Source organism: Micromonospora sp. NPDC049139 (assembly GCF_055586845.1).
Map to the genome: position 1 here is coordinate 1 of NZ_JBVJHK010000007.1, position 56159 is coordinate 56159.

The window sequence follows — 56159 nt, forward strand, 5'->3', positions numbered from 1 at the left end:
TGATCATCTTCCCTCGACAAGAAGAATGATCAACCAAGGGCTGTCCCCATGATCAGTCGGGGTCACCGACCAACCCTCGCAGGTTAAAGATCAAGTTAGCCGGAGCAACGTTCGGCCCGCCGCGCAGCCGGCGGTGCCTGATGACCTCGACGGCCAGCGCTACAGCAAGCGCCGCAAGCATCAAGATCCCTGTGAATACGTCAGCGGTGATGCTGGAAGGGCCGGGCAGCAGGCGGTCTACGCCTATTGCGCCGAAGACCACGGCTACACAGAGGTGCGTGGAAGCACGCAGCTTTGCGTCACCGACCTGCCGACCACGCCACTCGACCACTGATGACCTTCGCGCGAGAACCAGCAAAACTAGGAATACTCCGGCATTGAGCACCGCAACGACGCAATTGCCTACGCCGACAAGGATGTGCATGATTCTCATGAACGGAGCCTAACGGGAGTTGCAATAGGCCTGACCGGGTGAAACCTGCATGCCAATCTCGCCATCCCGCCTGCCGCCGACCCGCCCCCCTGGCACATCACCATGCGCGGCTAGTTGCTGGGTCACTCCCGCGATACGACGGACCAAGCCAGCGCAGCTACGGCAACCAGCATTGCTACCGCCGACAAGATGCCCGAGATCAGAAAGGGCATGGGTATGAGCGACGCGCCTTCCAGGATCAGCAGAATCGCGGCAACCAACATGACGCCGACACCAACGCGGACCTGTCGGGATTGCTGGCTCTCCGTCGGATGCGCGGGCCGAGCCCAGGTAACGGGGAACCGTCGCGACACGGCGAGACGGACGCCGAATACGAACAGGAGAAGGAAGAAGATCACGAGCACCAGGCGGAAGGCGACAAAAACGGAGTTCGCGTCTCTCATGCGGCCATCATTCCCTGGGGCGTCAAAGGTCTTTGCACGAGCCATCGCACGACGAGTTGCGGCGGCTGCCTGACCTGCGGAAATGCGGGTGCCTGGGGAGCCGGCCGCCTACCGGTCCGCCACGTCAAGCGGACCGTGACGCACGGACGCCGCCGGAACAGCCTGAGTCGGCTCTCGTGTCACGGACCGCGCCCCCGACGGACACCGCCACAGTGGCGCAGTTGACCCAACCTCGCCCCGGCACCGACCCGGCTCCCGGGGTCGGAGTTGGCCACCGGCGGTCACCCTCCCCGGCCTGCCCGGCTTCCACTTCCACGACCTGCGGCACACGGGTAACACCCTGGCGTCACGTACCGGAGCGAGCCTGGCCGACCTGATGGCCCGGATGGGCCACGCCTCGACCCGCGCCGCGATGATCTATCAGCACACCACCCGCGAGCGTGACGAGCACATCGCTGACGCGCTCAGCTCGCAGATCAAGCAGAGCAGGGATCGGGCACGTAGCGGGCACGGCCAGCGTAAGAAGTGGTAGCAATGATTGAGGCCCCAGTCAGGAAATCTGTCCTGACTGGGGCCTCATGCTGGAGTGGGTGACGGGAATCGAACCCGCACTGTCAGCTTGGGAATTGCCGATGTGGTGCTGGCTACCGGGTTGGCGGCCTGGTCCCGGGGGGTCTCTCGTGGCCCCGACTGGCCCCGCCTGGCCCCGGTCAATGGCACGCTAATGGCATGGTGGGCTGCTTCCCTCGACCGATGCGCGCAGTCGAGGTGGTCGGCCTAGAACCGGTCTCGTGAATACCGACCGTGGCGCTCTCAATGGGGTGGCCGAGGAGAGGGAGCAGGCATGTCGACCGAACCGGAGCCGGGCCCCGCGCCCGAGCACGCGGGACCCCGCTATACCAACGATGATCCGATCATGATGACGGTCGACGGGCAGGAGTTTCGCATTCGTGAGCGTGCTGAGAAGCCTGTTGCATACGACTTCGACTGGCTCAGTGGGCCGCACAACTACGGCTTCACAGCTTCCGGCCCCGCAATGACCCTGCCTGAGATGGAGGAAACCATCCGCAACTTCCTCGCTGGGATCGACCCCGCCACCGGATACCTGAAGGAGTAACTGAGCGGGCATGATCGCTGCGGAACACGATCTGCGGCACACCGGAAACACTCTCGCCGCACGAACCGGGGCGAGCACCCGCGACCTGATGGCGCGGATGGGGCACGACTCATCCCAGGCCGCGTTGATCTACCAGCACGCCACGACTGAGGCGGATCGGGCCATCGCCCAGGCGCTGCACGAGGCGATGCGAGTCGACCGGAAGAAGGCCAAGAAGTCGGCCGACGGCTCGGGCAAGGCCAAGGACACGACCGGCAAGAAGTCGGGCGGCAAGAGGGGCAAGAAGCGGTCGGCGAACCCGGACGGGGCCGGGGATGACCGGGGCTAATGGCACGTCAATGGCACGCGACATGATCGTTTACCTTGGAACATCGAAGGCCCTGGCTGGGACTCGCGTCCTGGCCGGGGCCTTCGATCGTGGAGCGGGTGACGGGAATCGAACCCGCACTGTCAGCTTGGGAAGCTGATGTTCTGCCATTGAACTACACCCGCAGGCGGCACCACTGTACCTGAGACGTCCCGCCGATGCACCCAGGTACCCCTCCGACGCCGCACCGTGTCGCCCGGCGGGCCCCAGGCGACTCGCGGCCACCGCCCGGGAGCTGACCCCGCCACGGCGGCCATGTGTTTCTGTGCCGTGGCCCGCACCGGCCGGCGGACCGGTACACCCGAAGATCGGCGCCACCGAGCATCGGGCAGCGCGAGTCGCTACCGAGAATCACCGTTTCATCGCCAATTGTCGATCACCGGTCAGCGTCGGTCAGGAAAAAGTTTCACCCCTGCAACATATGGCCGTTCTCAAATCCGTCGATCAGTTGTAACGTCTGCCCAACGTTCTCAGCCACGGCGTGACATACCCCCTGTCGCGCCGGCCAGAAAGAGGTGGGCCCATGGGACTCCGTCCCAACCTGCTGACCCGGCGTACGGCCGGCGTCGCGTCGACGACCCTCGCGCTGCTGCTCAGCACCGCCGCCGTGGGCGTCGTACCGGCCGCGTCGGCCTTCTCCGCCGCCCCGAGCGAGGTCTGCGTCGAGCCGGCCGACGTCCACTCGGACTCCCGCATCAAGGCGGGTGGCGCGGCCAAGCACGAGCCGAACGAGCTGACCCTGGCGGAGACCCGCGAGCGCGAGGCCGACCTGGCCGCCGCCCTGCGCGAGCGCGCCCGGTTCCGCACCGGCGCCGGCGCCTCCATCACGGCCACCGTCACGGTCCCGGTCGTGGTGCACGTGATCCAGCGGGACGGCACCCGGGCCGGCGGCAACATCCCGGACTCGATGATCACCTCGCAGATCGACGTGCTGAACCAGTCCTACAGTGGGGCGACCGGTGGCGCGGCCACCGCGTTCAGCTTCCAGCTGCAGAAGATCAACCGGGTGACGAACCCCTCGTGGTACCCGATCGTGCAGGGCTCCTCGGCCGAGCGGCAGATGAAGACCTCGCTGCGCGAGGGCGGCAAGAACACCCTCAACGTCTACCTGGGCGAGCTGAGCAACGACCTGCTCGGCTGGGCGACCTTCCCGACCCGGAAGCTGAGCAGCATGGACGGCGTCGTCGTGCTGAGCGAGTCGCTGCCGGGCGGCACGGCCACCAACTACAACCAGGGCGACACCGGCACCCACGAGGTCGGCCACTGGCTGAACCTCTACCACACCTTCCAGGGCGGCTGCTCCGGCTCGGGTGACAGCGTCAGCGACACCGCGCCCGAGGCATCCCCGGCGTTCCAGTGCCCGACCGGCCGGGACACCTGCACCGCCCCGGGCGTCGACCCGATCACCAACTTCATGGACTACACCTACGACTCCTGCATGCACCAGTTCACCGCCGGGCAGGCCAGCCGCATGCTGACCGCCTGGAACGCGTACCGCGCGGCGTAGTTCCCCCGCACGACCGGTGCCGGCTCCGCTCGACGGGGCCGGCGCCGTCGTCTTCGGGGCGGGGTGGGGGCGGTGCGGCGCCCCGGACGGGGACGGCCCGGGGCGCCGCACCGCGTCTCAGGCGGCCGGGCGGGCGGCGAGGCTGCCACCACTCCCGGACCGCGTCTCGGGCACCACGGCGGTGCCGGCGGCGGCCGCACCGGGGTCGAGCCAGACCTGGACGGCGGGCCGGCCGTGCCCCTCGCCGGCGCCGCCCGCGACGCCCGGCTCCCGACGGGCGAGCATCGCCACGTCGACGGTGAACTCGAACAGCCGCCAGTCGACCTGCGGCGCGGCCCGGTGGCTGCGGGCCAGCCGGGCGACCCGGGCCGGGTCGGTGACCGGCCGGGCGTGGCCGGCGACGTAGGCCTCGTCGTCACTCTCCTCCGGCGGGAAGGAGTGCAGGGCGTAGCGGCCGTCGCGTTCCAGGTCGCGCCGCTTCGGCGAGTCGACCACGAAGCAGAAGAGCCCCTCATCGGTGATCACCGGAGAGACGGGGTGGACCCGGGGCCCGCCGTCGGCGCGGACGGTGGCCAGGTAGCCGAAGCCCGGCCCGTACTGCTGCATGAGGGAGCGGATCCCGTCGGCGAGGCGGGGCTCGTCGGCGGCGAATTCGGACCAGGAAGCCATGCCGACATTCTATCGAACACGTGTACGAACAGGTAGTCCGACACGCAGGCCACGCACATCGCTCGCTAAGGTGGTGCGATGCTGCTCTCCGACCGCGACCTGGTCTCCGAGATCAAGGCGGGCACGCTCGCGCTGGAGCCGTTCGAGCCCACGCTGGTGCAACCGTCCAGCATCGACGTACGCCTGGACAAGCTCTTCCGGGTCTTCAACAACCACCTCTACACCCACATCGACCCGGCGATGCAGCAGGACGACCTGACGTCGATGGTCGAGGTGCCCGAGGGCGAGCCGTTCGTGCTGCACCCGGGCGAGTTCGTGCTCGCCTCGACGCTGGAGGTGATCTCCCTCGGCGACCAGCTCGCCGGGCGGCTGGAGGGCAAGTCGAGCCTGGGACGGCTCGGCCTGCTCACCCACTCCACCGCGGGCTTCATCGACCCGGGCTTCTCCGGCCACGTGACACTGGAGCTGTCCAACGTGGCCAACCTGCCCATCACCCTCTGGCCGGGCATGAAGATCGGTCAGCTCTGCATCTTCCGGCTCTCGTCGCCGGCCGAGCACCCGTACGGCTCGGCCGTCTACGGCTCGCGCTACCAGGGGCAGCGCGGCCCGACCCCGAGCCGCTCCTGGCAGCACTGGCGCACCTGGCCGACCCGCTGACCCGACGGCCGCCTGTTAGGAAGGGGCCCTTCCTCTACCGAATGCGTTAGGAAGGGCCCCTTCCTTACACCTCAGCCGGGGCGGCCGTAACTGTGGATCGGGCCGTCGTCGACCTTCTTCATCTTGACCGGCACCCCGGCTCGGGAGGCGTGCACCACCCAGCCCCCGCCGACGTACATGCCGACGTGGTGCAGGTCGCTGTAGTAGAAGACCAGGTCTCCCGGGCGCAGCTCGCCCCGGGTGACGGTCGCGGTGACCCGGCGCTGCTGCGCGGCGTTGTGCGGGAGCGATACCCCGGCCTTCGCCCAGGCGGCGAGCATCAGGCCCGAGCAGTCGTACGCGTTCGGGCCCTCGGCGCCCCAGACGTAGGGCTTGCCGATCTGGGCGCAGGCGAACTTGACCGCGGTGCCGGCACCGCCACCCGGGTAGCTGGCCGGGCAGGGGGCGGGGCGCAGCGAACCGCCGCCGCCGCTGCCGTAGATCCGCAGCCGCAGCTTCTGCAGCCGGTCGATCTCGGCGTTGATCTGTTTCTTCTTCGCGGCGAGCTGGGCCTCCGTCCGGCCGAGTTGGACGACCATCTCGTCGAGCGGGGCCTTCTTCTCGGCCAGCCGGTCGCGCAGCTCGGCGACCTGCCGCACGTCCTGCTGCTGGTGCTGGGCGAACCGGTCGAGCAGTTCGAGCTGGCCGACCATCTGGTCGGGCGAGCGGCTGCCCAGCAGGGCGTTGACGGCGGAGACGTTCTCGCCCTTGTAGGCGCGGACGGCCAGCGCGCTGACCTCCTCCATCGCCTGCTCGACCTGCCGTTCCAAGGGCTCGATCTGCTTGGCGAGGGCGTCGGCCTGCCTGCGCTTGGCGGCCAGGTCCTGGCGGGTGGCGTTGTGCCGTTCGATGATCGGTTCGAGCTTGTTCCAGTCCTCGTCGATCTGGCGCTCGATCTCGGCGACCGTCGGTTCGGCGTGGGCCGCCGTGGCGCCGCCGGTCAGGACGACGGCGAACGCGGCCAAGGCGGCGAGGGCGGTGGTGCAGCGGTACCAGCGTGGGCGCGGCGCAGCCGTCGTCGGGCCGGCGGGTGCCGACCGTGCCGACGGTGGCCGCGGGGCATGGTGTGCCACCGGGCTCCGTACTCCTTCTTCCCGTACCGCCTACCGGGTTAGCTGACGGGTTCGGGCGGGAAGGGGACGCCCTACCGCAGGTGCTGCGGATTCACCCCGGGGTACCTGGGTCCCCGGCTCGCTCGGGAGCGACTCGGCGGTGTCGGACCGTTACCGCCCCGGATGGACGGACTGTCGCCGGCCGACGAATGACCAGAGTAGAGATGGTCGTTATCGATCCGCAACCCATCGCGCCGTGACACACCGTACTCATGCGGGCCGGTGGAGCGTGTCACTCGGGGCGACGAAATTTTCCTTCTTCGGTAAGTGACGCATGGAAAGGTATTGACCGGAGGTGGCGCCCGGGGCGAAGGTGGCCCCACATTCGCCCGTCCGACCTGGGGGTCTGATGCACCTGTCAGCGACATCGAGGAGCAGACGCGTCCTGCTGGCCGCCGCCGTGGCGGCCGCCCTGGCGGCGACGCCGCTCACCGCCGCCGGAACCGCCGCCGCCGCGCCGACGACCGACCGGCAGCAGCAGTACGCCGCCGCGGCGGCGGAGTACGGCGTGCCGGAGAGCGTCCTGCTCGGAGTCTCCTACCTGCAGTCCCGCTGGGACACCAACGCCGGAACGCCGAGCACCAGCGGCGGCTTCGGACCGATGCACCTCACCGACGCGGAGTACGTCGCCGCCCTGCCCGGGGGTACCCACCACGACGACGGCACCGAGGACCCGCGGGGCGACGACTCCCGCCCGTCCCTGGCCGAGGCGCACGAGCCACCGGACACCCCGCCGCCCGCCGAGGCCTCGCTGCGGACGCTCGACGCCGCCGCCGAGCTGACCGGCGCCAGCGAGGAGGCGCTGCGGACGGACGTCACGGCGAACATCCGGGGCGGCGCGGCGCTGCTGGCCGCGTACCAGAAGCAGATCGGCGCCCCGGTCGGCGCCGACACCGACCCGGCGGCCTGGTACGGCGCGGTGGCCCGCTACTCCGGCGCGGACAGCGCCGACGCCGCGGCGGCCTTCGCCAACGAGGTGTACGCCACCATCGGCGCCGGCGACAGCCGGCTGACCGACGACGGACAGCGGGTCACCCTCGCCGCCCGCGCGGTGCAGCCGGAACGCTCCTGGCTCGACCAGCTGGGCCTGCGCAAGGTCGCCCGGCCCGACGGGCTGGAGTGCCCCGACACGATCTCCTGCGAGTGGATCCCGGCGCCCTACGTGCAGTACGGCCCGGCCGTGGGTGACTACGGCAACCACGACCTCGCCGACCGGCCGGCCCAGCAGAAGATCGAGTACATCGTCATCCACGACACCGAGGGCTACTTCGGGCCCAGCGTCAACCTCGTCAAGGACCCGAGGCGGGTGGGCTGGCACTACACCCTGCGCTCGGTGGACGGCCACATCGCCCAGCACATCAAGACCAAGAACGTCGGCTGGCACGCCGGCAACTGGTACGTGAACGCCAAGTCCATCGGCCTGGAGCACGAGGGCTTCGCGGGGCACGGCACCTGGTACACCGAGGCGATGTACCGCACCTCCGCCAAGCTGGTCCGCCACCTGGCGCTGCGGTACAACATCCCGCTGGACCGGCAGCACATCGTCGGTCACGACAACGTCCCCGGCACCGTCGCCTCGACCGTGCGCGGCATGCACTGGGACCCGGGCCCGTACTGGGACTGGTCGCACTACTTCGACCTGCTCAAGGCGCCGTTCACGTCGACCGCCACGCCGCAGACGGGGCTGGTCACCATCGACCCCGACTTCGCCACCAACCAGCCGCAGTTCACCGGCTGCAACCGGCAGCCGCCGGGCGTGCCGAACCCGCCCCCGCCGGTGGCTCCCTGCCCGCTGCGCGGCTCGTCCGCGGTGATCCTGCACAGCGCGCCGAGCCACGACGCGCCGCTGGTCAACGACATCGCGCTGCGGCCCGACGGCACCCCGAACACCATGTACATCTCCGACCACGGCGCCCGGGCCTCCGCCGGGCAGACGTACGCCCTGGCCGAGGTGCGGGGGGACTGGACCGCGATCTGGTACCTCGGCCAGAAGGCGTGGTTCCACAACCCCGCCTCGAAGCCGACCGCGAAGTGGTCCGTGGGCTTCGTGGTGACCCCGAAGGACGGCAGGGCCACCATCCCGGTCTACGGCCGGGCCTACCCGGAGCAGGCCGCCTACCCGGCCGGCGTGCCCTACCAGCCGATCTCCCCGCTCCAGTACACCCTCTCGGCCGGCCAGCGGTACGCCGTCGGCACGGTGCTCCCCGGCGAGTACTACCGGGCCGTCACGTTCGACGGGTCGTCGCCGGGTGACTGGACGGTGATCCGCGGCGAGAACAGGTACGTGCAGATCCAGTTCGGCCACCGGGTCATGTACGTCAACCTGGACGACGTGAACCTGCTGCCCTCCGCGCTGGACGCGCCCCGCTGACCCACCGCTCGCCCGGGCTGGCGCAGGCCGTCCCCGAGCACGGCGAGGGCCCTCGGTCTACTCGACCGGGGGCCCTCTCCGTTCAGGTGGCGCGGGATCAGCCGGGTCTGCGGAAACCGGCCACCGGCATCGTGTTGATGCTGGAGACGTTGACCGGCTTGCCGGCCCGGGGCGCGTGCACCATCTTGTCGTTGCCGAGGTAGAGGCCGACGTGGTGCAGATCGCTGAAGAAGAACACCAGGTCACCCGGGCGTGCCTCGGAGCGCGGGATGGCCTTGCCCTCGTTCCACTGCGCGCCGGTGAAGTGCGTCAGGTGGATGCCCGCCGCCTTGTAGGCGTACTGGGTCAGACCCGAGCAGTCGAACGAGTTGGGGCCGGTGGCGCCCCAGACGTACGGGTCGCCGACCTGGGCGCAGGCGGTCTTGATGGCGGTCCGGGCCGCCTCGCTGACCACGCCGTTGATGGTCGGGCACTTCTCCGTCTTGACGGTGGTCACCGGCAGCGACGCCTCGAGCTTCTTGATGTCGGCGTCGATCTGCTTCTTCTTCGCCGCCAGGTCGTTCTGCTGCTTGGTCTGCGCCACGATCAGCGCGTCGAGCTTCTGCTTCTCCGCGTCGAACCTGTCGCGGACCTTGGTGACGCCCTCGAGCTGCTTGCGCTCCTGGGCGGCCAGCCGGTCCAGGAGGGTCAGCTGCTCGGTGAGCGTGTCCGGCCTGGCGCTGACCAGCAGCGCGCCGATCTCCTGCGACGGGCCGGTGATGTAGTAACGGGCGGCGAGGTCACCGACCCGGTCCATCGCCAGCTCGGTCTCCAGCGCCAACGGCTGGATCTTCTTCTCCAGGTCCGCCGACTTCTTGCGGTTGACCTTCAGCTGCGCCCGCACCTTGTTGTACTGCTCGATGGTGGGCTCGAGCTGCTCCCACTTCTTGTCGATCGCGGCCTCGATCTCGTCGACCGAGGGCTCGGCGTACGCGGGCGCGGCGAGCACACCGACGCCGACGACCGCGGCGGCGAGGAGGGTGAGCAGACGGTGGGCGGCCCTGCGCAGGCCACCCGGACGAGCAGACCGTCCCGGTGCGTGACGATGAGGGGGCATGGTTGCCACCGGCACCGACTCCTTTTGCAACCCGACCGCCGGGCGCCTCGCACGAGGAAAGAGGGGCGAGACAGACGACCCACAGCGGCCGGTGCCCAACACTAGGGAAGGCGCCGAGCGGAATCAAGGCGACCATCGTTCACATCACGCCTGCGCAACCGTTTGCGTACCAAGGGTGTCGGCCCGGCGACCGACGATGGCGGTCAATACGTCGTCCAACGTCACCACGCCGAGCGGGCGGCGGCCGTCGCTGACCAGCACCATGTGCCGCCGCTCGCGGCGCATCGACAGCAGCAGGTCGGCGAGCGTACGGTCCGGCGGTACCACCGCCAACGGCCGGTAGACCTCCGCCGGCACCGGGGCGCGCCGACTCACCCCGGCGTACCCGAGGACGTCCTTGACGTGCACGAAGCCGAGCACCCGGCGGGTGGACCGCTGCACCACCGGGAAGCGGGACCGGCCTGTCCGGGTGGCCAGCACCTCCAGCGAGGCGGGCGAGACGTCCTCGGCGACGGTGGTCACCGTCGACCAGGGTTGCAGGGCGTCGGCGGCGGTCCGGCTGTGCAGGGCCAGCGCGCCGGTGATCCGGGCGTGCTCCTGGGCGTCGAGCAGACCCTCCGTACGCGCCTGCGCCACCAGCCCGGCCAGCTCCTCCGCCGTGAAGACCGTCTTCACCGCCTCGGTGGCCTCGATCCGCCACAGCCCCAGCACCCGGCGGGCCGCCCACTTCATCGCCAGCAACAGCGGCTTGGTGGCCAGGCAGAACGCCAGCATCGCCGGCCCCAGCCAGAGCGCCGACGGCTCCGGCCCGGCCAGCGTGATGTTCTTCGGCACCATCTCGCCGACCACCGTGTGCAGGAAGACCACCACGCCGAGGGCGAGCACGAAGGCCACCGGGTGGACCGCCCGGTCGGGCAGCCCGGCGGCGTGGAACGCCGGTTCCAGCAGGTGCGCCAGGGCCGGCTCGGCGATCGCGCCCAGCCCCAGCGAGCAGACGGTGATGCCGAGCTGCGCCCCGGCGATCATCAGCGGGATCTGGTTCATCGCCGACAGCGCCCAGCGGGCCCGCTTCGAGGTGGCCGCCAACGGCTCGACCACCGTGCGCCGGGACGCTATCAGCGCGAACTCACTGCCCACGAAGAACGCGTTGCCGAGCAGCAGCGTCACCGTGACCAGCAGCTCAGGCATCGTCGCCCGGCTCCTCGGGGCGAACAACCCGGACCTGCTCGATCCGGTGCCGTTCGACCTCGACGACGGTGAACTCGTAGCCGGAGTCCTCGACCGTCTCGCCGGCCACCGGGATGTGCCCCAGCCGGGCCATCAGGAACCCGGCGAGCGTCTCGTACGGCCCCTCGGAGAGCCGGAAACCGGTCTGCTCGGCCAGCTCGTCGGAGCGCAGCACCCCGTCGACGAGGACGGTCCGCTCCCCGCCCGGCACGGTCAGCTCGACCGGGCCGGCGTCGTCCACCGCGTCCGGGTCGAACTCGTCGGCGATCTCGCCGACCAGTTCCTCCACCAGGTCCTCGGTGGTGACCACCCCGTCGGTGCCGCCGTACTCGTCGACGACGATGGCGAGGTCGGCGCCGGCCACCCGGAGCGCGGCGAGCACCCCGTCGAGGTCCAGGCTCTCCGGGACGTACACCGGCTCGCGGGCCACCGACCCGACCGTGGTCGAGCCCCGCCTGGCCGGCGGCACACCCAGCGCGTCGGGCACCCCGGCGACGCCGGTCACGAGGTCGAGGGTCTCCTCGTACACCGGGAAGCGGGTGCGCCCGGTCTGCCGGGACAGCGCCAGCAGCTCGGCCACCGTGGCGGTGGCGCGTAGCGCGACGACGTCCACCCGCGGGGTCATCGCCTCGGCGGCCCGCTTGTCGCCGAAGCGGATGGTCCGGCGCAGCAGCATCGCGGTGTCCGGCGGCAGCGCGCCGGCCCGTGCCGAGATGGCTGCCAGCAGGCCCAGTTCCTCCGGCGAGCGGGCGCTGGCCAGCTCCTCCTGCGGCTCCACCCCCAGCACGCGGACCATGCGGTTCGCCGAGTCGTTGAGCGCCCTGATCAGCCAGCCGAAGGTGCGGGAGAACGTGCGCATCGGGCCGGCGGTGGCCAGCGCGGTGGGCATCGGCCGGGCCAGCGCGAGGTTCTTCGGGACCAGCTCGCCGAAGAGCATGGAGAGCAGGGTGGCCAGGGCCAGGGCGAGGAGCGGGGTGAACCGGTCGGCGGCGTCCCCGGCGACCGGCCGCAGCAGCGGGGTGAACAGCCGGGCCAGCGCCGGCTCGGCCAGGTAGCCGGTGAGCAGGGCGGTGAGGGTGATGCCGAGCTGTGCCCCGGAGAGCTGGAAGGAGAGCTCCCGCAGCGCCCGGCGTACGGTCGCGGCCCGACCCTCGCCCGAGGTCGCGCGGCGCTCGATCTCGGGCCGGTCCACGGTGACCAGGGCGAATTCGGCCGCGACGAAGAACGCGTTGCCGCCGGTCAGCAGCACGAACCCGACCAGGGGCAGCAGCGTGGTCAGCAGCATGGCATCGATGCTCGTCTCACCTCGGCGCGATTCTCGCACGTCGAGCGCCGGCTGGCCGAGATCGCCGCCGTCTCCTGAACGACGTCGGCGGCGGCACCGCGAGGTGCCACCGCCGACGGGCGTTCCAGGACGTACGCGTCAGCCGGCGACCGGCGCGGTCTCCCTGTCGCCCGGCGCCTGCTCGGGCTTCACCGAGCGGAGCAGCACGCTGGCCACGTCGACGACCTCGACCTGCTCGCCGGCGCCCTTGCCGTTCACCCCGTCGTTGAGCATCGTCGAGCAGAACGGGCAGCCGACCGCGACCGTCCGCGCCCCGGTGGACATGGCCTCCTCGACCCGGTCCACGTTGATCCGCTTGCCGATCTTCTCCTCCATCCACATCCGGGCGCCGCCGGCGCCGCAGCAGAAGGAGCGCTCGCTGTTGCGCGGCATCTCGGTGAGCTCCCCGGCGATGGCGGTGCCCAGCACCTCACGCGGCGGGGCGAACACCCGGTTGTGCCGGCCCAGGTAGCAGGGGTCGTGGTAGGTCACGCCGCCGTCGACCGGCTGCACCGGGGTGAGCTTGCCGGTGGCGACCAGGTGCGCCAGGAGCTGGGTGTGGTGGACCACCTCGAACTCGCCGCCGAGCTGGCCGTACTCGTTGCCCAGCGTGTTGAAGCAGTGCGGGCAGGTGGCGACGATCTTGCGCTTGCTCTTCTCCCGGCCCTCGAACGCCTCGTTGAGGGTCTCGACGTTCTGCTGGGCGAGCATCTGGAAGACGAACTCGTTGCCGATCCGGCGGGCCGGGTCGCCGGAGCACGTCTCGCCCTCGCCGAGGATCGCGAACGTGACGCCCGCCTCGTTGAGCAGCGTGGCGACCGCCCGGGTGGTCTTCTTGGCCCGGTCCTCGAACGCGCCGGCGCAGCCGACCCAGAAGAGGTACTCGAAGTCGTCGACCTCGCCGACCCGCGGCACCTCGAAGTCCAGGCCCTTGGTCCAGTCCTCGCGGGTGTTCTGCGGGGCGCCCCACGGGTTGCCCTTGTTCTCCAGGTTGCGCAGCATCACGCCGGCCTCCGACGGGAAGCTCGACTCGATGAGCACCTGGTAGCGGCGCATGTCAACGATGTGGTCGACGTGCTCGATGTCGACCGGGCACTGCTCGACGCAGGCGCCGCAGGTGGTGCAGGACCAGAGCACGTCCGGGTCGATGACGCCGCCTTCCTCGGCCGTGCCGATCAGCGGTTTGTCGCCCTCGGCCAGGGCGAGCACGTCGACGTGGGCGAGCTGCGCGGCGGTGGCCTTCTCCTCGCCGGTCAGGTCCTTGCCGCCGCCGGCCAGCAGGTACGGCGCCTTGGCGTACGCGTGGTCGCGCAGGCTCAGCACCAGCAGCTTCGGCGACAGCGGCTTGCCCGTGTTCCAGGCGGGGCACTGCGACTGGCAGCGGCCGCACTCGGTGCAGGTGCTGAAGTCCAGCAGGCCCTTCCAGCTGAACTGCTCGACCTGGGCGACGCCGAACTGGTCGGACTCCGGGTCGGCCTCCTCGAAGTCGAGCGGCTTCCCCTGGCTCGTCATCGGGCGCAGCGCGCCGAGGCCGGAACCGGCCGGCTTGGCCGGCTCGCGCTTGAAGAAGATGTTGGGGAACGCCAGGAAGCGGTGCCAGGCGACGCCCATGGTGACGTTCAGCGAGATGACGATCAGCCACGTCATCGAGATGACGATCTTGATGAGCGCCGCGACGCTGGCCCCGTCCTGCCAGTCGGGCAGCACGGCGCCGACAGCGTGGCTGACCGGGGTGGCCCAGAGCGAGTACTCGAAGTGGTCGGTGGCGACCTTGAAGCCGCGGATCACGAACCCGAAGATCAGGACCAGCAGCACGATCCACTCGACGAAGTAGCCCTGCCACATCGTCGAACCGGTGAACCGCGAGCGACCACCCGGACGGGTCGGACGGTTGCGCAGGCGGATCGCCATCAGCACCATGATGCCGACCACGCCCAGCACGCCGATGATCTCGGTGCCCAGGCCGAAGATCGTCCAGTGCCCGATGATCGGCAGACCACCGGTCGGGGTGACCACCTCGAAGTACGCCTCGAGCACCAGCAGCGACAGCACGATGAAGCCGACCATCACGAACCAGTGCGCGGCACCCACCACGCTCCACTTCAGCATGCGGGTGTGACCGAGGGTCTCCACCAGCATCTTCCGGGTGCGGGCGCCCTTGTCGCTGAACCGCTCCGGAGCGGGTTGCCCGAGCCGGATGACGGCCGTCATCTTCATGACCGCGCGTACCGCAAGCCACACCGCCACGGCGGTGATGGCGAACGCGAGGATCGTGGTGACGATCTGGACGCTGCCCATCGAGTTGGCCTCCCGGTCTGCTGCCTGTCGAGCGGCTCGGCGACCGGGGCCGGATCAGGGGGCGGTCGGCGAGCCGCCGCCACCGCACCCTCGACCGGACCGGTCGATGACCTCGCTCCGCTCGGTCATGCAGTGCAGCCTACGCGCAAGGTTACCCAGCGGTAACGTGAGTCATCTCGCACTCCGGCCGCGCCGCCCTGCGCACACCATAGGTGGCCCGACCCGAAACCGCCGGTCAGGGTCTCCGCCGAGTGACACACGTGCGGCGCCGCCCCGGGCGGCGCGGGTGGCCCGGCGCCAAGCGGTCGCCGGGCGGGGCCGCTCAGCGCCAGCGGGAGAGCAGAATCAGGGAGGCGACCATCGCGCCGAAGCCCACCGCGAGGTTCCAGTAACCCCACGACATGACCGGGTACTCCTGCTCGGAGAGGTAGTAGACCACCAGCCAGCCGATGCCGAAGACGATGAGGCTGACCGCCGAGATCGGCAGCCACACCGGGCTAGGCTTGCGCGTCGCCGCCGTCGCCGTCGGACGGACGTCCGTCGGCGGGGTGTACACCTTCTTCTTGCGGACCTGAGACTTGGGCACGACGCTCTCCAGAGGGGGTGACGACCTCGTCCGGCCTGACAACCGGGCGCGGGGGCGACGGTCCATGGCCAATAATGTTCGACAGCTAGCGTAGTCCCGAAGACCCGTCCAAGCCACGAATGGGGTCAGGCCGGTGCTCGGAGTGACCGAAAAAGGCGGGACTGTTCGGGTCGCCGCCCCGGCCCGCCGCCTCGCGGGCTGAACCAGACGACGGGGAAGGAACGCTCGGTGGAGTACACATCCGGCGCGGCATCCTGGCAGAAGGTGCTCCGGCGGGTGGTCGCCGGCCTCCTGCCACGGCGACCGCGGCAGCGCCGACCGGGCTGGTCGATCGGGGTGCCGCTGATCGCCGCCGCGGCCGGGCTGCTCTTCACCACCACGGCGACCACCGCCGGCGGCACCGCCCTACGCGAGGACCGGCGCCCCCAGCTCAACCAGCTCATCGAGGACCGCCGCGCGGAGGTGGCGGCCAGCGAGCAACGCGCCGCCACGCTGCGCGGGGAGGTCGAGGACCGCACCACGGCGTTGGCCAGCTCGGACGGCCCCATCAAGGAGCAGCAGGACCGGGCGGCCGCCAGCCGGGAGGCCGCCGGATTCACCGCGCTCAGCGGCCCCGGGGTGACGGTGGAACTCAACGACGCGCCCCGCCGCAACGACGGGACCCTGCCCGCCGGGGCCACCAACGACGACCTGGTCGTCCACCAGGGGGACGTGCAGGCCGTGGTGAACGCCCTCTGGGCGGGTGGTGCCGAGGCCATGTCCATCATGAACGTCCGCGTGCTGTCGACCAGCGCGGTACGCTGCGTCGGTAACACCCTGCTGCTGCACGGCCGGGTGTACTCCCCTCCATTCAAGATCGTAGCAATCGGCGATCCCGCTACCCTTCAGCGGGCCCTCGCCGAGTCCGAGGGAGTCCGGTTGTTCAGGGACCTGGTCGACGTCTACAAGCTCGGCTACAAGGAGTCCGTCTCCACCGTCGCCGTGCCGGCGTTCGAGGATTCGACAACGCTCCGGTCGGCGACGGTGCCACGGTGACCCGCGACGACTGGCCGGAGGAGCCCGACGGCCGGCACCGCGACCACGGTGACGGCCCGACGGAGTTCCTGCCCAAGGTCAATCGCCCCGCCCCGGCCGGAGCCTGGCCGGAGCCGGCGCTGCCGCCCCGCTCCCCGGCGTCGCGCCCGCACGGTCCCGGCCCGTCGGTCGGCGACGGCCGCCCGACCGGCGGCCAACCCGGCGAATGGGCGCGCGCCGTGTCCGACCCCGCCCGCCCCGCCGATTCCGCCCAGCCCGGCGACCAGGCGCGCCCGGGCGGCCCCGCGTGGGAGCCCGGTCGTCCCGCGAACCCCGGCCGGTTCGCCCCCGGCGCCGACCAGGCCCGCACCACCGTCAACCCGGCCCGGCCCGCCGATCCGGACCGCCTCGGGCCCGATCGCCCCGGCCCTGCCGGCTTCGGCCGCCCCGGCCCCACCGACCACGGCCGCCCCGGCCCTGCCGGCTTCGACCGCCCCGGCCCCACCGACTTCGGCCGCCCCGGCCCTGCCGACCCCGACCACGGCCGCCCCGGCCCTGCCGACCACGGCCGCCCCGGTCTCGGCGACTTCGGCCCACCCGCCGGCCGCCCAGACGTCGGCTCGCCGGCCCGTCCCGTGGACTTCGGCCCGCCCACCGGCACCGCCGGCCGGGGTGCCCCCGTCCCACCACCGTGGTCGGGCGCCGGCCAACTCCGGCCGGCCGCCCCGCCGCACCCGGCGCCGCCGGCCGGCCCCGTCGGGCAGCCGGACGCCACCCGGGCGGCCGGGCAGGGCGGCGAACGGTCGCTCCGTCCGCCCGTGGACCGCGCCGCCGCCCAGGGCGACCGGCCGGCCACCGACGGGCCGACCGCCTTCATCCCGAAGAGCGGCGCGGCCGTCGGGGGGCCGTCCACCCCGGCTTCGCCGACCGTCCCCGACCGCTCGGCCGACCCCGGGGCCACCGCCGTGATCCCGGCCGTCTCCGGGCGTACGCCGGCCGGCTCGGCGGCCTTGTTCGAGTCGACCGCCCTGATGGGAGCCGTGCCGCGCCCCCCGAAGACGGACGAACCCGACATCCCCGACGCCGGCACCGAGCAGCCCCGGCCACGCCGGGGTGAACGGGTCGTCCAGCTCCGGCCGGAGCAGACCGGCGAGGGCTACAAGAGCGTCTACTCGGAGCTGACCCGGCCGTCACTGGCCTCCCGGCTGCGCGCCGGCATCCGGATCACCGGCGAGGTGCTGATCACCTTCGGCATGGTGGTGCTGCTCTTCGCCGGCTACGAGGTGTGGGGCAAGTCGGCGATCGTCGACGCCCACCAGAACGACCTCAGCCAGCAGTTGGCGCAGGCGTGGGGGCCGGACGGCGACCCGACCGTGGCGCCGTCGGCCAGCGCGCCCACCAAGCCGAAGCCGCCGGTGCAGGGCAAGCCGATGGCGGGGCTCTACATCCCCAAGCTGGACAAGAACTGGGTCGTGGTCGAGGGCGTGACCCAGAAGGACATCCGGTACGCGCCCGGGCACTACCCGTCCAGCGCCCTGCCGGGCCAGGTGGGCAACTTCTCCGTCGCCGGGCACCGCAACCGCGCCACCTTCTGGCGACTTGACGAGCTGAACGACGGCGACGCCATCGTGGTGGAGAGCAAGACCGACTGGTACGTCTACAAGGTGAGCCAGAGCCGGATCGTCCGGCCCACCCAGGTCGAGGTGGTGGCGCCCGTGCCGGGCAAGCCCGGGGTGAAGCCGACCAAGTCGATGCTCACCCTGACCACGTGCAACCCGAAGTTCGACAACTACCAGCGCCTGATCATCCACGCCGAGTTGGCGCGTACCCAGCCGAAGTCGGCGGGTCGCCCGGCGGAACTGGGAGGCTAGGCGGTGTACGGCTGGATCTGGCGCAAGCTTCCCTTCGGGCTGCCCGGCAAGCTCGTCGGCAGCCTGCTGATCGCCAGCGCGATGGTGGCCCTGCTCTGGTACGTGGTCTTCCCCTGGGCCGAGCCCCTCCTGCCCTTCGACGACGTGCAGGTCACCCAGGAGTCCGGCGAACCCGGCGACGTCGGCGTGGTGCCCGGCGACGGGGAGGCGACGCCCGGCGACGGGCACGACCTGCCGTACGACACCGAACGGAACAACACCCCGCCCCCCTCCCCGGACGAGTGAGCCCCCTGATGCGTGTCCTGGTGATCGACAACTACGACTCGTTCGTGTTCAACATCGTGCAGTATCTTGGCCAACTCGGCGTGGACTGCGAGGTCCGGCGCAACGACGAGATCGAGGTCGCCGAGGTGGGCAGGGCCGGCGCGGCCGGCGTCCTGTTGTCGCCCGGTCCGGGCAGCCCCGACCGGGCCGGCATCTGCCTCGACGTCATCCGCCGGTACGCGGGCGAGCTGCCGATCTTCGGCGTCTGCCTGGGGCACCAGGCGATCGGCGAGGCATTCGGCGCCACGGTGACCCGCGCCCCCGAGCTGCTGCACGGCAAGACCTCCGAGGTCCGCCACCAGGGCGTCGGAGTGCTCGCCGGTCTGCCGGACCCGTTCACCGCCACCCGCTACCACTCGCTCGCGGTGCTGCCCGAGACGCTGCCCGAGGAGCTGGAGGTCACCGGCTGGACCGGCTCCGGGGTGGTGATGGCGATGCGCCACCGGACGCTGCCGATCGAGGGCGTCCAGTTCCACCCCGAGTCCGTACTCACCGAGGGCGGGCACCTCATGTTGGCGAACTGGCTCGCCGCCTGCGGTCACCCCGAGGCGCTGGAGCGGGCCCCGGAGCTGGCCGCCGAGGTGGACGCGCGCCGCCGCGCCGCCTTCGCCGCCGGCTGAGCGGCAGGACTGCCCACGCCGAGCCCCCGACCCTCGACGGAACCCGCGAAAGGCGTGGTCAGCCCTTCAGCGCGTCCTGCACCGCCGGGTCGGTCGGTGAGCGGACCGCGGGCGGCCTGCGTCGCACCGCGTCCCATGCCGCCTTGCCGCTGGCGAAGTAGTCCCGGACCGCTTTCCCCACGAGCAGGGCGGGCCCGCAGCCGGGACAGCGAGCGGTCACTCCGTCGGCGTCGAGGCCGAGGTGTCGGCACAGCGTGACCGCCCGGGACAGGTGGTAGGACTGGGTCACGACCAGGGCCCGCTCGATCCCGTACACGTCGCGCGCCCGGGCACAGCTGTCGTACGTGTCCAGGCCGAACGGGTCGGCCACGACGCGACGCGGATCGACACCCAGCCGCTCGGTCAGGTAGGAGGTCATCACCGCCGGCTCGTCACCGGAGGTGCCACCCCCGTCGCCCGACACGAGGATCACCCGCGCCCGCCCGCTGTGCACCAGCTCGGCGGCGGTTTCGAGGCGGCCGGTGAGCCGGTCGCCCGGTTGGCGTCGATCCGCCGCCACCGCGGTGCCCAGGACGATCACGACGTCGGCGGCCGGCGCCCCGGCCTCGTCGTACACGTGGCCGCGGGCGGCGACGGTGGTCCACAGCCAGGGAAGACTGGCGAGCAGCAGCGCGGCCAGAGCGAGAACCGCCGCGCGGGTCAGGCGTCGCCGCCACCGGTTCGCCCGACCCGCCGGGCCCGTCGCCCCTCTCACGAGTGACGCCCGGCGGCAACCCTCGCATCCACCCCGTTCGTCCTCTCTGTGCACAGCACCGCCCGAACCGGGCGAGCATCCGCCCGGCCGACGGACCTGGCCGGCAAACGCCCGGCCTACGGATCCCGGCGGGGCGTCGCCCGCCGGAGGTCACTGCTCGGAGAGCCGGGCCGGTGGGGTGGTCGGGAACAGCGGGAAGCCGCCGCCACCGCCGGAGGGTGTGCCGCTGGGCGTGGGGCTCGGCGTGTCGGACGGCGTCGGCTCGGCCTGCGGCACGCTGACCACGATCGTCACCGTCTTGCCCTTCGCGAGGTTGCGCCCGGGTTGTGGGTCCTGCGAGAGGACGCGCCCGGCCTCGGCCGCCGGCACCTCCCGGCCCTGCTCGACGTCGACGTCGTAGCCGGCGGCCTTCAGCTCGTCCTTGGCATCCTTCTCGGTGGAGCCGACCACGTTCGGCACTCGGCCGACGTTGCCCTTGGAGACGGTGACGGTGACCGTGGTTCCCTCCGCCACCCGCGTGCCCGAGGTCGGCGACACCTCCAGGACGATGCCCTCCGGCTGCGCGCTGTCCTTCTCTTCCTTCTTGACCTTGAAGCCCTCGTTCTTCAGCCGCTCCTCCACGTTCTCGAAGGTGGAGCCGACGAGGGCGGGCGGGATGGCCTTCGTGGCGGGGCCGCCGCAGACCTGTACGACGACTTCCTGGTTGGGTTCCAGGGCCGAGTTGGCGGCCGGCGTCTGGTTGACCACCTGGCCCTTCTTGCAGTTGGCGTCGAAGTGCTGCTCGCCCTCCCTGGGCACCAGGTTGGCCTGCTGGATCCGGGTGAACGCCTCCTGCTGCGTCAGGCCGGTCACGGTGGGAACGGTGACCTTGTCGTCGCCCTGGTTCAGCAGGGCGGCGACGAGGGCGATCACCGCGAGCACGCCGACCGCGGCGAAGGTCGCGATGAGCCAGGACGACGCCCTACGCCGGCGGGGGTCGCCGACCCGGGCCGGGATCTGCCGGGTCTGCGGTGCGCCGGGCGCGGCCGGGTAGCCGGCACCGGCCGGGACGACCCGCGTCGTCTCGTCCTGCGGCAGCACGGGGGTGGCCAGCACCGGGCGGCCGGCGGCGGCGCGGAGCAGGTCGGCCCGCATCTCGCCGGCGCTCTGGTAGCGGTTGAGCGGGTTCTTCGACAGCGCCTTGAGCACGATCGCGTCGACGGCCGGGTTGACGTCCGGGTTGATGTCGCTCGGCGTCGGCGGGGCCTCCCGCACGTGCTGGTAGGCCACGCTGACCGGGCTGTCGCCGACGAACGGCGGGTGCCCGCAGACCAGTTCGAAGAGCACGCAGCCGGCGGCGTAGACGTCGGACCGGGCGTCGACCGCCTCGCCCCGCGCCTGCTCGGGCGACAGGTACTGTGCGGTGCCGATCACCGCGCTGGTCTGGGTCATCGTGGTGGCGCCGCTGGCCAGCGCCCGCGCGATGCCAAAGTCCATCACCTTGACCTGGCCGGTCTGGGTGAGCATCACGTTGCCGGGCTTGATGTCCCGGTGGATGATGCCGTGCCGGTGGCTGAACTCCAGCGCCGCGCACATGTCGGCGCAGATCTCCAGCGCCCGGCGCGGCTGGAGCCGCCCCTCGACGCCGAGGACCTCCTTGAGGGTCCGCCCGTTGACGAACTCCATCACGATGAACGGCAGCGTCTCGCCGGTCGGCGCGGTCTCCTCGCCGGTGTCGTAGACGGCCACGATCGCCGGGTGGTTGAGGGACGCCGCGTTCTGCGCCTCGCGGCGGAACCGCATCTGGAAGGTGGCGTCCCGGGCGAGGTCGGTCCGGAGCATCTTGATCGCGACGTCCCGACCGAGCCGGAGATCGCGACCGCGGTGCACCTCGGCCATGCCGCCGTAGCCGAGCAGCTCGCCGACCTGGTACCTGCCACCGAGCAGGCGGGCCTGCGCTGTCATCGCGTCTGTCGTCCTTCGCTCGTCGTCTCGTCGCCGCCCGGCCGGGGCAGTTCCTGTCGACGGTACGACGTCCGGGCCGGATCGTCGCGTCCGTCGGGCCGCAGCACGCCGAACGTCACCGTCTGCGGGGTGACCGCGCCGGACTGCTGCGACTTCTCCCGCAACGTGTAGGAAATCACGCCGGAGCAGACGAGGACCAGTACGGCCAGGAGGATGGCGAGTAACACCATCCCGGGCCGGGACCGTCGCCCGCCGGGCTGGGGTGCCAGCGGGGCGGCCTGCCCCGCGTACGCCATCGGGCGGGCCGGCGGCACGGTCGCCGCGCCGCGCGGGTAGCCGGGCGGGGCCACGGGTGGGCGGGGCACCGACGCGGCGGGCGCGACGGTCGTGGGGCGGTGCGGCACGACGGCCGGGCGGGGTGCCGCCACGGGCGGGCGCTGCGGCTGCGGGGCGGCGGTCGGCGGCCGGTGCGGGGCGACCCGCGGGTGCGCCGCCGGTGCCGGCACCTGGGCGCGGCCGGGCGGGGCGGCGGGCGACGCCGGGGCCGCGGAGATCGGCCGGCCACCAGCGCGGGCCTGCTGGGAGAGCTGGGCCTTCAACTGCCGGGCCACCCCGGCCAGCGCGGCGGCGCTGGGCCAGCGGGCCGCCGGGTCCTTCGCCAGGGCCCGCTCCACCACGGCCCGGACCTGCGGCGGGATGTCGGCGGGCAGCGGGCGGGGGGCCTCCCGGACGTGCCGCATGGCGATCTCGAGGGGATTGTCGCCCTCGAACGGCCGCCGGCCGGCCAGGCACTGGTACGCGACCACGCCGAGCGCGTAGACGTCGGACGCGGACGTGGCGACGCCGCCGGTGGCCTGCTCGGGGGAGATGTACGAGGCGGTGCCGAGCACCGAGCCGGCCGCGGTGAGCTGGGCGACCAGGTCCGACCGGGCGATGCCGAAGTCGGTGAGCACCAGGGTGCCGTTGGGCCGGACCAGCAGATTGCCCGGCTTCACGTCCCGGTGCACGATGCCCTTCACGTGCGCCGCGTGCAGTGCGTCGGCCGCCTGGGCGACCAGCGCCATCGTGCGGGCCGGGGTGAGCCGGCCCACCCGGGCCAGGGTGGCCGACAGCGCGTCGCCCTCGACGTACTCCATGACCAGGAAGGCGATCTGCTGGTCGTTGCCGAAGTCGTAGACGTCGACCACGCCGGGGTGGTTGATCGTCGCCATGGTGCGGGCCTCGCCGCGGAACCGCTCGGCGAAGTCGGGGTCGTCGAGCAGCGCGGGGAGCAGGCTCTTGACCGCGACCGTCCGGCCGAGCACCTGGTCGGTGCCGCGCCAGACGTCGCCCATGCCACCGCTGGCGATCCGCTCGTCGAGGCGGTAGCGGTTGCCGAGCTGCACCCCGGGGCTGAGCATGTCAGCGGCCTCCGGGATCGGCGATGGCGGCGCGCATGATCTGCCCGGCGATCCGGGCCGCCTCGGCGCTGCCGCCCGGGCCGGCCTGCTCCAGCATGACGCAGACCGCCGAGACCGGGTTCCCGTTCTTGTCGAGCGCGAAGCCGATGAACCAGCCGTGGTCCGGCCGGTCGGGCGCGGACTGCGCGGTGCCGGTCTTGCCGCCGACGGTGTAGCCGCTGATCCGCGCGCTCTCGCCGGTGCCGTTCTCGACGACGCTGACCATCATCTCCCGCAGGTCGCCAGCGACCTGGCCGCTGACCGGCTGGCGCAGCTCCCGGGGATTGGCGGTGTAGTAGCTGGTGGTGCGGTCCGGGCCGAGGAGCTGGCGGACAAGGTACGGGCGCATCTGGCTGCCGCCGTTCGCGACCGAGGCGGCGATCAGGGCGCCCTGCAGCGGGGTCATCCGGACGTCGCGCTGGCCGATGGAGGACTGGGCGAGCGCGGCGGGGTCGTCGCCGCCGTCGGCGTTCTCCATGCTGCCGGTGCGGCTGGCCGCCACCGGGTGGCCGCCCTCCCCGAGCTGGCCGACGGTGAGGTCCTCCTGCTCGAAGCCGAACTGCCGGGCCTTCTCTTTGATCTTGTCCGCGCCGAGCCGGACGCCGAGCTGCGCGAAGCCCGTGTTGCACGACTCGGTGACCGCGTTCATCAGGGTGACCTCGTCCTCCGGGCAGATCGACGCCGCCGCGTTGCGGATCGGCGTGCCCGAGGTCGGCGGGGTGTAGCTGGACCCGGCCGGGATCCTGGTGTCCTGCCCGATGCCGTTCTCCAGCGCCGCGGCGGCCACCACGATCTTGAAGGTGGAGCCCGGTGGCAGCACCTCGCCGATGGCCCGGTTCTTCAACGGGCCGTTCGGGTTCTGCTCCAGCGCGTTGTACGCGGCCGTCGCCTCGTTGGTGTTGTGACCGGTCAGCGGGTTCGGGTCGAAGCTGGGCATGGAGACCAGCGCCTGCACCGCCCCGGTACGCGGGTCGATGGCGATCGCCGCGCCCCTCGGGACGTCGTTGCGGTTGTTGCGCAACTGCTCGTACGCGACGTCCTGGGCGCGCTTGGAGAGGGTGAGCAGCACGTTGCCGCCGCCGGTCTTGTCGCCGGTGAACATGTCCTTGAACCGGTCGATGAAGAGCTGGTCGCTGGTGCCGGCCAGGAAGTCGTTCTCGAACTTCTCGATGCCGGTGTCGGCGAGGTTGACCGGCTTGTAGCCGAGCACGTGCGCGTACTTGGCGCCGCCCGGGTAGGTGCGCTGGTACTTCAGCTCGCCGCTGGTCTCCTTGCTGGTGGCGAGGGCCGTGCCGCCCGCCTCGATGTTGCCGCGCTTGCGCTCGTACTCGGCGACCTGGACCCGGCCGTTGTAGTCGCTGGTGCGGTATTCGTCGGCCTTGTAGGCCTGGATCCAGTTCAGGTTGGCGAAGAGCAATCCGAAGAGGACCATCACGACGACGCCCACGCGGCGCAGGGGTGCGTTCACGGCCTGATCACCTCCGTGGGGGCACCGTGCAGCTGCTCCGGCGGGCCGCCGGACGGTCGGGCCGCCTTGCCGCCCCCGCCGCCGACCGGCCGGCGGGCCCCGTCGGAGATCCGGAGCAACACCGCGATGAGCAGCCAGTTGGCCATCAGCGACGAGCCGCCGGCGGAGAGGAACGGGGTGGTCTGGCCGGTCAGCGGGATGAGCTTGCTGATCCCGCCGACGATCACGAAGACCTGGAGCCCGAGGGTGAACGCCAGGCCGCCGGCCAGCAGCTTGCCGAACGAGTCGCGGACCGCCAGCGCCGCCCGCAGCCCCCGCTCGACGATCAGCAGATAGACGACGAGCAGCGCGGAGAGGCCGAACAGCCCGATCTCCTCGCCGATGCCGGCGAAGATGAAGTCGTTCTGCACCTCGGGCAGTTTGCCCGGCTGACCGCCGCCCGGCCCGGCGCCGAACATGCCGCCGGTGCCGAGCGCGAGCAGGCCCTGCACCAGTTGGTAGCCGTCCTCGTAGGGATCGGCGAACGGGTCCAGCCAGATCTGCGCCCGCAGGTAGAAGTTCGCGAACGGCCCGCCGACGAGGTCGCCGAGGACGTACGCCAGATAGGCGCCGCCGAAGAAGAGCACCAGGCCGATGAGCAGCCAGCTGACCCGCTCGGTGGCGATGTAGAGCGTCACCACGAACATGCCGAAGTAGAGCAGCGAGGTGCCCAGGTCCTTCTCGAAGACGAGGACCAGGACGCTGACCAGCCAGACCGCGACCACCGGGCCGAGGTCGCGCCCGCGCGGGAAGTCGATGCCGAGGAAGCGGCGGCTCGCCAGCGACAGCACCTCGCGCTTGCGCACGAGGTAGTAGGCGAAGAAGACCAGCAGCGCCAGCTTGGCGAACTCACCGGGCTGGATCGAGAAGCTGTCGCCGAACTTGATCCACAGCTTCGCGCCGTTGATCTCGGAGAACCGGCTCGGCAGCACCGCCGGGATCATCACCAGCACGATGCCGGCCAGCCCCAGGGTGTACGCGTAGCGGGAGATCGAGCGGTGGTCGCGCATCACGACGAGCAGCCCCGCCGCGAGGATCACCGAGAGGAGCGTCCAGGCCAGTTGCCGGCCACCGTTGCCAGCGAAGACGGCCAGGTCCGCCCGCTCGGCGGGGGCGGCGCTGCCCAGGTCGAGCCGGCGCAGGAAGCCCACCCCGATGCCGTTGAGCAGGGCGACGGCCGGCAGCAGGGCCGGGTCGGCGAAGGGCGCCAGGAACCGGATCACCAGGTGCAGGCCGAGGAAGACCGCGGTGAGCGCGGCGGCCGGCAGCCAGAAGTCGGCGGTGACCGTGTCGAGCACGTTCGCCTCGACCATCGCCCCGTACGCGGCCACCAGCACCATGGCCAGCAGCAGGAGCGAGAGCTCCGCGTTACGCCGGGACCGGGCCAGGCGCACGCCGGGCTGCTCGCCCGTGGTGGCGGGCGAGGGTGCCGGGATGGCCGCTGCGGTCACGGATCGTCCTCCGATTCGAGCCGACGCTCACTCCGGCGACCGGCAGGCGGCCGGGTCGAGCGTCGGCGAGACGGCGTCGGAGGGCGTGGCTTCGGGCGTGGTGGTCGGCGCGGCCGGCGTCGCCGAACGGCTGCCGGCCGCCGGGCTCGTGCTGGCCGTCGGCGTCGGCGTCGCCGCACCGGCGGTCGGCGTCGGAGTGGTGATGGCCACCGCGCTCGGGCTGGGCGGGCAGATCGGCTTCAGGTTCGGGTTGGTCGGGCTGTCGCTGGTCAGCTCGGCCAGCCGACGCTCGGCGTCCGGCTCGCTCTTGGCCGGAATGCCCTGCTTCACCTGCTCCTGGGCGGCCAGGGTCAGGTCGTCCAGGTCGGCGGGGCTGGTGGAGTGCACGGTGGAGAGGTCCATCCCGGCGATCTCGCCCTGGATGCCCCGGAACACCGCGACCTGGCCCTCCTCCGTCGCCCCGACGTAGTACTGCCGCTGGGTGTAGCTCCAGCCGCCGAAGACGGCCCCGCCGAGGAGCACCAGCAGCGCCAGCGTCGCCGCGGCGGCGCGCACCGGGCGGCGCTTCGGGCGGTCCGGCTCGTCGTCGTCGCCGGCGGGCTCCTCGGGAGCGGGGGGCCGCGGGGCGTTGAGCGCCGACGCGCGGGCGGCGGGGGTGGAGACGTCGGCGGAGGTCGCCATGCCCCGGTCGCGGGCGGCGGCGCCGCCGACGATCGGGCTCGCCTCGACGATGTCCTGGTCGGTGGCGTCCGCGATGATCACCGTGATGTTGTCCGGCCCGCCGCCGCGCAGGGCGAGCTGCACCAACCGCTCCACACACTGCTGGGGGTCGGCGTACTCGCGCATCGTGTCGGCGATCGTGTCGGCGCTGACCACGCCCGAGAGGCCGTCGCTGCAGATCAGGTAGCGGTCACCCGGCAGCACCTGGCGGACGCTGTATTCCGGGTCGATGTCGCGGCCGTCCAGCGCCCTGGTGAGCAGCGACCGCTGCGGGTGGCTGCTCGCCTCCTCGGCGCTGATCCGGCCCTCGTCGACGAGCATCTGGACGTACGTGTCGTCCTTGGTGATCTGCGCGAACTCGCCGTTGCGCAGGAGGTAGGCCCGCGAGTCGCCGATGTGGACCATGCCCAGCTTGCTGCCGGAGAAGAGGGTGGCGGTGAGCGTGGTGCCCATCCCCTCCAGCTGGGGGTTGGCGTCCACGGTGTCGCGGAGCTGCTGGTTGGCGGTGCCCACGGCCGAACGCAGCGCGTCGACGAGGGCGTCACCCGGGACGTCCTCGTCGAGCGGCGCCATGGCACCGATGACGATGTTGCTGGCGACGTCACCGGCGGCCATGCCGCCCATGCCGTCGGCGACGGCGAGTAGCCGCGGTCCGGCGTAGACGGAATCCTGGTTACCGTCTCGGATCAGACCGCGGTCGCTGTGGGCCGCATAGCGCAGGGTCAGAGTCATGGCCGTAATTCGAGAGAAGTGCGGCCGATCCGGATCGGCACGCCGAGGGGGACGGGGGTTGGTCCGGTGACCTTAGCGCGATCCAGGTAGGTGCCGTTAGTCGAGCCGAGGTCCTCGACGAACCACTGCCCGTCGCGCGGCACCAGCCGGGCGTGCCGTGCCGAGGCGTAGTCGTCGGTGATGACGAGGGTGGAGTCCTCGGCCCGACCGATGGTGATCTGCGCTTCGCCGAGGGTGATCCGCGTCCCCGCCAGTTGACCGGCGGTGACCACGAGCTGGTGCGCCGCCCTGCCCCGCTTCGCCTTCGCCGGTTTCGCCGCCTGCCCGAGCGAGGCCCCGACCGCCCGCGGGGCGGCCACCAGCCGGCCCGACCGGGCCCCCGCGAACAGGTCCCGGCGGATCACGCCGACCACGGTGAACACGAAGATCCACAGCAGGATGAGGAACCCGAACCGGGCGACGGTGATGACGAGTTCCGGCAAGGCGGATCAGCCGTCCACGCGGAAGGTCAGCGTCGTGGTGCCGAGCTGGATCATGTCGCCGGGGTTGAGCGCGACGGCGGAGACCCGCTGGCCGTTGACCATCGTGCCGTTGGTCGACCCCAGGTCGGTCAGCACGACCTGGCCGCCGTCGAAGTCCAGCCGGGCGTGTCGCCGCGAGATGCCGACGTCGGGCAGGCGCAGGTTGGCCTGGTCGCCGCGGCCGATCACGGTCGAGCCCATCTGGAGGGGATAGGTGCGCCCGTCGCCGGAGACCAGCCGCACGTTGCGGCTGCCGCCGTGGCCGGGCGGGGGGCCGTAGCCGCCGCCCTGGTCGTACGCCGGGTAGGCGGGCGGGCCGGCGTCGTAGCCGGGCGCGGAGACCGGGGCGACCTCACCGCCGGTGTAGACCTCGGCGGTGACCCGGAACATGCCCGTGTCCAGCCCCTCGCCGCGTTCGATCTCGACGATCACGTCGCCGTAGACCGTCCAGGCCTGCTCGCCGATGAACTCCGCCTGCGACTGGGCCAGCTCCTGGGCCAGCGCGGCAGCGTACGGCGCCAGCCGACTGTGGTCGTAGGGCGAGAGATCGATCACGTAGCGGTTGGGCACCAACGTGCGCCCACCGGCCAGGATCGCCTTGTGCGCCTCGGCCTCCCGCTGCATGGCGTTGAGGATCTCCACGGGGTGGACCACCCCTTTGAAGACCTTGGCGAAGGCTCCCTCGACCAGGCCTTCCAGACGCTTCTCGAAGCGTTGCAGCACGCTCACCGGCTCCTCCTCGGGTCCCGAGGACATGATGGTATCCGGCCGGAGCGCCCGCAGCTCACACGCCGCTCGGCCGGCTGGCGGCGGCCCGTTCGATGGGGCCGTTGTCGTCGTGCTAGTCTTTCGTCCGCCGAGAACGGTACCGCCTCGACGGACGGTAACCGATCGACGCAATGATCACGGACAACGTAGGATGTCCAGGGCCCGCTGGAGACAGCAGGACCGGCACAGACTACAGTGTTCGAGGTCAGGCCACGGGGAAGTGGCGGAATGGCAGACGCGCACGGTTCAGGTCCGTGTGCCCGAAAGGGCGTGGGGGTTCAACTCCCCCCTTCCCCACCAATACGCGAGGGCTCCGCAGCGATGCGGGGCCCTCGCGGCGTATCGGGGCGTGCCGTACGTCACGCTATGCTCCGATGGATTCTGCCTCCGAGGACCAGGAGTGGCGTGTGAGTGTCGCATTCGTGACCGGGTCGGGCGGGCTGATCGGCTCCGAGGCGGTCCGGCACTTCGCCGGCCTCGGTCTCGACGTCGTCGGCATCGACAACGACATGCGGCAGGAGTTCTTCGGCGAGGAGGCTTCGACCGCCTGGAACGTGCGGCGCCTGACCGACGAACTGGGGAGCGCGTACTCGCACCACAGCATCGACATCCGGGACCGGGCCGCGCTGGGCAAGCTCTTCAAGCGGTACGCGGGCGCCGTCGCCGTGGTGATCCACACCGCCGCCCAGCCGTCGCACGACTGGGCCGTGCGCGACCCGTTCACCGACTTCGACGTCAACGCCGCCGGCACGCTCAACGTCCTGCAGAACGTGCGCGAGCACTGCATCGAGGCGCCGGTGATCCACTGCTCCACCAACAAGGTCTACGGCGACCGGCCGAACAGCCTGCCCCTGGTCGAGCTGGAGACCCGGTGGGAGATCGAGCCGGGCCACCCGTACGAGCAGGGCATCCGCGAGGACATGTCCATCGACGGCTGCCTGCACTCGATCTTCGGCGCCTCGAAGGTCGCGGCCGACGTCATGGTGCAGGAGTACGGCCGCTACTTCGACATGCGGACGGCCTGCTTCCGGGGCGGCACGCTGACCGGGCCGGCGCACTCGGCCACCGAGCTGCACGGCTTCCTCGGGTACGTGATGCGCGCCAACATGGAGCGCCGGACGTACAAGATCTTCGGCTACCAGGGCAAGCAGGTGCGGGACGCGATCCACAGCTCGGACGTGGTCTCCGCGTTCGAGGCGTTCTTCCGCAACCCGCGTTCCGCAGCGGTCTACAACCTCGGCGGCGGCCGGCACTCCAACACCTCCAACCGTGAGGCGTTCGCGCTGGCCGAGCAGATCACCGGCCAGGAGATGGTCACCGAGTACGTCGAGGCCAACCGGATCGGCGACCACAAGTGGTGGATCGGCTCGAACGAGGCATTCCAGGCCGACTACCCGGAATGGAAGCAGGTCTACGACGTTCCCATGATCATGCGCGAGATCTACGAGGCCAACGTGGACAAGTGGGTGCCGGCAGCATGACCGCCAGGGGCAAACGGAACGTCCTCGGCGTCCTGGTCGACGCCACCGACTACGCCGCGGCGACCGAGCAGGTGGTGGCGGCCGCGCAGGAGCGCCGCCCGCTGGCACTGACGGCGCTGGCCGTGCACGGGGTGATGACCGGGGTGCTGGATCCGGCGCACAACGCCCGGCTGAACTCCTTCGACGTGGTCACCCCCGACGGCCAGCCGGTGCGCTGGGCGCTCAACCTCCTGCACGGCGCCGGGCTCACCGACCGGGTCTACGGGCCCACGCTGACCCTGCACGTGCTGTCCCGGTTCGCCGACGAGGGCCTGCCGGTCTACCTCTACGGCTCGACGGAGGAGACCCTGGCGAAGCTGATCCCGGCGCTCGAGCGGATGTTCCCGGCACTCAAGATCGCCGGCGTGGAGCCGTCCAAGTTCCGGGCGGTGCAGCCGGGTGAGGACGTCGAGATCGCCGACCGGATCAAGGCCAGCGGGGCCCGGCTCGTCCTGGTCGGGCTGGGCTGCCCGCGCCAGGAGGTCTTCGCGTACGCCATGCGGCCGCTGCTGGACATGCCGCTGATGGCGGTCGGGGCGGCCTTCGACTACCACGCCGGGCTGCTGCGCCAGCCACCGCCGTGGATGCAGCGGGCCGGCCTGGAGTGGTTCTGGCGCCTCGGCCTGGAGCCGAAGCGGCTGTGGCGCCGGTACGTGATCCTCAACCCGGCCTACCTGGCCCGGCTCGCCGGGCAGAAGACCGGCCTGTGGAAGGCGGTCCCGCCGCCCCCGGCCGCCGACCGGCCGTCCACCTTCGCCGTCTGACCGGAGAACCGGCAGACGTTAGGAAGGGCCCCTTCCTATGCACCAGGCGATAGGAAGGGGCCCTTCCTTGCACTGCGCCTAGAGGGTCAGGGTCCAGGTGTTGATGTAGCCGCTGTCGCCGGCGTAGACGTCCCGCACCCGCAGCTGCCAGGTGCCGTTCGCCGCCTCGCTCGACAGGTTCACCGTGTAGGTGGTGTTGATGTTGTCCGCGCCGTCCCAGATGTTGCTGTTCTTCAGCCGGTAGGACGAGCCGTCCGGGGCAACCAGGTCGACGACGAGGTCACCGCGGTAGGTGTGCACGATGTTCACCGCGACGGTCGAGGTCGACGAGGCGTTGCGGGCGCACCCGGAGATCGGGATCGAGCTGCTCACCGTGACACCGGTGTCCGGGATCGCGACGTCGGTGCCGTTGGTGCCGGAGCAGCCGCCGCCGGTGCCGGTCACGGTCAGCGAGTAGGTGGCGCTCCTGCTGCCGGAGGCCGCCGTGCCCGTCACCGTGACGGTGTAGGTGCCGGGCGCCGTGCTCGCCGAGGTGCTGATGGTGAGCGTCGAGGAACCGCCCGAGGTGACGGTGGCCGGGCTGAACGAGGCGGTCGCCCCGGACGGCAGCCCGCTCGCGGAGAGGCTCACCGACTGGGCCGAGCCGTTGGTGGTGGCGGTGGCCACCGTGGCGGTCACCGAGCCGCCCGGCGCGGTCGAGCCGGAGGTCGGCGAGACCGAGACGGAGAAGTCGTTGGTCGGCGGGGTGTCGTCGTTGACGACGTAGAGCAGCTTGTTCGGCGAGCCGGTGCCCGGGTTGCCCACCACGTTGTTGGTGGCGTTGTTCACCAGGTAGTCGCGGACCTGCTGCGGCGTCCAGGACGGGTTGGCGCTGGCCACCAGGGCCGCCGCGCCGACCACGTGCGGCGTCGCCATCGAGGTGCCGCTGATCGTGTTGGTGGCGGAGTCGCTGGTGTACCACGCCGAGGTGATCGACGAGCCGGGCGCGAAGATGTCCAGGCAGGTGCCGATGTTGGAGAACGAGGACCGGGCGTCCGTGTTGGTCGTCGAGCCGACGGTGATGCCCTCGGCGGTCCGGGCGGGCGAGGTGTTGCAGGCGTTCCCGCCCGAGTCGTTGCCGGCCGCCAGGCCGTAGCTCACGCCCGAGTTGATGGAGTTCCGCACGGCGGTGTCGAGCGTGCTGTTCGCGCCGCCGCCGAGGCTCATGTTGGCCACGGCCGGCTTGACCGCGTTCTGGGTCACCCAGTCGACACCGGCGATGACGCCGGCGTTCGTGCCGCTGCCCTGGCAGTTGAGCACCCGGACGCCGACCAGTTGGACGCCCTTCGCCACACCGTACGCCGAGCCGCCGACGGTGCCGGCGACGTGCGTGCCGTGGCCGTTGCAGTCGTCGGCCGAGCCCCCGTCGACGGCGTCGTAGCCGGAGGTGGCCCGGCCGCCGAAGTCGCTGTGGCTGAACCGGATGCCGGTGTCGATGATGTAGGCGTGCACGTTGCTCGCCGTGTTCGGGTACGTGTAGGAGCTGTCCAGCGGCAGTGCCCGCTGGTCGATCCGGTCCAGGCCCCAGGACGGCGGGTTGGTCTGGGTGCCGGCGATCGACACGGTGTGGTTCTGCTCGACGTACGCCACGGCGGGGTCTGCGGCGATCCGGGCGGCGGCCCCGGCGCCGACCCGGACCTCGAAGCCGCGCAGCGCGGCGCCGTAGGTGCGGGCCACCGTGCCGCCGTGCCGGCCGACCAGCCGTTGCGCGGTGTCACCGACGGTGGCGGGGGCGACCGCGGTGTCCTTGAAGACGACGATGTAGCTGTCGGCCACGGCGGTGGCGCCGCCCGCGGCCCGGATCGTGCCGACGGGCTCGGCGGCCATGGCGGGCGTGGCGGTGGCCACCATGGCCATGGTGGCCACCCCGACGAGTAGGGACCTGCGTGGAAGACCCATCTTCTACCTCCCTCCGACCGGCACCCGATCATCGACGTCCGTGGCGATAATCGATGAGTGCCGATCGAGCTGAGGGTAGAGCGGTGTCATCGGGATACAAACATGTCGACTTCCCTATAACACCGGGAGGATGCCCCCTACGGGACGCCGTTACGGGAGGAACGGGGGCCGGCCCCGGATTCGCGCGCGTCGGGAACGGGCAATGCTCTCCGTCATGGAGAGTCACCTCACCGTACTGGCGCCGCTGGCCGCCGTCTGGCTCGCCGCCGGCTGGCTGGCGGACGGGATGCCCCGGCTGGACAGCGCCCGCGCCCTGCGCCGGCGTACCGGATGGGTGCTCGCCCTGACCCTGACCGGCCTGGGCCTGACGGCCGCCGTGCTGGTTGCCGGGCTCTCCGGCGCCGGCGCGACCCCGGCGGACCGGGCCGCCGCCGGCCTCACCCTCGCCGCCGCGCCCGCGCTCGTCGTCGCGGCCTGCACCGTGCGCCGGGTACGCCGGCTGCGGGCGGGCGCGGGGGCGTTCGCCGCGGCACCCGGGACCCCGGCCCCGCACGGCCTCCGGGCCGCTGCGGCGCACCCGCTGGTCGGGCTTCCGTTGCAGGTCACGGGCCTGGCGATCCTGCCCGCGGTGGCGGCGGCGAGCGCCCCGGAACCGCTGTTCGGGCCCGGGGCGACCGGGCCGGCGATCACCGTCGGGGTGCTGGCGGTCGCCGCCATCGGCGTACGCCACGCGCTGCGGCACAGCCGCCTCGCCGAGCGGGCCGCGCCGCCCCGGCCGGCGTCACCGCGAGCGGCCGGGGCCCTGCACGTATAGCAGCTCCAGGATCGCCCGGGTCGCCTCGAACCAGCGGTCGAGCCACCCGGGCGGCGGGACGCTGCCCTTCGGCGGCAACTCCATCAGCAACCCGCGGAGCAGCGGGTGGTCGGCCAGCGACTCGGCCGGCTCCATCGACCAGCCGCCCGGCGGGAACGACGGCTCGGTCAACGGGTTCGGATCCAGCGACGGCAGGGAAAGCGGCCCCGCCTGCTCCGATGCGGCCGTCGTGGCCTCCCGGCCACCGACCTCCGTGTCGGTCGACACCACCTCGGTCAGGACGGTGTCCCGGCGCGCCCCGCGGTACTTGCCCCCGAAGCGCTCCGGCTTGCCCGGCCCGTTGGTGAGGTTGTCTGACCCGATCGTCGTCATCCGTCTCGCCTGCCTCGTTCGGTTGCGATTCGTGCGGCGGGTTGTCGACCAGCGCCGTATCGAGGGGTACAACGACACGGGCCCGATGTGGCGACGGGACGGCCGGGCTTCTTCGCGGCCGGACCGGACGCGGGCACGGCGATGCCCCCGCCCGGCTGCCCGCCGGACGGGGACACCGCCTCACCTCCCGGTCGCGTCAGTCCCGGCCGAAGCCGCCGCCCTTGGCGCCGGCGACGAAGGCGTGCCAGTCGCCCGGGGCGAAGACCAGGGCCGGACCCGTCTTGTCCTTCGAGTCCCGCACGCCGACCGCCCCCGTCACGTAAGCCACCTCCACGCAGTTGTCACAGTTCGGCCCGCTCTTCGAGCTCTTGAACCACGCTGCCTGCGTCAGGTCCACGGGGAACCCCTTGGTCGCCATTTCCACAACGGCTCCTCTGCCAGTTTCGCGATGTGTGCGATGGACTCCTCCGGACGAATGGCCGCCGCTCGGACGTGATCGAAGATGAAGCTGTACTTCTGCAGTTCGTCGCTCTTCTCCAGGAAGAGCCCACCCGTGGCGTTCTCCGCGTACACGACATCCGGATCACCGGGCTCGGGGAAGCTGAGGATCGTGAAGGTCCCGTCCATGCCGGCGTGCGCCCCCACCTCGAACGGCAGGATCTGCAGCGTCACGTTCGGCAGTTCCGCCACCTCGACCAGCCGGTTGAGCTGGTCACGCATGACCGCGTCCCCACCCACCGGACGGCTCACCACCGCCTCATCGAGCACCACCCACAGATCGACCGGATCATCCTGTGTCAGCAACGACTGACGGCCGAGCCGGACACGGACACGTTGTGCGACCTGGTCAGGGGTGAAGTCCGGCCGCGCGGCGCGGATCATCGCGCTCGCGTACGCCTCGGTCTCCAGCAGGCCGGGCACCACCTGCTGCTCGTACGCGCGGATCGAGCTGGCCGCGGCCTCCAGGCCGACGTACGCGCCGACCAGCACCGTGCTGTACGGGTGCCACCAGCCCTTCTGCCGCGCCTCCCGGGCGATCTGCACCAACTCGTCGCTCTCGGCGCCCACCACCCCGTAGATCCGGAGCATGTCCCGCACGTCGCGCGGCGTCGCCGTGGTGTGACCGGTCTCGATCCGCGAGATCTTCGACGCCGAGCACTCCAGCTGCTCGGCGACGACCTCGATGGTGATCCCGGCCGCCTCCCGCTGCCGCCGCAGTTCCGCGCCGAGGCGGCGGCGCCGGATGGTCGGGCTGCGCCGCTCGCTCACGCCCTCACCACCCCGTCCGCTGGTCGGGACCACCGGCTGTCGGCCCTCACCGGCCCACCTCCGCGTCGCGCGCGCCGCTGCCGTCGCCCGCCGGGGGCGCGACCGTCGAACGGCGGGCGTCGTTCGCGGCGAGGGGGTGGTGCCGGTCATCGGCCGGCCGCGACGGGCGAAACCGGACCCCAGTGTGCCGCCGATACGTGAACGGCTACAAGCGCCGCTTGCGCGCGCCGCTCGCGTATCGGCAAAAGTCGACGTGCAACTTGCATGAAGCACGTCGCTGATGCACTCTGTGCGTATGGCACGGGTTACTCACCGTCTCCGTCCGCTCCCCCGCCGTGGTGAACCCACGGGCTCCGGGACGCGCGCCGGTGGGGCCGCCCGGCCTTCGACAACCAGACCTGCCCCGGGTTGATGACCCCGCCGCTGCACGCCAGTTGGCTGTGGCGGCGGGAGCGGTACCCGGTGCAGCCGGGTGATGGTCGGGTGGCGGTTCGCCACCAGCGGGTACGGCCCGACCACCACCGCCCGCACCACCGGTCCACGAGGGCACGACCCCCGTGGCCGGCCACCGAGACGTCCCCCGACCCGCTCCCGCCGGCCCGTCCGCCGGCCGACCCTTCCCAGGAGCCCATGTGCTTCCCCGCTCCGGTGACGTACTGCACGTGACTCGCGCGGCGAGTGTCCAGTTCCTCAGGCCCATCACGTTCCGGGTCATCCGGGTGCTCGACTGGCCGACCTACGACGGCTGGATCTGGCTCGACGGCTACGAGTTGAACGCCTCGGGGGACGCGGTCAACCGGCGGTCGATCTTCGTCCAGCGGGAGGGTCTGCGCCAACTGCAGGCGGCTCCTGAGCCCCGTACGCACGCCGTGCGGGCACCGCGCCGGCCCGTCGCCCGCACCCCGCTCCGGGTGGGCTGACCTCCGCGATCGGCAGCCGGGGGGCGTGCCCCGCCATAGAATGAGGTACGCCCACCCCGGCAGGTTCCACCCCGCGCGTCCAGGACCCCGAACCTGGGATGGCCATGGTCAATCAGTCCGCCGCGCGGCGGCACCACCGCTCCCGCATCGCCTACGCCTTCGGAATCCTGGCGCTGATCGGCGCCGCCACGACACTCGTGGTCGTGGTCCGCGACCCCGCCCTGTCGTCCACCACCCGGCTGACCGCCCCGGTCCCCGCACCGGAGATCACCGTGGCCGACGACGACCCGCCGGCCGGCGACGACGGGCAGGACGCCTTCGACGCCCCGTACTCCCCGGACGGAGCGGGCGCACTCGGCGCCGCCGACGAGACCGGAACCGACGTGCCGGCCGGTTCGTCGGACGGCACCGCCGAGGCCGCCCGACAGTCGCCGGACGACGTCCGCCGTTCCCTCTTCTGGTCCGGGGTCTTCGGTCTGGCCATCTCGCTGGCCGGGCTCGGCCTGGTCGGAACCAGACGCCGAATGTGGTGACCCGGTCGGCCGCCGCTCGTTCGTGCACCACCCGGAGCGGTGACGGTCCCGGGCCGCCCGGTCAGCGGCGGCTCACCTGGTGGCGGTCGGCCCGGCCGTCGTCGGCGTGGGTTCGCCGCCGGTCGGCGACGCCGCGCCACGGGACACCACCAGGGTGACCTCCTCCCCGTCGGGGACGAGTTCGCCGGCCTCCGGTTCGGTGCGGATCACGGTGCCCTCAGGGCGGTCGGACTCCTGGTACTCCACCCGATGACCCAGCCCGAGGTCGTCCAGGATCGCCTGCGCCGTCGCCAGCGGCAGGTTCACCACGGGCGGCATCGGCACCTGCGCCGGCGCCGAGGTGGTCGGCGGCGCGGAGGGCGAGGTGGTCGGGACAGCCGAGGTCGGCGCGGGGGTCGTCGGCGACGCGCGGGTGACCGACGGGGAGGGCGACAGGCCCGGAACGGCCGGATCGTCGTCGTCCGCGGACTGGAGGGCCAGCCACAGCCCGACCCCGAGCAGGCCGAGCAGCAGCAGCACGACCACCCCCCACAGGATCGGCAGCCACCAGCGCCGCCCGCCGGGCTCCTCGGCGTACCACTCGGCGGCCTCCCGGGGATCCGCCGGCCGGGGCGGCGGCACCTCCGCGCGCCCGGACCAGGCCGCCGGGCCGGACCGCTCGGGCGGCATGGCGGCCGTACGGTCCAGCGGGGCGGCGCGGTCGGCGGGCATCGACCGGGTGGCGTCGCCCCCGGCGGGCGGAGGGCCCTTCGGGCCGGGCAGCCGCTGGGTGCGGTCGGCCGGCTCCGGCCCGGCGGACGGGGGCAGCGGGCGGGTTTGGTCGTCGTGTTCCCCGGCGGGCGGTTCCTGGCGGTCGTCGCTCATGCCGGCACTCCGCTTCGCTGCGTGCCGACACGAGGCACCACCGCACCGCGCCGATGACTCGCTCGCTGACGCTCGCTCATGCCGGCACTCCGCTTCGCTCCGTGCCGACACGAGGCACCACCGCACCGCGCCGATGACTCGCTCGCTGACGCTCGCTCATCGCACGTCCCTTTCCCGACCCGGGCAGGCTTCGTGGCCCCTGACCGCCAACCTAGCGGTCCGGACGGCCATCGGCCGGGATCAGCGTGCCGGACGCTCCGTCACGGCGTCGGGGTGGCGGAGCCCGAGCCCGCCGGTGCCGCATCGCACCAGACCGACACCTGGTCGTTCCACCTGCCCGTGCTGTCGCCGGGCGGGTCCTGACGGGTGACGGTACCGGTCCGACCCGAACCGTACTGCGGGTAGAAGCCCTCGTCGACGAGGTCGTCCCCCGCCTCGTCGCAGTCGTCGCCCACCACGTCCGGCACCGTCGCGGCCGGGGCCGGACCGCTCACGTAGAGCGTCACGGTGCGCCCCGGCTGCACCTGCGTCCCGACCGCCGGGGAGGCGCGCTCCACCGTCCGCCCCGCGCCGCCCAGGAAGACCAGTCGCCAGCCCAACCGCCGCTCACGCAACTCGTCGCGGGCCTCGGCGAAGTCCTCCCCGACCACCTCGGGGACCGTCAGGCCGGCGGGGCGGGCCGGCGCGCTCGTCCGCGCCGGCGACGACGTCAACCGCCCCGGCGTCGGGTGGGCGGCGCTCCGGGTGCCGGTGGGCGGAGCCGTCGCCGCCGCGTCCGGTGGGGTGGGTCGGTCGTTCTCGCCGGCCAGGAGCCAGCCACCCGTCGCGCCGACGGCGGCGAGCAGCACGACGGCCAGCCCGCCGCCGAGCCGCGTGGTCGTCCGGCCCGCTCCGGCGTCGTCCCGCGCGCCGGCGCCCCCGCCCGTGTACCCGTCCGTCATGCCTTCCACCGCCTCGATCACCGGCGACCGTACCCGCCCCCGCCAAGCCCGACGCGGTCGCGGTCACCCCGGCGGAACCGTGACGACTCGCCGCGCCGAGCACGGGACGTTACGCTCCCCGGCATGGCCAGACGGGGCTGGGGAGGATCGATCGCGATCGCGGTCGGCGTCGCTGCCGGCGCGAGCGCGGCCCAACTGGGCTTCGGCTACGGGCTGGGCATCGTCAACTGGGCACCGGCGGACGCCAACGCCGGCGCGACCGCCTGGGTGGCCGGCCTGGTCTGGGCCACCTGGATCGCGGCCACCTCGACGGTCTTCGGCGCGGTGTGCGCCCAGCGGCTGCGCGACCGCGCCCCGGTGCCCGGCGGCGCCCCCGACGACGCGACGGCGGTCGAGCCCGAAGCCGGGCCGGGCGACGGCCTCCTCCGGCACGTCGCGCTCGCCGTGGCCGGCGGGGTGGGGGCGCTGGTCACCGTGCTGCTGGTGGCCGTGCCGGCGCGGGCGGCCGTGGCGGCGGACACCGCCTCCCCCCGGAACGTCGCCGCCGCGTACGCGGCGGTCGGCGTCCTGGTCGGGGTGTCGACGGCCGTCTGGGCGCTGCGCTCGCGGGCCGCCGCCAACAACGTGATCGCCACCGTGGGCTGGCTCTGGCTGCTCGCCGTGGTCGCCGTGCTCGACGGGGTGCTGGCCGGGCGCGGGCTGACCAGCGCCCAACTCGGCATCTGGCAGCTCAGCTCCGACGACGGACGGTTCTGGATCCGGGACTACTTCTACTGGCCCGGGGCGCTGCTGTCGCTCGGCTCAGCACTGGTGATCGGGGCCCTGGCCGCTCGGGGCAGCGCCCGGCACGCCGACCGGCGGGTCGGGGCGGCCGCCTCGGGCGCGGCCGGTCCCCTGTTGGTCGCGATCGCGTACTTCCTGGCGGTGCCGAGGGTGACCGCGATCAGCCCGGAGCAGGTGTCGGCACACCTGACCGCCCCGTACGCGGTGATCATCGGGGTCGGCGGTTCCGTCCTGGTCGCCGCCCTCGCCCAGCGGGCCGCCCGGCGGGCCGCTGGGCGCGGTCCGGTGACGGTGCCCCGGCAGCGCACCGGCGAGCCGTCCGTCGTGCCCGGTCACCCGGTGTCGGAGGAGCACGGCGCCCCGGCCCGTGCCGACACCGGCGCCCTTCGCCCGACGTCCGACGTCCCGGAGCGGGCCGGGGAACCGGCCACGCCGACTGGGGAAGCAGCCGCGCCGGCTTCCGGGGCGGACCCGGCGGCGCCGACGTCCGACGGGCAGCCCGCCGCGTCCCTGGACCCCGACCCGGAGGATCGCGGGCCCGACGGCCGCCGTCCCCGGTCCGGCCGCCGCACCCGCTGAGGGGACGCAGGCGGACCTCACGGGTGCCGGGCAGCGGCGCCACCACCGGGCCCCGCCCCGGCGGGTCGGTCAGTCGACCGGCCAGGTGTGCACGGGCTCGTTGCCGCGTTGCAGCTCGGCGTAGCGCTGCACCATGTGGTGCAGGGCGGCGTCCCGGTCCATGCCCCGGTGCCGCTCGGCCGCCCAGACCGCCTCGGTCTGCCAGACGGCGCCGTTGCGGCCCGTCCGGCAGCGCTGCTCGATGATGCCGAGCAGCCGGTCGCGTTCGGCCGACGCCACCCCGAACCGGTCCAGCCCGGCGGCGGCCTTGGGCAGCAGGACGTCCAGGACCAGCTTGGTCACCGGCACCTCGCCGAGGCGGGGCCAGTGCAGGACGGCGTCCATGCCGCGCCGGGCGGCGGCGTGGAAGTTCTCCTCCGCCGAGCTGAAGGTGAGCTGGCTCCAGATCGGCCGGTCCGCCTCGGCCAGCCCCCTGGCCAAGCCGAAGTAGAAGGCGGCGTTGGCCAGCATGTCGACCACGGTCGGGCCGGCCGGCAGCACCCGGTTCTCCACCCGCAGGTGCGGGCGGCCGTTCATGATGTCGTAGACCGGCCGGTTCCACCGGTAGACGGTGCCGTTGTGCAGGCGCAGCTCGCCCAGCTCCGGTACGCCGCCGCCGTGCAGCACCTCGACCGGGTCCTCGTCCTCGCAGATCGGCAGCAGCGGCGGGAAATAGCGGACGTTCTCCTCGAACAGGTCGAAGATCGAGGTGATCCAGCGTTCCCCGAACCAGACCCGAGGGCGTACGCCCTGGGCCTTCAGCTCGTCCGGCCGGGTGTCGGTGGCCTGCTGGAACAGGGCGATCCGGGTCTCCGCCCAGAGCTGCCGGCCGTAGAGGAACGGCGAGTTCGCCCCGACGGCCACCTGCACCCCGGCGATGGCCTGCGAGGCGTTCCAGTAGTCGGCGAAGCTGTCCGGAGCGACCTGGAGGTGGAACTGGAGGCTGGTGCAGGCGGCCTCGGGGGCGATCGAGTCGGTGTGGGTCTGCAACCGCTCGACACCCCGGATGTCGAGTTCGATGTCCTCGCCGCGCGCGCCGACGATCTGGTCGTTGAGCACCCGGTAGCGCTCGTTGGTGGAGAGGTTGTCCACCACCAGGTGCCGCTCGGTGAGGGTGGGCAGGATGCCGACCAGGACGATCTTCGCGTCCGACCGGGTCGCCCGCTCGTCGGCCCGGGTGAGGCTGCCGCGCAGGTCCCGCTCGTAGTCGGCGAAGCCCGACCCCTCGATCAGCCGGGGTGGCGCGTTCAGCTCCAGGTTGAACTGCCCCAGCTCGGTCTGGAAGAGCGGGTCGGCGATGTCGGCGAGGATCTGGTCGTTGCGCATCGCCGGCTCGGCGGACGAGTCGACCAGGTTCAGCTCGATCTCCAGCCCGGTCATGGGGCGGTCGGCGTCGAAGCCGAAGTCGTCCAGCATCAGGGCGAAGACGTCCAGGCACCGCCGGACCTTCTGCCGGTAACGGACCCGGTCCTCCCGGGAGAAGGCGCCCTGCTCGACGTCCCTGCCCATGTTTCCTCCCGGCGCGAGGCGCAGTCGGGACCGCGCCCGGCCCGGAATGCGCGTGGTGAACCATCCACGGTAAGAGCGCCGACCTCGCCGGGACCAGAGGCGGAACCCGGCTGTCCAGCGGCCGGGACGGCCGCAGCCGGCCGGCCAGCACGCTCCCGGCGGCATCTCTACCCAGCCCGTACGGCCCGCTACGCGGACCGGGCCGCGAATGAGTCGTGACAAATCGCACCGGCCGTGCTCTTGCCCGTGGACACGCATCGGGCCCGCGCCGTGGTGCGGCGCGGGCCCGGATGCGGTACGGCGGATCAGGCCTGGCGGACGGCCTCGCCCTCGATCTCGATCTTGATCTTCTTGCCGACCAGCACGCCGCCGGTCTCCAGGGCGACGTTCCAGGTCAGGCCGAACTCCTCGCGGTCGATCTCGGCCGAGGCGGAGAAGCCGAAGATGTCCTGACCGAACGGGCTGCGGCCGACGCCCTCGAACTCGACCTCCAGGTCGACCGGGCGGGTGACGCCCTTGACCGTCAGCTCGCCCGAGAGGACGAACTCGTTGCCGTCGCGGGACTTGACGCCGGTGCTGCGGTACTCCAGGGTCGGGAATGCCTCGGCGTCCAGGAACTCCGGGCTGCGCAGGTGCGCGTCCCGGTCGGCCTGGTTGGTGTTGATGCTGGCGGCCTGGATGGTCGCGGACACCGAGGACTGCAGCGGGTCGTCGGCGACGGTGATGGTGGCGGAGGCGTCCGCGAATTCACCGCGTACCTTGCTGACCATCATGTGCCGGGCGACGAAGCCGACGCGCTTGTGCGCCGCGTCGAGCGCGTAGGTGCCGGCGCTGGGGATGGTGAGGCCGTCCCAGTCGCGGGTAACCGGTGCGGTGCTGCTGGTCATGAAGCTGCCCTCCGTGGAAGCTTGATTGAGTTGCTCAACGACTGTTGCAGCAACTATAGAGCCAACAACATTCCCTGTGTCAAGTACTGCTAGGATGAACAGGTGAACCAGAACGCGTTCGACGATCCCCGGATCACCGCCGTCGGCCTGCTCTACGAGGCGCACGCCGGCCTGTCGGCCCGGTTCGCCGCCCAGTTCGAGGAGCACGACCTCTCGCCCGTCGAGTTCGAGGTGCTGACCCGGCTCGCCCGCTCGCCGGGCAACCAACTGCGGATGACCGACCTGGCCGCGCAGACCTCCCTCTCCACGAGCGGGGTCACCCGGGTGGTCGACCGGATGGAGCGTGACGGCCTGCTCACCCGGCGCGCCTGCCCCTCCGACCGGCGCAGCTCGTACGCGGTGGTCACGGCCGCCGGCATGCAGCGGCTCGACGAGACCATGCCCGGGCACCTGCGGATCATCGAGCAGTGGTTCACCGGCCAGCTCGAGCCGGCGGCGCTGGACGCCCTGCTCGACGGCCTGCGCCGGGTGCGGGACGCCGTCCACCCGGGCGCCACCGCCGGGAGCAGCGAGTCGGCCCCGACCGCGGACGGCGCGACCGCCCCGGCCTGACCGGTCGATCAGGGCGCGACCGGGCACCGGCAGAAAGAGCGGCAGAAGTGCCGCGCCCGCGGGAGATAGTCGATCAAACCGGACGGAGTCGCGAGCGCGCGGTGGCTAGTCTTCGGGCAGTGGGGACGCACCGGGGGGTGACGGCGCGGGCGACGAGCGAGGGGTAGCAAGAGGGGCTTCGTCGCCCGCGCCACCCCGGCCCGCTCCGCGGGGCGCACCCGCTCCCGGCCACGGCGCGGCCAGCCGCGGCCGGTCTACGTGGTCGCGGGGCCGCCGCCGCGCCGGCCCGCCGTCAGCGCGTAGAGCAGTTCCTCCTCCTGCGGCAGCAGTCGGATGCCGCTGCGTCGGCAGGCCCGGTCCAGGCGGTCCAGCACGGTGGGGTCCGCCGTGCTCGCGGCCAGTCCCACCAACGCCTCCACCACGTCGCGCCGGTTCTGGCCCTCGGCGCCGGCCTCCGCGGCGGCGGCGAACCACTCCGCCGCCAGATCGCGGTCGCCCCGGCGCAGGGCCAGGTTCCCCTCGATCAACGCGCAGATCCCGTCCTCGGGGCGGGTCCCGCGCACCGGTGCCCAGCGGGCACCCCCGGGCCACCCGTCCTCCCCGAGACGCGGCGACGGCGGCACCGGGGTCGCGGTCGGGCGTAGCTCGGCCAGCACCTCGGCCGCCTCGGTGGGGCGCCCGTCCCGGGCCAGCGCCAGGCCCACGGTGCCGAGCACCCGGCGACGGTGGCCGGGGTCGCCGGGGTCGCCGAGGTCGGCCAGCGCCTCCAGCACCCGCCGGCCCTGGTCGACGGCGTCGGCGTACCGGCCCTCCAGGCGGGACACCTCGGCGAGGTTGGCCCGCGCGAGCACCCGCAGCCGCTGCTCCCCGCACTCCGCGGCCAGCCGGTCGACCGCAGCCAGCCGGCGGCGGGCTGCCGCGAGGTCGCCGACCCGGATGTCGTGCCAGGCGAGGTTGTTCTGCGCCACCGCCATGTCCCGGACCCGGCCGCCCCGGCCGGCCAGCGCGAGCACCGCCTCGGCCTGCTCCCGCGCCTCGTCGTGCCGGCCGAGGGCGACCAGCAGCGCGCAGAGCACGGCCCCCGCCTCCACCTCCCCGGTGACGTCGCCGGCGTCCCGGAACGCGGCCAGCGCCGCCAGCGCCGCCGGCACCTCCTCGGCCCCGGCGCCGTGCTCGGCGGCGAGCCGGGCCACCCCCAGCGACGCCCAGGCCCGCAGCACCGGGTCGGCGTCGGCGGTGCGCGGGTCCGCCAGCAGCCGGCGCAGCCACTGCCGGCCGGGGACGTCCCGCCCCCGGAAGCGCCACCACCGGGACAGCGCCGCCGCCAACCGCAGTGCCGTCAACGGGTCGTCGACGGCGGCGTGGGCCAGGGCGGAGCTGATGTCGCCGCTCACCTCGTCCAGCGGGTGCACCGCGGCCGGCAGGTCGGCACCCGCCAGCTCCGGCGCGGTCCGGGCCACCAGGCGGGCGACGACCCGGGCGTGCCGGCGCCGGATCGCGGTCAGCTCGCCGGCGCCGGTGGCCTGCTCGGCGGCGAAGTCCCGTACGGCGTCGAGCAGGCGGAACCGGAACGGCCCGGTGCCCCGGACGCTCAGCAGGCCGAGTTCCAGGAACCGGTCCAGCAGCGGGACCGGGTCCACCGCGACCGTGCCGTCCCGGTCGACGTCGTCGGCGAGCATCTCCTCGGCCAGCTCGACCGACCAGCGGTTGCCGAAGGCGGCGAGCCGGCGCAACGCGGCCCGCTCGGCGGGGGCGAGGAGGCGGTAGCTGGTGGCCACCGCGTCCCGCAGCGTCTCGGCCACCGCCGCCCGGGGCCCCTCCGGGTGGCTCGGCTCCGCCGTGTCCCAGCCCGGACGCTCGGCCGCCCCCGACGAGGTGGCCAGGTCGAGGACGCGGTCCCCGTACCGGTCGAGCAGTTCGTTGAGGTCGAGGATCCGGCCCCGGGCCGCCATCAGCTCGATGGCCAGCGGCAGGCCACCGAGGCGGCGTACCAGCGCTGCCAGGGCGGGCAGCTCGGTCGGGCCGGGCGGCTCCCGGCGCACCTGGGCGAGCCGGGCGGTGAACAGCGCCACCGCCGGGTAGTCGGCCAGCGCCGACGGGCCGGCCCGCTCGCTCCCCGGCGGGGGTACGTCGAGCGGGGAGACCGGCCACACCCGCTCCCCGGGCAGGCCCACCGGGTGTCGGCCGGTGACCAGCACCCGCAGCGACGGCACCGCGCCGGCGAGCCGGTGCACCGTCTCGGCGACGGCATCGGGCGCCCGCTCGGCCGCGTCCACGAGCAGCAGCGCCGGCCGGCCGTCGAGTCGGGCGGCCAGCTCGGGCATCCGGCCGACCCCGAAGACGGCCACGGAGGCGGCGAGCACGTCGGCGGCGTCGGAGCCCTCGCCGATGAGCACGCCGGCCGCCCCGCCGGGGTATTGGTCGACGACCGCGTGGGCCACCGACAGGGCGAGCGCGGTCTTGCCGACGCCGGCCAGCCCGACCAGGCTCACCAGCCGGGGACCGCGCCCGTCGGTGAGCAGCCCGACCAGCTCGGCGAGGTCGGTGTCCCGGCCGATCAGCGCGACCGGGAGCGGGAGCGCGACCGGCGTACCGACGTGGTGGTCGGCGTCGAGGCGAGCCGGCGGCGCGCCGACCAGGGCGACCGGCGGCGCGGCCGGCGCCTGCCCCCGGGCGGCGGCGAGGAACGCCGACCGGGCGGCACCGGTCAGCTCCAGCGCGCCGGCGAGCAGCTCGACGGTGGTGCGCTGCGGCCGGGACGACCGGCCCCGCTCCAGGTCACGGACGGTGCGGACACCGACGCCGGCCCGGGCCGCCAGCTCGGCCTGGGTGAGGCCGGCGGCGAGCCGGTGCCCGCGCAACAGCTCCGGGAAGCCGGTACGACCGCCCGGATGCCGCGAACGATCATGAACCGGAGTCATGGGCAGGAAGAGTACGGACGGGGTGCGACCGGCGGCAGCCGAGCGTCGCCCTGCCGACGCCGCGGTGCGGATATCCGACAGCGGGCCCGGCCGTGGGCCGGTCGACGGGGGCGCGGGGCCGGGGCCCGCCGTGGGCCGGTCGCCGGAAGCGCGGGGGCCGGGTCCGGCGGCGGGGGTCGACTGCCCGACGCCGCCGGACCCGGCGACGTCACATGCCCAGGTCGCGCGCAATGATCATGCGCTGCACCTCGGACGTACCCTCGCCGATCTCCAGGATCTTGGAGTCACGCCAGAAGCGCGCCACCGGGTACTCGTTCATGAAGCCGTAGCCGCCGTGGATCTGGGTCGCCTCCCGGGCGTTGTCGACGGCGACGGTGCTGGCGTGCAACTTGGCGATGGCGGCCTGCCGCTTGAACGGCTCGCCGGCGAGCATCCGGGCGGCGGCGTCGTAGTAGGCCAGCCGGGCCGTGTGCGCCTTCATCTCCATGTCGGCGATCTTGAACTGGATCGCCTGGTAGTTGCCGATCGGCTGGCCGAACGCCTCGCGCTCCTTCGCGTACCTGATCGACTCGTCGACGCAGCCCTGGGCGAGGCCCACGGCCAGGGCGGCGATGGCGATCCGGCCCTCGTCGAGGATGCGCAGGAACTGGGCGAAGCCCCGGCCACGCTCGCCGAGCAGGTTGGCCGCCGGCACCCGGCAGTCGTCGAAGGTCAGCTCGTGGGTGTCCGAGGCGGTCCAGCCGACCTTGGAGTAGCCCGGCGCGACGCTGAAGCCCGGGGTGCTGGCCGGCACGATGATGGTGGACAGTTCCTTGGCGCCGTCCGGGCGGATGCCGGTGACCGCGGTGACGGTGACCAGGGCGGTGATGTCGGTGCCCGAGTTGGTGATGAACGCCTTCGAGCCGTTGATCACCCACTCGCCCGTGGACTCGTCGAGCACCGCGCGGGTCTGCGTGCCGCCCGCGTCCGAGCCGAAGCCGGGCTCCGTGAGGCCGAAGCCGGCCAGTGCCTCGCCGCTGAGCAGCTTCGGCAGCCACTGCGCCTTCTGCTCCTCCGTGCCGAAGCGGTAGATCGGCATCGCGCCCAGCGACACCGCCGCCTCCAGGGTGATCGCCACGCTGGAGTCGACCCGGGCCAGCTCCTCCAGGGCGAGGCAGAGCGCGAAGTAGTCGCCGCCCATGCCGCCGTGCTCCTCGGCGAAGGGCAGCCCGAACAGGCCCATCTTGCCCATCTGCCGGATCACCTCGTACGGGAAGGTGTGCTTCTCGTAGTGCTCCGCGATGACCGGGGCCACCACCTCGCGCGCGAATTCCCGCACGCTCTCCCGCAGCGCCTCTTGCTCCTCGGTGAGCCGGAAGTCCATGGATTCCTCCTGTGTGACGGGCCGCCGGGCGCTCGTGACGCCGGGACGGGTCGCTGGTGCGGGTCGGGCCCGCGCCGGCCGGGTGGGGCCGGCGGCGGGATCAGACCGGGGTGACGCCGTGCCGGCGCCGGGAGAAGTGCCGCTCCTTCGTGCGGGCGGCGGCGAACCGGCGGGTCAGCTCGGCGCGCAGCTCGTGCGGCTCGACGATCGCGTCCACCACCAGCTCGCTGGCGAGCCGGACGACGTCGATGTCGCGCTCGTACTCCTCGCGCTTCGCGGCGACGAAGGCGGCCCGCTCGGCCTCGTCGGCGATCGCGGCGATCTTGTTGGCGTAGACCGCGTTGACCGCCGCCTCGGCGCCCATCACGGCGATCTTGGCGGTGGGCAGCGCGATCGTGGCGTCCGGCTCGAAGCCGGGCCCGGCCATCGCGTAGAGGCCGGCGCCGTACGCCTTGCGGACCACCACGCAGATCTTCGGCACGGTCGCCTCCGAGATCGCGGTGATCATCTTGGCGCCGTGCCGGATGATGCCCTGCTTCTCCACCGCACTGCCGACCATGAACCCGGGCACGTCGGAGAGGAAGAGCAGCGGCACGTTGAACGCGTCGCAGAGCTGCACGAACCGGGTCGCCTTGTCGGCCGAGTCGACGAAGAGCACCCCGCCCTTGAACATGGAGTTGTTGCCCACCACGCCGACGACCTCGCCGTTCAGCCGGCCGAAGCCGATGGTCAGCTCCTTGGCCCAGAGCGCCTGGATCTCGAAGAAGGAACCGTCGTCGAGCAGGCCCTTGACGTACCGCCGCATGTCGAACGCCTGCCGCTCGCTCGCCGGCACCAGCGCGGCGAGGTCGGCCTTCTCCGGCGCGGGCACGGCCTCGGCGACCGGCGGCGCCTGCGTCCAGTTGGCCGGGAGGTAGGACAGGTAGCGCTTCACCACGTCGAGCGCGTCGGCCTCGGTCTTGCAGAGGAAGTGCCCGACGCCCGACTCGGCGCAGTGCACCTTGGCCCCGCCCATCGCCTCCAGGGTGGTCTTCTCCCCGGTGACCATCTCGACCATCCGGTCGGAGCCGAGGTACATGCTGGCGTTGCCGTCGACCATCGCGACCACGTCGCAGAACGCCGGAATGTACGCACCGCCGGCCGCGCTCGGCCCGAACAGCGCGCAGACCTGCGGGATCGAGCCGGAGGCGCGGACCTGGTTCCAGAAGATCTTCCCGGCGCCGCGCCGGCCGGGGAACAGCTCGACCTGGTCGGTGATCCGGGCACCGGCCGAGTCGACCAGGTAGACCATCGGCACGCCGGTGGAGTAGGCCCGCTCGATGATCCGGATGATCTTCTCGACGGTCCGGGCGCCCCAGCTGCCGGCCTTGACCGTGGAGTCGTTCGCCATGAGGCAGACCTGGCGGCCGTCGATGGTGGCGGTGCCGGTGACCACGCCGTCGGCCGGCAGGCCCTCGGCCATCGCGTTGGCGTAGAGGCCGTCCTCGACGAACGAGCCCTCGTCCACCAGGAGGGCGACCCGCTCCCGGGCGAAGAGCTTGCCCTTGGCGGCGTTCGCCGCGTGGTACTTGTCCGCACCGCCGGCCCGGGCCCGCTTGCGCAGCTGCTCCAGAGCCTCACCGTCGAGCGTCACGCCGACCCCCTACCGCCGCCACCGTGGCCCGCCGCCTCGTGGGCAACCGAACCGACCTGAACGATCGTTAGGCTACCGCACCGCCCCACCCCCGACACCCCTCAACCCCCACCCCGGCCCCTCGCGCCGCGATCTTGCACTTTCGGCCCCGCGCTTGCGGCATTTACGGCTTACGCCCGGGCACAAAGTGCAAGATCGCGTGGCGGTGGGGGTGGGGGGAGGAGGGGTGGGGGTCAGGCGGGGTGGGGGGTCAGGCGGGTGCGGGGGCCGGCGCGGAGGACGCCGGAGGGGAGCTGACGGCCGACCAGGCGCTCGGCCAACTCCGCCACCTCGATCAGGGCGGCCAGGTCGATGCCGGTGTCGATGCCCATGTCGTGCAGCATGTGCACCGCCTCCTCGGTGGCCAGGTTGCCGCTGGCGCCCGGCGCGTACGGGCAGCCGCCGAGGCCGCCGACGCTCGCGTCGAACTCGGTCACGCCCAGCTCCAGCGCGGTGAGCACGTTCGCCAGCGCGGTGCCCCGGGTGTTGTGGAAGTGCAGCAGCACGGGGATGTGGGCGTTGCGGTCGCGTACGGCGGTCAGCAACTCCCGGACGCGGCGGGGCGTACCCATGCCGGTGGTGTCGCCGAACGCCACGCGGTCGGCGCCGTCGCGGACCACCCGGTCCACGATGGCGGCCACCCGGGCCGGGTCGGTGTCCCCCTCGTACGGGCAGCCGAAGCTGGTCGCGATGATCACCTCCGCCTGGGCGCCGGCGCCGTGCAGCAGGTCGATCAGCTCGGCGATGTCGTCCAGCGACTCCTCCGTGGAGCGGTTGACGTTGCGCCGGTTGTGCGTGTCGCTGGCCGAGACCACCACCTCGATCTCGGTGAACCCGGCGGCGAGGGCGCGCTGCGCGCCCCGGGTGTTCGGCACCAGCGCGGAGTAGCGCACCCCGTCGGCCTTCGCGGCCCGCTGCCACACCTCGTCGGCGTCGGCCATCTGCGGGATCGCCTTCGGGTGCACGAACGAGACCGCCTCGATCCGCCGCACGCCCGTGCCCGAGAGGGCGTCGAGCAGCCGCACCTTGGCGTCGGTCGGGATCGGGTCCTCGTTCTGGAGCCCGTCGCGCGGCCCGACCTCCCGGATCGACACGAAGCCTGGCAGTTCCGTCATAAGGGGTCACCTCACTGTGACGTGGTGCGTGGGTCCTTCCAGCGTCCCACCCGCATACCGCCCCCCGCGAGGTGGCTCACCGCACGCGCCCGGGAACCGCCCCGATCGTCGGTCTACCGTCGTCGCCGACGGCCGTCGGAAATACTTCGGCCACCCGTGCAACCGGTCGGCCTCCCGCTGAGCACCTATCGGGTGACGGGAGCGGGATGCGCGACGAGGACGATGATCTCCGTCCGGCAACGCCGGGCGGAGGTGGGGCTACGGCGGGCACTGGGCGCCACCCGGGGCCAGATCCGCGTCCAGTTCCTCGCCGAGGCGCTGCTGCTCTCCGTCCTCGGTGGGATCGGAGGCACCCTGCTCGGGGCGGGAATCACCGCGCTGTACGCGTACAGCCGGCAGTGGCCCACGGTGGTGCCGGCCTGGGCGATGGCCGGCGGCCTGGGCGCGACGGTGCTGGTCGGTACCCTCGCGGGCCGCTACCCGGCGATCCGCGCCAGCCGGCTCCCACCCACCACGGCCCTGGCCGGTCCCTGACCGGGCCGGGCCGGCAGGAAACGCACACGAGGGCCTGTCAATATGCCCCGCGGCATATCCGTTCTGGCCTGCCGGCAGATGCCGCACCCCCGGCCCGCGGGCGATCGTCGAAGGCGACTGTTGTCGATGATCGAGGGGGATTCATGTCCACTGGTACGACAGGTTCGGTGTCCGTGAGGGCCCGCGCGGCGGAGCGCGGTTGGCTGGTCCCGGCCACCGTTGTCGCCTGCATCGCGGCCCTGGCGACCGCGGTCACGCAGTCGGCCCTGCCGGCAGGCGACGACTACACCAAGGGGTTCGCGCCCTGGTGGGTCTCGGCGATCAGCGCCGTGCTGGGTGCGTCGGTCGCGTCGGCCATGCAGCGGCCCGGCGCGGTCCGGCTGCCCCGGAGAGCGGTGCTGGTCGTCGCCTGGTCCGCCACGATCCTGCTGATCTGGTCCGCCGGCGGAATCGTCTTCGACATGCTGCGCACACTCGCCGTGCTCGGTGTGCCGGGCCTGCCACCGGTCGTTGACTGGGCCGGCTTCGCGGCCCGGGCTGCCGCGCTCGCGGCCACGGCCCTCCTGGCCGCCGCCACCCTTTCCCACGCACGGGCCACCGCTGCCGCTTGCGCCGGCTGTGGCCGCGGCACGACGCGCCCACCGGGCTCCTGGTCGGGCTACGCCGCCTGCCTTCTGGTCCTGCCGTATCCCGCGCTGAAGGTGTACTGGGCACTCGGCGGCCGGGTGGCCCGTGCGGCGATCGGTACGGAATCGGTCGAGGGATTCCCGATCGCCGAACTGGTCCTCTTCGGAGCGGCCGCGGTGCTCGGCCTCGCGCTGGTGCAGTCGTGGGGCCGGGTGTTTCCGCGGTGGATGCTGCTCGCAGGGGGCTGGACGGCGACGGGCGTACTGCTCAGCATGGGGGCACTGGCCGGGCTCGGCACCATCACGCAGGCACTCGGCCTGGTCGACGGTCCCGTACGCTTCGACGGCGCCGCGCGGATCGTGGCCCTCGTGTACGGGTCCTGGCTGCTGCTCGGCCTCGCGTTCGGTGCCGCAACGCTCGGATACCAGCGACGCACCCAGCCAAGCTGCGAGCGGTGCGTTCGCCTGTCGGCTGCCTAGGCTGGACACATGCCGCGCTGGAGGCAAGCCACCCGAACCGATCTCCTGCTGGCGATCACCGCAGGCGCCCCGGTCGCCGCGCTGTCGCTGTACATGGCCTTCGTGTCGATGCCGGTCGGTCGGGCCGCACCGCTGGGGTTGGGGGTGTTGATCGCGCATGCCGCGCTGGCGGCCCGGCGGACGGCGCCCCTGGCCTCGTACGGTGTGGTGTGCGTCGCGTTCGCGTTGCAGGCCGCCGCGAGCGGGCTCTTCCTGATCCTGCCCTCCGCACTGGTCTTTCCGGTCGCCGTCTACTCACTGGGTGTCCACGCGGCCCGGCGTGCCGCCGCGCCGGGGCTCGCCGTGGCGGCCGTCGCGGCCGTCCTGGCCGGCCTCCGGTTCGTCGCGGACCCCAGCGTGACGGCGGCCGGGCTCCGGCCGAATCCGATCCCGGTCTGCGGGCTGTTGCTCGCCACCGTCGTCGCGGCGTGGAGCTTCGGGCTGTACCGCCGCACCCAGCTCGCCTACCTCGCGCTACTCGAGGAACGCACCCGGCAGGCCGCGACCGAACAGGAAGAGCGCGCCCGCCGAGCGGTCCTCGACGAACGGACCCGGATCGCTCGGGACATGCACGACGTCATCGCGCACTCTCTCTCCGTCATCCTCAGTCAGGCCAAGGGTGGACAGTTTCTCGTTCGCACCGAGCCGGAGCGGGCAGCGGAGGTTCTGGCAACCATCGAGAACGTCGGTCGCCTCGCCCTGACGGACACGCGTGGCCTGCTCGGCATCCTCCGGTCCCCGGAGCCTGGCCGCGTTCCCGCCCAGGGTGACAGCGGAGAGAACGGGGCCCGCGAAACCCGCGAACCCCAGCCGGGCCTGCGGGACCTGCCCCAGCTGCTCGACCGGGTGCGGGCCGCCGGGCTGACGATCAGCCACCACGAAGAGGGCTCTGCCCGACGCGTCAGCCCCGGCGCCGAACTGGCGGTCTTCCGCACGGTGCAGGAGTCGCTGACCAATACCGCCAAGCACGCCGGGCCGGTCGCCCGGGCAGAGGTCCGGTTCAACTGGACCCGGGACAGCCTGGTCGTGACGGTCCGCGACCGGGGCGGCCGGGGCGGCCGAAGCGTCGACTCCCAGGGAACCGGCCTTGGTCTCGTCGGAATGCGGGAACGGATCACCGCGGTCGGGGGGTCGTTGTCGGCCGGACTCGACGGTGACGGCTTCCTGGTCACCGCCCGACTTCCCTACGACGTGGAGAAAGCCGCATGACGATCCGGGTGTTCCTCGTCGACGACCAGGATCTCGTCCGCGCGGGCGGCGCGATGGTCATTGACGCGCAGGACGACATGACCGTGGTCGGGCAGGCGGCCGACGGGGCGCAGGCCCTCCAACTGCTCGCGGTCACCACGGCAGACGTCGTGCTGATGGACGTCCGGATGCCCCGCGTCGACGGCGTGACAGCGACCCGCCGACTGCTCGCCGCCCCTGGACCGCAGCCCAAGGTCATCGTCCTGACCACGTTCGATCTCGATGAGTACGCCTTCGCGACGCTACGGGCCGGTGCGAGCGGATTCCTGATCAAGGACGCCCCGGCGGACGAGATGCTGACCGCCATCCGTGCGGTGCATCGCGGCGAGGCGGTCATCGCGCCGTCGACCACCCGCCGGCTGCTCGACCACGTCACCGCGCACCTGCCCGCTCCTGCGGGTGGACCGGATCCGACGGCCGTGCTCACCCCACGGGAACGCGAGGTGCTGCTCGAGGTGGCCCGAGGATCCTCGAACGCCGAGATCGCCGCCCGGCTGTTTCTCTCCGAGGGAACGGTGAAGATCCACGTGAGCCGGGTCCTGGCCAAACTCGGCCTGCGCGACCGGATACACCTGGTCATCTGGTCCTACGAGCAGCGCCTCGTCCGCCCCGCCGGCTGACTCCGCCCACGGGCGCCGGCTCCGGTCAGCGCATCCGGCCGACGATGCCGGTGTCGTAGTCGCCCGAGAGGAACTCCTCGTTCTCCAACAGCTCGGCGAAGAACGGAAGGTTGCACTTCGGGCCGGTCAGCTCGAAGCCGGCCACCGCGGCGCGGGCGCGGGCGATCGCCTCCGCGCGGTCCGTCCCGCTGACGATCAGCTTGGCCATCAGGCTGTCGTAGAACGGGGTGACCGTGTTGCCGGCCACGTAGCCCGAGTCGATGCGGACCCCGTCGCCGGTCGGCTCCGTCCACGCGGTGATCGTGCCCGGGCCGGGCAGGAAGCGCTTCGGGTCCTCGGCGTTGATCCGCAGTTCGATGGCGTGCCCGCGCGGGGCGAGCGCGTCCGGGTCGAAGGTCGGGGCCAGGCCGGCGGCCACCCGCAACTGCTCCTCGACCAGGTCGACGCCGTAGACCAGCTCGGTGACCGGGTGCTCGACCTGGAGCCGCGTGTTCATCTCCAGGAAGAAAAATGCTTCGGAGCCGGAGCCGTCACCCTTCGTGTCCCGCTCACGCGGGACCAGCAGGCACTCCACCGTGCCCGCGTTGCGGTAGCCGACCACCTCGCCGGCCCGCACGGCCGCGGCCAGGAAGCGCTCACGCAGCTCGGGCGAGACCGCCGGGGACGGCGACTCCTCGACCAGCTTCTGGTTGCGCCGCTGCACCGAACACTCCCGCTCGCCGAGCGCCACCACCCGGCCGTCGGCCAGGCCGAGGATCTGCACCTCGACGTGGCGCACCCGGGGGAAGTACCGCTCGATCAGCACCGAGCCGTCGCCGAACATCCGCTCGGCGAACGCGCGCACCTTGTCGTACTCGGTGCGCAGCGCCGCCTCGTCGTTCGCCACGCCCATGCCCATGCCGCCGCCGCCGGCCGCGGCCTTGACCATCACCGGGTAGCCGATCTCCGCCGCCGCCGCGACGGCCGCGTCCAGGTCGGCCGCCGGGTCCGTGGTGCCGGGCGCCACCGGCACCCCGGCCGCCGCCATCAGGTTCCGGGCGTTGATCTTGTCGCCCATCGCGGTGATCGCGTCCGCGCCGGGCCCGACCCAGATCAGCCCGCTCGCCTCGACGGTACGGGCGAAGTCGGCGTTCTCCGAGAGGAAGCCGTAGCCGGGGTGGATCGCCTGCGCGCCGGTCGACTTGGCGGCGGCGAGGATGGCCTCGACGTTGCGGTAGCTCTGGGCCGGGTTCGCCGGACCCACGCACACCGCCTCGTCGGCCTCGGTGACGAACGGCAGGCCGGCGTCGGCCTCCGAGTGCACCGCGATCGCGCGGATGCCGAGCCGCCTGGCGGTACGGATGATCCGGCGGGCGATCTCGCCACGGTTGGCGACCAGCAGCGACTCGATCATGTTTCCTCCCAGCGTCCGGGGTCGGGACGGGTGCCAGGTAACCACGGCCGCCCGGTTACTGACGAGTCGCCCCCGGGACGCCCGGGATCACCGTTCGAGGTGGGCCAGCAGGGCGGCCAGGGTGGCCGCGCGCAGCAGCTCGGCCCGGCGCCGCCGGTCCACCTCGCCGCCGAGGAACGGCGTCGAGTTCATCAGGCCGAACGCGGCGTGGGCCAGCACCCGCGCCTCGCCGTCGGGCATGCCCGGGTGCAGCGCGGTCAGCACGGTCACCCACTGCTCGACGTAGAGCCGCTGGAGTCGGCGGATCCGGCGGCGCGGCTCGTCCGGAAGACGGTCCAGCTCATGCAGGTGCAGGGCGATCACCGCCGGGTTGGCCAGCGCGAACTCGACGTGGAAGTCGATCAGCGACTCCAGCGCGCCGCGCGGGTCGTCCGGATGGTCGCCGGAGCGCTGCTGACCACCGGCGAGCAACTCCTCGCTGACCGGGATCAGCGCGGCGGCCAGCATCGCCTCCTTGCCGGCGAAGTGGTGGTAGAGCGCCGGACCGGTGACCCCGGCGGCCGCGCCGATGTCGTCCATCGAGACGCCGTGGTAGCCCCGCGAGGCGAAGAGGCCGACCGCGATCTCCAGGATCTCGTCCTTGCGGGACCGACGCCGGCCCGACCCCGCGGTGCCGCTCGCCCTGCCCCGTGCCTGCTGCTCGACCGTCACCGGGCAAGCGTAGACCGAGTCGCGGGCGGCGTGGAGGCTCGGTTACCCACCGGTTGCTTCCGTCCGGGCCGGGCACCTGGGGAAACCCGGCCCGGACGGCGCGACCGTCAGTGCTCGTGGTCGAGGTCGTACTCGGCCCGCAGGGCGGTGGCCTCGGCCGGTCGATCCAGCATGTCCAGCGC

General features: G+C 72.6%; 49 protein-coding genes, 2 tRNA genes, 4 pseudogenes and 1 riboswitch (1 of these 56 running past the window's edge). Of the genes and pseudogenes, 22 read left to right on the plus strand and 33 right to left on the minus strand.

Annotation, left to right across the window (positions count from 1 at the left end; genetic code table 11):
• Positions 1-52: 52 nt before the first annotated feature.
• On the minus strand, positions 53-433 hold the full coding sequence (locus tag ACZ6Q9_RS14950; protein ID WP_396829187.1) for a hypothetical protein: 381 nt from the start codon (positions 431-433) through the stop codon (positions 53-55).
• Between the two features lie 122 nt (positions 434-555).
• Complete coding sequence (locus tag ACZ6Q9_RS14955) at positions 556-876, minus strand: hypothetical protein (protein WP_393259670.1); 321 nt, start codon at positions 874-876, stop codon at positions 556-558.
• 286 nt (positions 877-1162) lie between these two features.
• On the opposite strand from ACZ6Q9_RS14955, the pseudogene ACZ6Q9_RS14960 reads away from it, so the two are divergent.
• From ACZ6Q9_RS14960 to ACZ6Q9_RS14970, 3 genes and pseudogenes are all read left to right on the plus strand, one after another.
• Positions 1163-1408 (plus strand): annotated as a pseudogene (locus ACZ6Q9_RS14960) (tyrosine-type recombinase/integrase); the annotation flags it as partial.
• 312 nt (positions 1409-1720) lie between these two features.
• On the plus strand, positions 1721-1993 hold the full coding sequence (locus tag ACZ6Q9_RS14965) for a hypothetical protein (protein WP_393259669.1): 273 nt from the start codon (positions 1721-1723) through the stop codon (positions 1991-1993).
• Between the two features lie 25 nt (positions 1994-2018).
• Positions 2019-2321, plus strand: a pseudogene (locus tag ACZ6Q9_RS14970) (hypothetical protein); the annotation flags it as partial.
• Between the two features lie 90 nt (positions 2322-2411).
• Here ACZ6Q9_RS14970 and ACZ6Q9_RS14975 read toward each other — a convergent pair.
• Positions 2412-2485, minus strand: a tRNA-Gly gene (locus ACZ6Q9_RS14975).
• 398 nt (positions 2486-2883) lie between these two features.
• On the opposite strand from ACZ6Q9_RS14975, the gene ACZ6Q9_RS14980 reads away from it, so the two are divergent.
• A complete protein-coding gene (locus ACZ6Q9_RS14980; RefSeq protein ID WP_393259666.1) occupies positions 2884-3867 on the plus strand; it encodes a zinc metalloprotease in 984 nt (327 codons plus the stop codon).
• Between the two features lie 117 nt (positions 3868-3984).
• Here the strand turns inward: ACZ6Q9_RS14980 and ACZ6Q9_RS14985 are convergent, their stop codons facing one another.
• Entirely contained in the window at positions 3985-4536 is a 552-nt protein-coding gene (locus ACZ6Q9_RS14985) for a pyridoxamine 5'-phosphate oxidase family protein (RefSeq protein WP_396829189.1), read from the minus strand.
• 78 nt (positions 4537-4614) lie between these two features.
• Between ACZ6Q9_RS14985 and dcd the strand changes: the two genes are divergently transcribed.
• Positions 4615-5193 (plus strand): dCTP deaminase, encoded by a 579-nt coding sequence (gene dcd, locus ACZ6Q9_RS14990; RefSeq protein WP_350683119.1) that lies wholly within the window; start codon positions 4615-4617, stop codon positions 5191-5193.
• Between the two features lie 71 nt (positions 5194-5264).
• Here dcd and ACZ6Q9_RS14995 read toward each other — a convergent pair whose 3' ends face one another.
• Positions 5265-6305: a C40 family peptidase gene (locus ACZ6Q9_RS14995; protein ID WP_466021406.1), complete on the minus strand. Its 1041-nt coding sequence runs from the start codon at positions 6303-6305 to the stop codon at positions 5265-5267.
• A gap of 12 nt (positions 6306-6317) precedes the next feature.
• A riboswitch (cyclic di-AMP (ydaO/yuaA leader) is annotated at positions 6318-6454 on the minus strand.
• Between the two features lie 239 nt (positions 6455-6693).
• Between ACZ6Q9_RS14995 and ACZ6Q9_RS15000 the strand changes: the two genes are divergently transcribed.
• Positions 6694-8715, plus strand: a complete 2022-nt coding sequence (locus ACZ6Q9_RS15000) for an N-acetylmuramoyl-L-alanine amidase (protein WP_396829190.1) — start codon at positions 6694-6696, stop codon at positions 8713-8715.
• 97 nt (positions 8716-8812) lie between these two features.
• Here the strand turns inward: ACZ6Q9_RS15000 and ACZ6Q9_RS15005 are convergent, their stop codons facing one another.
• The 5 genes from ACZ6Q9_RS15005 to ACZ6Q9_RS15025 all read right to left on the minus strand — a co-directional run bounded on the left by ACZ6Q9_RS15005 (position 8813) and on the right by ACZ6Q9_RS15025 (position 15246).
• The gene (locus tag ACZ6Q9_RS15005; RefSeq protein WP_396829191.1) at positions 8813-9826 is read right to left on the minus strand and encodes a C40 family peptidase; all 1014 of its coding nucleotides are present in this window, start codon (positions 9824-9826) and stop codon (positions 8813-8815) included.
• 129 nt (positions 9827-9955) lie between these two features.
• Positions 9956-10999, minus strand: a complete 1044-nt coding sequence (locus ACZ6Q9_RS15010) for a hemolysin family protein (RefSeq protein ID WP_393457489.1) — start codon at positions 10997-10999, stop codon at positions 9956-9958.
• Complete coding sequence (locus ACZ6Q9_RS15015; protein ID WP_393457492.1) at positions 10992-12323, minus strand: hemolysin family protein; 1332 nt, start codon at positions 12321-12323, stop codon at positions 10992-10994. The genes ACZ6Q9_RS15010 and ACZ6Q9_RS15015 overlap by 8 nt, the downstream gene beginning before the upstream one ends.
• 138 nt (positions 12324-12461) lie before the next feature.
• Positions 12462-14660 carry a (Fe-S)-binding protein gene (locus ACZ6Q9_RS15020; RefSeq protein WP_393259657.1) on the minus strand — a complete coding sequence of 733 codons (2199 nt, stop codon included), beginning with the start codon at positions 14658-14660 and terminating at the stop codon, positions 12462-12464.
• Positions 14661-14982: 322 nt separating this feature from the next.
• On the minus strand, positions 14983-15246 hold the full coding sequence (locus tag ACZ6Q9_RS15025) for a cell division protein CrgA (RefSeq protein WP_350702307.1): 264 nt from the start codon (positions 15244-15246) through the stop codon (positions 14983-14985).
• A gap of 228 nt (positions 15247-15474) precedes the next feature.
• Between ACZ6Q9_RS15025 and ACZ6Q9_RS15030 the strand changes: the two genes are divergently transcribed.
• The 4 genes from ACZ6Q9_RS15030 to ACZ6Q9_RS15045 are packed head-to-tail and all read left to right on the plus strand — an operon-like array spanning position 15475 to position 19075.
• On the plus strand, positions 15475-16281 hold the full coding sequence (locus ACZ6Q9_RS15030) for a DUF881 domain-containing protein (RefSeq protein ID WP_393457495.1): 807 nt from the start codon (positions 15475-15477) through the stop codon (positions 16279-16281).
• Positions 16278-18131, plus strand: a complete 1854-nt coding sequence (locus ACZ6Q9_RS15035) for a class E sortase (RefSeq protein ID WP_396829192.1) — start codon at positions 16278-16280, stop codon at positions 18129-18131. The genes ACZ6Q9_RS15030 and ACZ6Q9_RS15035 overlap by 4 nt, the downstream gene beginning before the upstream one ends.
• A gap of 3 nt (positions 18132-18134) precedes the next feature.
• Positions 18135-18416: a hypothetical protein gene (locus tag ACZ6Q9_RS15040; protein WP_350702311.1), complete on the plus strand. Its 282-nt coding sequence runs from the start codon at positions 18135-18137 to the stop codon at positions 18414-18416.
• Positions 18417-18424: 8 nt separating this feature from the next.
• Complete coding sequence (locus ACZ6Q9_RS15045; RefSeq protein ID WP_393457501.1) at positions 18425-19075, plus strand: aminodeoxychorismate/anthranilate synthase component II; 651 nt, start codon at positions 18425-18427, stop codon at positions 19073-19075.
• A gap of 58 nt (positions 19076-19133) precedes the next feature.
• Here the strand turns inward: ACZ6Q9_RS15045 and ACZ6Q9_RS15050 are convergent, their stop codons facing one another.
• The 8 genes from ACZ6Q9_RS15050 to ACZ6Q9_RS15085 all read right to left on the minus strand — a co-directional run bounded on the left by ACZ6Q9_RS15050 (position 19134) and on the right by ACZ6Q9_RS15085 (position 28899).
• Complete coding sequence (locus tag ACZ6Q9_RS15050; RefSeq protein WP_393457504.1) at positions 19134-19829, minus strand: SanA/YdcF family protein; 696 nt, start codon at positions 19827-19829, stop codon at positions 19134-19136.
• A 150-nt stretch (positions 19830-19979) separates the two neighbouring features.
• A complete protein-coding gene (gene pknB, locus ACZ6Q9_RS15055; RefSeq protein WP_393457507.1) occupies positions 19980-21773 on the minus strand; it encodes a Stk1 family PASTA domain-containing Ser/Thr kinase in 1794 nt (597 codons plus the stop codon).
• Positions 21770-23173, minus strand: coding sequence for a protein kinase domain-containing protein (locus ACZ6Q9_RS15060; protein ID WP_393457510.1), 1404 nt, complete (start codon positions 23171-23173; stop codon positions 21770-21772). Before ACZ6Q9_RS15060 ends, pknB begins: the two co-directional genes overlap by 4 nt.
• A 1-nt stretch (position 23174) precedes the next feature.
• Positions 23175-24680: a peptidoglycan D,D-transpeptidase FtsI family protein gene (locus ACZ6Q9_RS15065; protein ID WP_393259644.1), complete on the minus strand. Its 1506-nt coding sequence runs from the start codon at positions 24678-24680 to the stop codon at positions 23175-23177.
• Positions 24677-26113, minus strand: a complete 1437-nt coding sequence (locus tag ACZ6Q9_RS15070) for an FtsW/RodA/SpoVE family cell cycle protein (RefSeq protein ID WP_393260650.1) — start codon at positions 26111-26113, stop codon at positions 24677-24679. Before ACZ6Q9_RS15070 ends, ACZ6Q9_RS15065 begins: the two co-directional genes overlap by 4 nt.
• An 84-nt stretch (positions 26114-26197) precedes the next feature.
• Positions 26198-27622: a PP2C family protein-serine/threonine phosphatase gene (locus ACZ6Q9_RS15075; protein WP_393259642.1), complete on the minus strand. Its 1425-nt coding sequence runs from the start codon at positions 27620-27622 to the stop codon at positions 26198-26200.
• Positions 27619-28104, minus strand: a complete 486-nt coding sequence (locus tag ACZ6Q9_RS15080; RefSeq protein WP_111134465.1) for an FHA domain-containing protein FhaB/FipA — start codon at positions 28102-28104, stop codon at positions 27619-27621. Before ACZ6Q9_RS15080 ends, ACZ6Q9_RS15075 begins: the two co-directional genes overlap by 4 nt.
• 6 nt (positions 28105-28110) lie before the next feature.
• The gene (locus ACZ6Q9_RS15085; protein ID WP_091100240.1) at positions 28111-28899 is read right to left on the minus strand and encodes an FhaA domain-containing protein; all 789 of its coding nucleotides are present in this window, start codon (positions 28897-28899) and stop codon (positions 28111-28113) included.
• 226 nt (positions 28900-29125) lie between these two features.
• Here ACZ6Q9_RS15085 and ACZ6Q9_RS15090 point away from each other — a divergent pair.
• From ACZ6Q9_RS15090 to ACZ6Q9_RS15100, 3 genes are all read left to right on the plus strand, one after another.
• Positions 29126-29211, plus strand: a tRNA-Leu gene (locus tag ACZ6Q9_RS15090).
• Positions 29212-29318: 107 nt separating this feature from the next.
• Entirely contained in the window at positions 29319-30392 is a 1074-nt protein-coding gene (locus ACZ6Q9_RS15095) for an NAD-dependent epimerase/dehydratase family protein (protein WP_350702325.1), read from the plus strand.
• Complete coding sequence (locus ACZ6Q9_RS15100) at positions 30389-31195, plus strand: WecB/TagA/CpsF family glycosyltransferase (protein ID WP_393259638.1); 807 nt, start codon at positions 30389-30391, stop codon at positions 31193-31195. The genes ACZ6Q9_RS15095 and ACZ6Q9_RS15100 overlap by 4 nt, the downstream gene beginning before the upstream one ends.
• Positions 31196-31273: 78 nt before the next feature.
• Here the strand turns inward: ACZ6Q9_RS15100 and ACZ6Q9_RS15105 are convergent, their stop codons facing one another.
• Entirely contained in the window at positions 31274-33133 is a 1860-nt protein-coding gene (locus ACZ6Q9_RS15105; RefSeq protein WP_396829193.1) for a S8 family peptidase, read from the minus strand.
• A gap of 214 nt (positions 33134-33347) precedes the next feature.
• Between ACZ6Q9_RS15105 and ACZ6Q9_RS15110 the strand changes: the two genes are divergently transcribed.
• Positions 33348-33947 carry a hypothetical protein gene (locus ACZ6Q9_RS15110; protein ID WP_393259635.1) on the plus strand — a complete coding sequence of 200 codons (600 nt, stop codon included), beginning with the start codon at positions 33348-33350 and terminating at the stop codon, positions 33945-33947.
• On the opposite strand, the gene ACZ6Q9_RS15115 is transcribed toward ACZ6Q9_RS15110, so the two are convergent.
• The 3 genes from ACZ6Q9_RS15115 to ACZ6Q9_RS15125 form a co-directional block, all read right to left on the minus strand.
• Positions 33915-34319, minus strand: coding sequence for a hypothetical protein (locus tag ACZ6Q9_RS15115; RefSeq protein ID WP_393259633.1), 405 nt, complete (start codon positions 34317-34319; stop codon positions 33915-33917). The genes ACZ6Q9_RS15110 and ACZ6Q9_RS15115 overlap by 33 nt on opposite strands.
• A 196-nt stretch (positions 34320-34515) precedes the next feature.
• Positions 34516-34737: a DUF397 domain-containing protein gene (locus ACZ6Q9_RS15120; protein WP_350683267.1), complete on the minus strand. Its 222-nt coding sequence runs from the start codon at positions 34735-34737 to the stop codon at positions 34516-34518.
• Positions 34707-35588: a helix-turn-helix domain-containing protein gene (locus tag ACZ6Q9_RS15125; protein ID WP_350702337.1), complete on the minus strand. Its 882-nt coding sequence runs from the start codon at positions 35586-35588 to the stop codon at positions 34707-34709. The genes ACZ6Q9_RS15120 and ACZ6Q9_RS15125 overlap by 31 nt, the downstream gene beginning before the upstream one ends.
• A 632-nt stretch (positions 35589-36220) precedes the next feature.
• On the opposite strand from ACZ6Q9_RS15125, the gene ACZ6Q9_RS15130 reads away from it, so the two are divergent.
• Both ACZ6Q9_RS15130 and ACZ6Q9_RS15135 read left to right on the plus strand, forming a co-directional pair.
• Entirely contained in the window at positions 36221-36508 is a 288-nt protein-coding gene (locus ACZ6Q9_RS15130; protein WP_357450074.1) for a hypothetical protein, read from the plus strand.
• 98 nt (positions 36509-36606) lie between these two features.
• Entirely contained in the window at positions 36607-37041 is a 435-nt protein-coding gene (locus ACZ6Q9_RS15135) for a hypothetical protein (protein WP_396829194.1), read from the plus strand.
• A 72-nt stretch (positions 37042-37113) separates the two neighbouring features.
• Here ACZ6Q9_RS15135 and ACZ6Q9_RS15140 read toward each other — a convergent pair whose 3' ends face one another.
• Positions 37114-37905 (minus strand): PASTA domain-containing protein, encoded by a 792-nt coding sequence (locus ACZ6Q9_RS15140; protein ID WP_396829195.1) that lies wholly within the window; start codon positions 37903-37905, stop codon positions 37114-37116.
• Positions 37906-38165: 260 nt separating this feature from the next.
• On the minus strand, positions 38166-38846 hold the full coding sequence (locus tag ACZ6Q9_RS15145) for a PASTA domain-containing protein (RefSeq protein ID WP_396829196.1): 681 nt from the start codon (positions 38844-38846) through the stop codon (positions 38166-38168).
• Between the two features lie 123 nt (positions 38847-38969).
• Between ACZ6Q9_RS15145 and ACZ6Q9_RS15150 the strand changes: the two genes are divergently transcribed.
• Complete coding sequence (locus tag ACZ6Q9_RS15150) at positions 38970-40208, plus strand: hypothetical protein (RefSeq protein ID WP_396829197.1); 1239 nt, start codon at positions 38970-38972, stop codon at positions 40206-40208.
• Between the two features lie 69 nt (positions 40209-40277).
• On the opposite strand, the gene ACZ6Q9_RS15155 is transcribed toward ACZ6Q9_RS15150, so the two are convergent.
• A complete protein-coding gene (locus tag ACZ6Q9_RS15155; protein ID WP_393259623.1) occupies positions 40278-41756 on the minus strand; it encodes a glutamate-cysteine ligase family protein in 1479 nt (492 codons plus the stop codon).
• Between the two features lie 305 nt (positions 41757-42061).
• On the minus strand, positions 42062-42643 hold the full coding sequence (locus ACZ6Q9_RS15160; RefSeq protein ID WP_393259621.1) for a YceI family protein: 582 nt from the start codon (positions 42641-42643) through the stop codon (positions 42062-42064).
• Positions 42644-42745: 102 nt separating this feature from the next.
• On the opposite strand from ACZ6Q9_RS15160, the gene ACZ6Q9_RS15165 reads away from it, so the two are divergent.
• Positions 42746-43255, plus strand: a complete 510-nt coding sequence (locus ACZ6Q9_RS15165; protein WP_393259619.1) for a MarR family winged helix-turn-helix transcriptional regulator — start codon at positions 42746-42748, stop codon at positions 43253-43255.
• A gap of 628 nt (positions 43256-43883) precedes the next feature.
• Here the strand turns inward: ACZ6Q9_RS15165 and ACZ6Q9_RS15170 are convergent.
• From ACZ6Q9_RS15170 to ACZ6Q9_RS15185, 4 genes and pseudogenes are all read right to left on the minus strand, one after another.
• Positions 43884-46176 (minus strand): annotated as a pseudogene (locus ACZ6Q9_RS15170) (ATP-binding protein); the annotation flags it as partial.
• A gap of 208 nt (positions 46177-46384) precedes the next feature.
• Entirely contained in the window at positions 46385-47539 is a 1155-nt protein-coding gene (locus ACZ6Q9_RS15175; protein WP_393457540.1) for an acyl-CoA dehydrogenase family protein, read from the minus strand.
• 100 nt (positions 47540-47639) lie between these two features.
• Entirely contained in the window at positions 47640-49172 is a 1533-nt protein-coding gene (locus tag ACZ6Q9_RS15180; RefSeq protein WP_393457543.1) for an acyl-CoA carboxylase subunit beta, read from the minus strand.
• Between the two features lie 233 nt (positions 49173-49405).
• The gene (locus ACZ6Q9_RS15185) at positions 49406-50326 is read right to left on the minus strand and encodes a hydroxymethylglutaryl-CoA lyase (protein ID WP_393457546.1); all 921 of its coding nucleotides are present in this window, start codon (positions 50324-50326) and stop codon (positions 49406-49408) included.
• Between the two features lie 165 nt (positions 50327-50491).
• Between ACZ6Q9_RS15185 and ACZ6Q9_RS15190 the strand changes: the two are divergent.
• The 4 genes and pseudogenes from ACZ6Q9_RS15190 to ACZ6Q9_RS15205 all read left to right on the plus strand — a co-directional run.
• A pseudogene (locus tag ACZ6Q9_RS15190) lies at positions 50492-50860 on the plus strand (ABC transporter permease); the annotation flags it as partial.
• Positions 50861-51027: 167 nt separating this feature from the next.
• A complete protein-coding gene (locus ACZ6Q9_RS15195) occupies positions 51028-51966 on the plus strand; it encodes a hypothetical protein (protein WP_393259612.1) in 939 nt (312 codons plus the stop codon).
• Between the two features lie 9 nt (positions 51967-51975).
• Positions 51976-53214, plus strand: a complete 1239-nt coding sequence (locus ACZ6Q9_RS15200) for a sensor histidine kinase (RefSeq protein WP_393457552.1) — start codon at positions 51976-51978, stop codon at positions 53212-53214.
• On the plus strand, positions 53211-53873 hold the full coding sequence (locus ACZ6Q9_RS15205) for a response regulator transcription factor (protein ID WP_393259609.1): 663 nt from the start codon (positions 53211-53213) through the stop codon (positions 53871-53873). Before ACZ6Q9_RS15200 ends, ACZ6Q9_RS15205 begins: the two co-directional genes overlap by 4 nt.
• A 25-nt stretch (positions 53874-53898) precedes the next feature.
• Here ACZ6Q9_RS15205 and ACZ6Q9_RS15210 read toward each other — a convergent pair whose 3' ends face one another.
• The 3 genes from ACZ6Q9_RS15210 to ACZ6Q9_RS15220 all read right to left on the minus strand — a co-directional run.
• A complete protein-coding gene (locus ACZ6Q9_RS15210) occupies positions 53899-55266 on the minus strand; it encodes an acetyl/propionyl/methylcrotonyl-CoA carboxylase subunit alpha (protein ID WP_396829199.1) in 1368 nt (455 codons plus the stop codon).
• Positions 55267-55353: 87 nt separating this feature from the next.
• Positions 55354-55977, minus strand: coding sequence for a TetR/AcrR family transcriptional regulator (locus tag ACZ6Q9_RS15215; protein WP_396829200.1), 624 nt, complete (start codon positions 55975-55977; stop codon positions 55354-55356).
• Positions 55978-56084: 107 nt separating this feature from the next.
• Positions 56085-56159 carry the 3' end of a hypothetical protein gene (locus ACZ6Q9_RS15220; protein WP_396829201.1) on the minus strand. Its footprint extends 2793 nt past the window's final position, so the window shows 75 of its 2868 coding nt (coding positions 2794-2868); its start codon lies beyond the right edge, outside the window; it ends in the stop codon at positions 56085-56087.

Coding starts and splice junctions, on each gene's coding strand:
- ACZ6Q9_RS14950 (WP_396829187.1), bottom strand. CDS start 433: ATGAGAATCATGCACATCCTTGTCGGCGTAGGCAATTGCGTCGTTGCG.
- ACZ6Q9_RS14955 (WP_393259670.1), bottom strand. CDS start 876: ATGAGAGACGCGAACTCCGTTTTTGTCGCCTTCCGCCTGGTGCTCGTG.
- ACZ6Q9_RS14965 (WP_393259669.1), top strand. CDS start 1,721: ATGTCGACCGAACCGGAGCCGGGCCCCGCGCCCGAGCACGCGGGACCC.
- ACZ6Q9_RS14980 (WP_393259666.1), top strand. CDS start 2,884: ATGGGACTCCGTCCCAACCTGCTGACCCGGCGTACGGCCGGCGTCGCG.
- ACZ6Q9_RS14985 (WP_396829189.1), bottom strand. CDS start 4,536: ATGGCTTCCTGGTCCGAATTCGCCGCCGACGAGCCCCGCCTCGCCGAC.
- dcd (WP_350683119.1), top strand. CDS start 4,615: ATGCTGCTCTCCGACCGCGACCTGGTCTCCGAGATCAAGGCGGGCACG.
- ACZ6Q9_RS15000 (WP_396829190.1), top strand. CDS start 6,694: ATGCACCTGTCAGCGACATCGAGGAGCAGACGCGTCCTGCTGGCCGCC.
- ACZ6Q9_RS15010 (WP_393457489.1), bottom strand. CDS start 10,999: ATGCCTGAGCTGCTGGTCACGGTGACGCTGCTGCTCGGCAACGCGTTC.
- ACZ6Q9_RS15015 (WP_393457492.1), bottom strand. CDS start 12,323: ATGCTGCTGACCACGCTGCTGCCCCTGGTCGGGTTCGTGCTGCTGACC.
- ACZ6Q9_RS15020 (WP_393259657.1), bottom strand. CDS start 14,660: ATGGGCAGCGTCCAGATCGTCACCACGATCCTCGCGTTCGCCATCACC.
- ACZ6Q9_RS15045 (WP_393457501.1), top strand. CDS start 18,425: ATGCGTGTCCTGGTGATCGACAACTACGACTCGTTCGTGTTCAACATC.
- pknB (WP_393457507.1), bottom strand. CDS start 21,773: ATGACAGCGCAGGCCCGCCTGCTCGGTGGCAGGTACCAGGTCGGCGAG.
- ACZ6Q9_RS15060 (WP_393457510.1), bottom strand. CDS start 23,173: ATGCTCAGCCCCGGGGTGCAGCTCGGCAACCGCTACCGCCTCGACGAG.
- ACZ6Q9_RS15075 (WP_393259642.1), bottom strand. CDS start 27,622: ATGACTCTGACCCTGCGCTATGCGGCCCACAGCGACCGCGGTCTGATC.
- ACZ6Q9_RS15085 (WP_091100240.1), bottom strand. CDS start 28,899: ATGTCCTCGGGACCCGAGGAGGAGCCGGTGAGCGTGCTGCAACGCTTC.
- ACZ6Q9_RS15100 (WP_393259638.1), top strand. CDS start 30,389: ATGACCGCCAGGGGCAAACGGAACGTCCTCGGCGTCCTGGTCGACGCC.
- ACZ6Q9_RS15105 (WP_396829193.1), bottom strand. CDS start 33,133: ATGGGTCTTCCACGCAGGTCCCTACTCGTCGGGGTGGCCACCATGGCC.
- ACZ6Q9_RS15110 (WP_393259635.1), top strand. CDS start 33,348: ATGGAGAGTCACCTCACCGTACTGGCGCCGCTGGCCGCCGTCTGGCTC.
- ACZ6Q9_RS15115 (WP_393259633.1), bottom strand. CDS start 34,319: ATGACGACGATCGGGTCAGACAACCTCACCAACGGGCCGGGCAAGCCG.
- ACZ6Q9_RS15120 (WP_350683267.1), bottom strand. CDS start 34,737: ATGGCGACCAAGGGGTTCCCCGTGGACCTGACGCAGGCAGCGTGGTTC.
- ACZ6Q9_RS15135 (WP_396829194.1), top strand. CDS start 36,607: ATGGCCATGGTCAATCAGTCCGCCGCGCGGCGGCACCACCGCTCCCGC.
- ACZ6Q9_RS15140 (WP_396829195.1), bottom strand. CDS start 37,905: ATGAGCGACGACCGCCAGGAACCGCCCGCCGGGGAACACGACGACCAA.
- ACZ6Q9_RS15145 (WP_396829196.1), bottom strand. CDS start 38,846: ATGACGGACGGGTACACGGGCGGGGGCGCCGGCGCGCGGGACGACGCC.
- ACZ6Q9_RS15150 (WP_396829197.1), top strand. CDS start 38,970: ATGGCCAGACGGGGCTGGGGAGGATCGATCGCGATCGCGGTCGGCGTC.
- ACZ6Q9_RS15155 (WP_393259623.1), bottom strand. CDS start 41,756: ATGGGCAGGGACGTCGAGCAGGGCGCCTTCTCCCGGGAGGACCGGGTC.
- ACZ6Q9_RS15160 (WP_393259621.1), bottom strand. CDS start 42,643: ATGACCAGCAGCACCGCACCGGTTACCCGCGACTGGGACGGCCTCACC.
- ACZ6Q9_RS15175 (WP_393457540.1), bottom strand. CDS start 47,539: ATGGACTTCCGGCTCACCGAGGAGCAAGAGGCGCTGCGGGAGAGCGTG.
- ACZ6Q9_RS15185 (WP_393457546.1), bottom strand. CDS start 50,326: ATGACGGAACTGCCAGGCTTCGTGTCGATCCGGGAGGTCGGGCCGCGC.
- ACZ6Q9_RS15200 (WP_393457552.1), top strand. CDS start 51,976: ATGCCGCGCTGGAGGCAAGCCACCCGAACCGATCTCCTGCTGGCGATC.
- ACZ6Q9_RS15205 (WP_393259609.1), top strand. CDS start 53,211: ATGACGATCCGGGTGTTCCTCGTCGACGACCAGGATCTCGTCCGCGCG.
- ACZ6Q9_RS15210 (WP_396829199.1), bottom strand. CDS start 55,266: ATGATCGAGTCGCTGCTGGTCGCCAACCGTGGCGAGATCGCCCGCCGG.